The sequence below is a fragment of the Carboxylicivirga sp. genome, from assembly GCF_982718395.1.
The window spans coordinates 53,748-111,418 of record NZ_CEXQWX010000004.1 but is presented as its reverse complement, the minus strand read 5'-3'; the positions used below and the strand labels follow the sequence as shown (position 1 = coordinate 111,418).

At 38.1% G+C, this 57,671-nt stretch carries 47 protein-coding genes and 1 pseudogene (1 of these 48 only partly in view); 22 read left to right on the top strand and 26 right to left on the bottom strand.

The annotated features are described in order from the left end of the window. On the bottom strand, window positions 1-1,109 hold the 5' portion of the coding sequence (locus tag AC4MRQ_RS01945) for an AbgT family transporter (protein ID WP_491195949.1). It extends 430 nt beyond the left edge of the window; 1,109 of the gene's 1,539 nt are visible here — the first part of the coding sequence; its start codon is at window positions 1,107-1,109; its stop codon lies beyond the left edge, outside the window. Between the two features lie 947 nt (window positions 1,110-2,056). Between AC4MRQ_RS01945 and AC4MRQ_RS01940 the strand changes: the two genes are divergently transcribed. Both AC4MRQ_RS01940 and AC4MRQ_RS01935 read left to right on the top strand, forming a co-directional pair. Then, on the top strand, window positions 2,057-2,824 hold the full coding sequence (locus tag AC4MRQ_RS01940) for a carboxypeptidase-like regulatory domain-containing protein (RefSeq protein ID WP_491195948.1): 768 nt from the start codon (window positions 2,057-2,059) through the stop codon (window positions 2,822-2,824). 130 nt (window positions 2,825-2,954) lie between these two features. After that, complete coding sequence (locus AC4MRQ_RS01935; protein ID WP_491195947.1) at window positions 2,955-3,518, top strand: manganese efflux pump MntP; 564 nt, start codon at window positions 2,955-2,957, stop codon at window positions 3,516-3,518. 236 nt (window positions 3,519-3,754) lie between these two features. Here AC4MRQ_RS01935 and AC4MRQ_RS01930 read toward each other — a convergent pair whose 3' ends face one another. Then, window positions 3,755-4,744 carry an LPP20 family lipoprotein gene (locus tag AC4MRQ_RS01930; protein WP_491195946.1) on the bottom strand — a complete coding sequence of 330 codons (990 nt, stop codon included), beginning with the start codon at window positions 4,742-4,744 and terminating at the stop codon, window positions 3,755-3,757. A gap of 8 nt (window positions 4,745-4,752) precedes the next feature. Further along, window positions 4,753-6,138 carry a hypothetical protein gene (locus tag AC4MRQ_RS01925; RefSeq protein ID WP_491195945.1) on the bottom strand — a complete coding sequence of 462 codons (1,386 nt, stop codon included), beginning with the start codon at window positions 6,136-6,138 and terminating at the stop codon, window positions 4,753-4,755. Window positions 6,139-6,250: 112 nt separating this feature from the next. Between AC4MRQ_RS01925 and AC4MRQ_RS01920 the strand changes: the two genes are divergently transcribed. After that, window positions 6,251-6,922, top strand: a complete 672-nt coding sequence (locus AC4MRQ_RS01920; protein WP_491195944.1) for an ion channel — start codon at window positions 6,251-6,253, stop codon at window positions 6,920-6,922. On the opposite strand, the gene AC4MRQ_RS01915 is transcribed toward AC4MRQ_RS01920, so the two are convergent. From AC4MRQ_RS01915 to AC4MRQ_RS01875, 9 genes are all read right to left on the bottom strand, one after another. Then, a complete protein-coding gene (locus tag AC4MRQ_RS01915) occupies window positions 6,919-8,004 on the bottom strand; it encodes an alanine racemase (protein WP_491195943.1) in 1,086 nt (361 codons plus the stop codon). The genes AC4MRQ_RS01920 and AC4MRQ_RS01915 overlap by 4 nt on opposite strands. 157 nt (window positions 8,005-8,161) lie before the next feature. Then, on the bottom strand, window positions 8,162-9,427 hold the full coding sequence (locus AC4MRQ_RS01910; RefSeq protein ID WP_491195942.1) for an adenylosuccinate synthase: 1,266 nt from the start codon (window positions 9,425-9,427) through the stop codon (window positions 8,162-8,164). Window positions 9,428-9,603: 176 nt separating this feature from the next. Beyond that, the gene (locus AC4MRQ_RS01905) at window positions 9,604-10,062 is read right to left on the bottom strand and encodes a Fur family transcriptional regulator (protein ID WP_491195941.1); all 459 of its coding nucleotides are present in this window, start codon (window positions 10,060-10,062) and stop codon (window positions 9,604-9,606) included. A gap of 72 nt (window positions 10,063-10,134) precedes the next feature. Further along, on the bottom strand, window positions 10,135-12,363 hold the full coding sequence (locus AC4MRQ_RS01900; protein WP_491195940.1) for a RelA/SpoT family protein: 2,229 nt from the start codon (window positions 12,361-12,363) through the stop codon (window positions 10,135-10,137). A 142-nt stretch (window positions 12,364-12,505) separates the two neighbouring features. Next, window positions 12,506-13,783, bottom strand: coding sequence for a M16 family metallopeptidase (locus AC4MRQ_RS01895; protein WP_491195939.1), 1,278 nt, complete (start codon window positions 13,781-13,783; stop codon window positions 12,506-12,508). A gap of 3 nt (window positions 13,784-13,786) precedes the next feature. Continuing rightward, on the bottom strand, window positions 13,787-15,025 hold the full coding sequence (locus AC4MRQ_RS01890; RefSeq protein WP_491195938.1) for a M16 family metallopeptidase: 1,239 nt from the start codon (window positions 15,023-15,025) through the stop codon (window positions 13,787-13,789). After that, window positions 15,025-15,981: an NAD(P)H-dependent flavin oxidoreductase gene (locus AC4MRQ_RS01885; RefSeq protein ID WP_491195937.1), complete on the bottom strand. Its 957-nt coding sequence runs from the start codon at window positions 15,979-15,981 to the stop codon at window positions 15,025-15,027. Before AC4MRQ_RS01885 ends, AC4MRQ_RS01890 begins: the two co-directional genes overlap by 1 nt. A 38-nt stretch (window positions 15,982-16,019) precedes the next feature. Continuing rightward, entirely contained in the window at window positions 16,020-17,195 is a 1,176-nt protein-coding gene (locus AC4MRQ_RS01880) for a THUMP domain-containing class I SAM-dependent RNA methyltransferase (RefSeq protein ID WP_491195936.1), read from the bottom strand. A gap of 177 nt (window positions 17,196-17,372) precedes the next feature. Then, window positions 17,373-18,611 (bottom strand): threonine/serine exporter family protein, encoded by a 1,239-nt coding sequence (locus tag AC4MRQ_RS01875; RefSeq protein ID WP_491195935.1) that lies wholly within the window; start codon window positions 18,609-18,611, stop codon window positions 17,373-17,375. A gap of 155 nt (window positions 18,612-18,766) precedes the next feature. On the opposite strand from AC4MRQ_RS01875, the gene AC4MRQ_RS01870 reads away from it, so the two are divergent. The 7 genes from AC4MRQ_RS01870 to AC4MRQ_RS01840 all read left to right on the top strand — a co-directional run bounded on the left by AC4MRQ_RS01870 (window position 18,767) and on the right by AC4MRQ_RS01840 (window position 27,605). Further along, window positions 18,767-19,444: a Pycsar system effector family protein gene (locus tag AC4MRQ_RS01870; RefSeq protein WP_491195934.1), complete on the top strand. Its 678-nt coding sequence runs from the start codon at window positions 18,767-18,769 to the stop codon at window positions 19,442-19,444. A 184-nt stretch (window positions 19,445-19,628) separates the two neighbouring features. Continuing rightward, window positions 19,629-20,501, top strand: coding sequence for an SdiA-regulated domain-containing protein (locus tag AC4MRQ_RS01865; RefSeq protein WP_491195933.1), 873 nt, complete (start codon window positions 19,629-19,631; stop codon window positions 20,499-20,501). Next, window positions 20,501-24,202, top strand: coding sequence for a metallophosphoesterase (locus tag AC4MRQ_RS01860; RefSeq protein ID WP_491195932.1), 3,702 nt, complete (start codon window positions 20,501-20,503; stop codon window positions 24,200-24,202). Before AC4MRQ_RS01865 ends, AC4MRQ_RS01860 begins: the two co-directional genes overlap by 1 nt. Before the next feature lie 72 nt (window positions 24,203-24,274). Further along, the gene (locus AC4MRQ_RS01855) at window positions 24,275-24,913 is read left to right on the top strand and encodes a Crp/Fnr family transcriptional regulator (RefSeq protein WP_491195931.1); all 639 of its coding nucleotides are present in this window, start codon (window positions 24,275-24,277) and stop codon (window positions 24,911-24,913) included. A gap of 227 nt (window positions 24,914-25,140) precedes the next feature. Next, window positions 25,141-25,404: a rhodanese-like domain-containing protein gene (locus AC4MRQ_RS01850; protein ID WP_491195930.1), complete on the top strand. Its 264-nt coding sequence runs from the start codon at window positions 25,141-25,143 to the stop codon at window positions 25,402-25,404. 192 nt (window positions 25,405-25,596) lie between these two features. Further along, window positions 25,597-25,914: a rhodanese-like domain-containing protein gene (locus AC4MRQ_RS01845; RefSeq protein ID WP_491195929.1), complete on the top strand. Its 318-nt coding sequence runs from the start codon at window positions 25,597-25,599 to the stop codon at window positions 25,912-25,914. Between the two features lie 41 nt (window positions 25,915-25,955). Further along, window positions 25,956-27,605, top strand: coding sequence for an FAD-dependent oxidoreductase (locus AC4MRQ_RS01840; RefSeq protein WP_491195928.1), 1,650 nt, complete (start codon window positions 25,956-25,958; stop codon window positions 27,603-27,605). Between the two features lie 128 nt (window positions 27,606-27,733). Here the strand turns inward: AC4MRQ_RS01840 and AC4MRQ_RS01835 are convergent, their stop codons facing one another. Both AC4MRQ_RS01835 and AC4MRQ_RS01830 read right to left on the bottom strand, forming a co-directional pair. Continuing rightward, complete coding sequence (locus tag AC4MRQ_RS01835) at window positions 27,734-29,368, bottom strand: dipeptidyl-peptidase 3 family protein (protein ID WP_491195927.1); 1,635 nt, start codon at window positions 29,366-29,368, stop codon at window positions 27,734-27,736. Between the two features lie 218 nt (window positions 29,369-29,586). Then, window positions 29,587-29,955 (bottom strand): winged helix-turn-helix transcriptional regulator, encoded by a 369-nt coding sequence (locus AC4MRQ_RS01830; protein WP_491195926.1) that lies wholly within the window; start codon window positions 29,953-29,955, stop codon window positions 29,587-29,589. A 116-nt stretch (window positions 29,956-30,071) separates the two neighbouring features. Between AC4MRQ_RS01830 and AC4MRQ_RS01825 the strand changes: the two genes are divergently transcribed. The 3 genes from AC4MRQ_RS01825 to AC4MRQ_RS01815 all read left to right on the top strand — a co-directional run bounded on the left by AC4MRQ_RS01825 (window position 30,072) and on the right by AC4MRQ_RS01815 (window position 32,789). Then, entirely contained in the window at window positions 30,072-31,046 is a 975-nt protein-coding gene (locus tag AC4MRQ_RS01825; RefSeq protein WP_491195925.1) for a haloalkane dehalogenase, read from the top strand. Window positions 31,047-31,229: 183 nt separating this feature from the next. Next, window positions 31,230-31,847, top strand: a complete 618-nt coding sequence (locus AC4MRQ_RS01820) for a short chain dehydrogenase (protein ID WP_491195924.1) — start codon at window positions 31,230-31,232, stop codon at window positions 31,845-31,847. 51 nt (window positions 31,848-31,898) lie between these two features. Next, window positions 31,899-32,789 (top strand): haloalkane dehalogenase, encoded by an 891-nt coding sequence (locus tag AC4MRQ_RS01815; RefSeq protein ID WP_491195923.1) that lies wholly within the window; start codon window positions 31,899-31,901, stop codon window positions 32,787-32,789. Between the two features lie 33 nt (window positions 32,790-32,822). Here AC4MRQ_RS01815 and AC4MRQ_RS01810 read toward each other — a convergent pair whose 3' ends face one another. The 7 genes and pseudogenes from AC4MRQ_RS01810 to AC4MRQ_RS01780 all read right to left on the bottom strand — a co-directional run bounded on the left by AC4MRQ_RS01810 (window position 32,823) and on the right by AC4MRQ_RS01780 (window position 40,474). Next, entirely contained in the window at window positions 32,823-33,785 is a 963-nt protein-coding gene (locus AC4MRQ_RS01810; protein ID WP_491195922.1) for a DUF4340 domain-containing protein, read from the bottom strand. Then, a complete protein-coding gene (locus AC4MRQ_RS01805; protein ID WP_491195921.1) occupies window positions 33,778-35,277 on the bottom strand; it encodes a GldG family protein in 1,500 nt (499 codons plus the stop codon). Before AC4MRQ_RS01805 ends, AC4MRQ_RS01810 begins: the two co-directional genes overlap by 8 nt. An 11-nt stretch (window positions 35,278-35,288) precedes the next feature. Beyond that, on the bottom strand, window positions 35,289-36,014 hold the full coding sequence (locus AC4MRQ_RS01800) for an ABC transporter permease subunit (RefSeq protein ID WP_491195920.1): 726 nt from the start codon (window positions 36,012-36,014) through the stop codon (window positions 35,289-35,291). A gap of 64 nt (window positions 36,015-36,078) precedes the next feature. Continuing rightward, a complete protein-coding gene (locus AC4MRQ_RS01795) occupies window positions 36,079-37,011 on the bottom strand; it encodes an ATP-binding cassette domain-containing protein (protein ID WP_491195919.1) in 933 nt (310 codons plus the stop codon). 479 nt (window positions 37,012-37,490) lie between these two features. Further along, entirely contained in the window at window positions 37,491-38,174 is a 684-nt protein-coding gene (gene mnmC2, locus AC4MRQ_RS01790; RefSeq protein WP_491195918.1) for a tRNA (5-methylaminomethyl-2-thiouridine)(34)-methyltransferase MnmC2, read from the bottom strand. A 76-nt stretch (window positions 38,175-38,250) separates the two neighbouring features. Then, window positions 38,251-38,628 (bottom strand): annotated as a pseudogene (locus AC4MRQ_RS01785) (GxxExxY protein). A 418-nt stretch (window positions 38,629-39,046) separates the two neighbouring features. Beyond that, window positions 39,047-40,474 carry an MATE family efflux transporter gene (locus tag AC4MRQ_RS01780; RefSeq protein ID WP_491195917.1) on the bottom strand — a complete coding sequence of 476 codons (1,428 nt, stop codon included), beginning with the start codon at window positions 40,472-40,474 and terminating at the stop codon, window positions 39,047-39,049. 162 nt (window positions 40,475-40,636) lie between these two features. Here AC4MRQ_RS01780 and dinB point away from each other — a divergent pair, with 162 nt between their 5' ends. After that, window positions 40,637-41,704, top strand: a complete 1,068-nt coding sequence (gene dinB / locus AC4MRQ_RS01775; RefSeq protein WP_491195916.1) for a DNA polymerase IV — start codon at window positions 40,637-40,639, stop codon at window positions 41,702-41,704. Here dinB and AC4MRQ_RS01770 read toward each other — a convergent pair. The 3 genes from AC4MRQ_RS01770 to AC4MRQ_RS01760 all read right to left on the bottom strand — a co-directional run bounded on the left by AC4MRQ_RS01770 (window position 41,701) and on the right by AC4MRQ_RS01760 (window position 44,041). Further along, on the bottom strand, window positions 41,701-42,273 hold the full coding sequence (locus AC4MRQ_RS01770) for an FMN-binding protein (protein ID WP_491195915.1): 573 nt from the start codon (window positions 42,271-42,273) through the stop codon (window positions 41,701-41,703). The genes dinB and AC4MRQ_RS01770 overlap by 4 nt on opposite strands. 2 nt (window positions 42,274-42,275) lie before the next feature. Then, window positions 42,276-43,460, bottom strand: a complete 1,185-nt coding sequence (locus AC4MRQ_RS01765; RefSeq protein ID WP_491195914.1) for a hypothetical protein — start codon at window positions 43,458-43,460, stop codon at window positions 42,276-42,278. Window positions 43,461-43,762: 302 nt separating this feature from the next. Then, window positions 43,763-44,041: a hypothetical protein gene (locus AC4MRQ_RS01760; RefSeq protein ID WP_491195913.1), complete on the bottom strand. Its 279-nt coding sequence runs from the start codon at window positions 44,039-44,041 to the stop codon at window positions 43,763-43,765. A 219-nt stretch (window positions 44,042-44,260) separates the two neighbouring features. On the opposite strand from AC4MRQ_RS01760, the gene AC4MRQ_RS01755 reads away from it, so the two are divergent. The 3 genes from AC4MRQ_RS01755 to AC4MRQ_RS01745 all read left to right on the top strand — a co-directional run bounded on the left by AC4MRQ_RS01755 (window position 44,261) and on the right by AC4MRQ_RS01745 (window position 46,336). Then, window positions 44,261-45,229 (top strand): HAD family hydrolase, encoded by a 969-nt coding sequence (locus AC4MRQ_RS01755; protein WP_491195912.1) that lies wholly within the window; start codon window positions 44,261-44,263, stop codon window positions 45,227-45,229. A gap of 103 nt (window positions 45,230-45,332) precedes the next feature. Continuing rightward, the gene (locus tag AC4MRQ_RS01750; RefSeq protein WP_491195911.1) at window positions 45,333-45,779 is read left to right on the top strand and encodes a hypothetical protein; all 447 of its coding nucleotides are present in this window, start codon (window positions 45,333-45,335) and stop codon (window positions 45,777-45,779) included. 188 nt (window positions 45,780-45,967) lie between these two features. Continuing rightward, window positions 45,968-46,336, top strand: coding sequence for an arsenate reductase family protein (locus tag AC4MRQ_RS01745; protein ID WP_491195910.1), 369 nt, complete (start codon window positions 45,968-45,970; stop codon window positions 46,334-46,336). A 78-nt stretch (window positions 46,337-46,414) separates the two neighbouring features. On the opposite strand, the gene AC4MRQ_RS01740 is transcribed toward AC4MRQ_RS01745, so the two are convergent. Then, window positions 46,415-47,719, bottom strand: coding sequence for a S28 family serine protease (locus tag AC4MRQ_RS01740; RefSeq protein ID WP_491195909.1), 1,305 nt, complete (start codon window positions 47,717-47,719; stop codon window positions 46,415-46,417). Window positions 47,720-48,403: 684 nt separating this feature from the next. Here AC4MRQ_RS01740 and AC4MRQ_RS01735 point away from each other — a divergent pair. The 4 genes from AC4MRQ_RS01735 to AC4MRQ_RS01720 all read left to right on the top strand — a co-directional run bounded on the left by AC4MRQ_RS01735 (window position 48,404) and on the right by AC4MRQ_RS01720 (window position 55,929). Further along, complete coding sequence (locus AC4MRQ_RS01735; protein ID WP_491195908.1) at window positions 48,404-52,933, top strand: T9SS type B sorting domain-containing protein; 4,530 nt, start codon at window positions 48,404-48,406, stop codon at window positions 52,931-52,933. A 4-nt stretch (window positions 52,934-52,937) separates the two neighbouring features. Then, window positions 52,938-53,954, top strand: a complete 1,017-nt coding sequence (locus AC4MRQ_RS01730; RefSeq protein WP_491195907.1) for a PorP/SprF family type IX secretion system membrane protein — start codon at window positions 52,938-52,940, stop codon at window positions 53,952-53,954. 72 nt (window positions 53,955-54,026) lie between these two features. Then, the gene (locus tag AC4MRQ_RS01725; protein WP_491195906.1) at window positions 54,027-54,932 is read left to right on the top strand and encodes an Ig-like domain-containing protein; all 906 of its coding nucleotides are present in this window, start codon (window positions 54,027-54,029) and stop codon (window positions 54,930-54,932) included. After that, complete coding sequence (locus AC4MRQ_RS01720; RefSeq protein WP_491195905.1) at window positions 54,913-55,929, top strand: PorP/SprF family type IX secretion system membrane protein; 1,017 nt, start codon at window positions 54,913-54,915, stop codon at window positions 55,927-55,929. Before AC4MRQ_RS01725 ends, AC4MRQ_RS01720 begins: the two co-directional genes overlap by 20 nt. A gap of 62 nt (window positions 55,930-55,991) precedes the next feature. Here the strand turns inward: AC4MRQ_RS01720 and AC4MRQ_RS01715 are convergent, their stop codons facing one another. Beyond that, window positions 55,992-56,504, bottom strand: coding sequence for a hypothetical protein (locus AC4MRQ_RS01715; protein WP_491195904.1), 513 nt, complete (start codon window positions 56,502-56,504; stop codon window positions 55,992-55,994). Between the two features lie 360 nt (window positions 56,505-56,864). Between AC4MRQ_RS01715 and AC4MRQ_RS01710 the strand changes: the two genes are divergently transcribed. Next, a partial coding sequence (locus AC4MRQ_RS01710) for a hypothetical protein (protein WP_491195903.1) occupies window positions 56,865-57,671 on the top strand: 807 nt, incomplete at its 3' end.

Here is a 57,671-nt window from a genome sequence, read left to right as displayed (position 1 = left end):
AAACCCAGGTTACTCCAGTTAAAATAGGCTACAAATTGAGCCGCAAAAAATACCAGTACCAGGTATGGCCCAAGCGATTTAGCTGCTTCGCCCATGGCACCCATCACGTCTTTATCTGTTTTAAGGCTGCCGGTAATGCGTCCATATACAATACCACAGGTTCCGGCCCAAATAAACAATACGGCTACCACGCCTTTTAATAATGGAGATGTTAATAGCTGTCCGTCGGCACCTCGTAAAAAGCCTTCTGATGGAATCAATCCCCAGGCAATAATGGACAAAAATGCGAGAGAGGTGAAACCTACCCAGCGTAAACCTTTCCTTTCCTTAGCCGATAATTCATCCAAACGTGTTTCTTCTTCTGACACTTCGCCTTCGTATTCACCAAAACGTGGAGCAATAATTTTCTCAGTCACCCAGGTTCCGACCAGAGCCACCATAAAGGTTGATACTACCATAAAATACCAGTTGCTAACAGGGTTGACAGTGTAACTTGGATCGACAATGCGAGCCGCTTCTTCAGTTAATCCGGCTAACAACGGATCGATGGTACCAATAATAAGGTTGGCACTAAAACCACCCGAAACACCTGCGAAAGCAGCTGCCATTCCTACAATTGGATGACGCTTGGCTACCAGGAAAATAACACCACCAAGGGGCACCAGTAATACATAACCCACACTGGAAGCGATATTGGAGATTACACCGGCCAAAATAATCACGAAGGTGAGCAATCCTTTGGGAGCTGCCAGAACCAGTTTACGGATGAGGGCACCGATTAAATCCGATTTCTCGGCCAGGCCAATACCCAGCATAGCCACCACAACAATACCCATTGGAGCAAAGCCGGTAAAGTTCTTCACCATCTCGGTGAGTATACGTCTTAGTCCGTTAACCGAGATAAGATTAATAACCTCAATGGATTCACCTGTTGCTGGGTGTGCAGCATTGGCACCTAACCAGGCAAACAAGCCGGAAAAGAGTAAAACAATAACGGCGAATATCCCAAACAATAAAGCCGGGTGTGGCAGGATATTTCCAACTCGTTCAACCCCATTCAGAAATATGTCAATAAATGATTTCTTCTTCTTTTTAACGGCCGTGCCCATAACATAAATGTTTTAAGTGGGCGAAAATATAAAAAAAAGACTGCACACACTTTTGATCGAAAGTGCTATACAACATGCGTGGATGGCCTATAGATACTTTTATCTGGTCTACAATAACACTAGCCTAACACTTGGTGATTGTGACTTTAAAGTAGTGATGCGGTTTACCAATGCATTTGTACTATTGACTGGTCCACGGAAAGAGCAGCTAAATACAGTTTTAACAGCAGAGTAATCTGATCTCACAGAATTTTCCGTGGGGAGCCACAGGATTTTCCGTGTGAGGCTACAGATTTTTCTGTGTGAGGCCACAGATTTTTCTGCGTATACCTGCAGAATATTCTGCATTATGCTGCAGGTGTCTTCTGCATATGCCTGCGGACTTTTCTGCCTTAGGCTGCAGAAATTTCTACAAAGAACCAGCTAGTATTAGTTGTACAAGAAAGGCTAATTGAATGTACTTGTTATTAATTGTGAGATATAGGTTGCAAATGCGCGCTCGCTGCGTATGTTTCTATTCTAAAATTTTAGAGTTCGAATTCTGATTTTTTATAGTTACCACTCTAATCTTTCAGAATTACCACTCTGACTTTTTAGAATTAGTACTCTGATTTTTCAGAATGGGGCCTCTGAGTTTTCAGACAAAGTACCGGCTTCTTACTGTCTAATCTAGGGTAAGTGATCCGTTAAAAGTCAATTATCCCTTTATTTGTTTTCTTGATCAACAAATGCTATTTCTTGATCAAGAAGCGCAGATGTTTTCATTCGAAAAATATATTTTAGTATTTGTTAATCGGAAATATGCTGTTTTGCCTGTTGAAATGAGAATGAGGTAAAAGTAAAAAGGCACGGATTACAAATCCGCGCCAGCGGGGGGATAGACAAATTGGAAATCCTAGCCAGCGAATGGTTACCAAACATTTAGAGCGATTACAAAATAGAATAAAATGAGAAAACTATTATTACTGGGTACACTGATACTACTTCTGACATCTTGTGAGAAAGATGTTCATTACTCGGTTAGTGGAAAAGTAACAGATTTTAATGGGCAACCATTAGATAGTGTTACAATAAGATTAAGAAACAAGGCCTTTGAAAATATCTATGAAACCTTATCAGATAAGGATGGAAACTATTCTTTGAAAGTTAAAGAAGGAGATTATTATTGTTTATACGCAATTAAATTGCCTGAATATCGTGTAAATAGACTTGAGTATTGGACATGGAATGTTCCTGTTCATAAAGATATCACTATAAATCCTCAATATGACCGTATGGAAATATATGGGATTAATGTTTTTGAACCTCAAGTTACTCCACAAGAAACTTATATGGTTTATTTCAGACCAATGAGTTTATCAAAAACACTGCAATTTGCATCTGAACAAGAGGTAAATAAGAAAGAGTTTGAAACGGCAAACCAAACAGAGAGCTTATTAGACAGTTCAAAAAAATTGATTAACATTTCTCCTGAAAGTATTTCACCAGAAGAATTAGTGATTGAAGTAAATGGTGTGAAATCGGAGATTGTAGGAATAAACAAAATAACAGAATATGCACGGGGCTTTAATATGTACGGATACACTGTACAGATACTAAAACCTGAAAAATCAAAAAATACTGATTCAGAATATGATTTTATATCAGTCACTCTTAATTCAAAAGAGACAAATGAAACTGGAAAAGGTGAAGCTTTTGTAAGGAGAATAAAATAAAAAGGTTTGGTGAAAATGTAAGAAACGTAGCCCAGCGGTGCTAGGTTTTTAAGGGCAAAGAAAAAGAAGGAATTTCTTATGGAAGTCAGGAGAGTTTTATTGTTATTTGCGGCTGTTTTAATTCTTTAGTATGAATTTGCTTTCGCTTACATTAATTGGAGTTGGTTTATCAATCGACAGTCTGGCTGCAAGTATAACTACAGGTGCCTGTGCAAAAAACATCAGAATAAGGCATGTATTAAAAGTTGCTGCATTTATGGCACTCTTTCAAGGTACAATGCCCTTTATTGGTTGGCTTATTGGCAGTAGTTTCAAAAGTATAATTGAAAATTATGACCATTGGGTTGCATTTGTTTTATTGTTAGGTATTGGTGGAAAACTGGTTTACGATGGGATAAAAAATGATGGTGAAATAGAAACCAACTCTAATCCTACCAAAAACTTATTGTTAGTAGGAATGGCAATCGCAACAAGTATTGATGCACTGATACTTGGCATTGGGTTCGGATTAATTGAGATTAATATCTGGCTTGCCATGTTAATCATAGGTTCTACAACTTTTTTATTTTCAAGCATTGGGGTTTTTGTCGGAGAAAAACTGGGAAATAGAATTAATAAGGGAATTGAAATCTTCGGTGGCTTGGTATTAATAGGTATAGGTGTAAAAATATTAGTGGAACACATTCTTCTTTAAAGGCATAGATACATGTCCTTAAATTTATTGGACAAAATAGTTAGTTAGTCATCCTGCTTTCCTAGCAGTTATACAGGTATTACAATAAAGCAAAACCACGCGAAAAACCACATGGTTCTTTTATATTCATACATTACAAAAATTCGATAATTGTAGATGCAAATAAGTGCCCGTTTGGTTCGAACACACAGCACCGTGCAAACCAGTCTAATATCTTAAGTCTATTGTCTAATAATCTACTTAATTACCTCAATCATTAAACTAGCTGTTGCTGGTTTTTGTTTGCCAATGATCTGGCGAACAATCAGATTTTTGGTGAGGTTGCGGCTTAGCGTTTTCAGGTCGATGCTGGCTTTGAGCGTTTCCTGCTTATTGGTAATGTTAAGCTCCGGGCATTTCACTTGCCCTTTCAGATCGCTTTTAAATTTATCAGTGCTTAGGAAACCACCACTGTAATTAAAGCGCACAGGTATACCTTGCACGATCTCTGAACCACTCTTAACCAAAAGCATCGAGTGACCTTCGTTAAGCTTAGTATTGGCTTTGGCTTCAATCTTTTCAGGCTGAAAACTAAGTTTAAGCGATGCAATAATATCAGCAATAGCATCTTTACTTACTTCGTATAAATCAATGGATCCTTCAGGAGTATCTATGCTGGTTTGCTCGTTTAAGTAACCACTGATGGCATCGATGGCTGCAGCGTATTGTTCCAGTGCTAAAAGCAGGTCATTGAGTTGCTGTGCTTTTTGGGCTTGTTGGTATTTTGACAGGGACAATTTTAAGGCCTCTTCCTTACGTTGCGCTTTTATCGCGTAAAACTCACTTTTCGACAATCGGTAAAACGTATAATAATAATTCAGATCTTCCCAGTCGTCCACATACTCATAACCCTCTAAAAACTCATTGGACGTGGCCCTTAGTCGGCTTTGCATATATTCATACACACCACTGTTATCTTCCATTCGATAGAGGCTTTGCTCGCTTTTAATCTGGGTATTAATTTGTTTCGATAAATCAGCCAGTGCCTTTTCTTTTGACCTTTCTTTGTAATAAACTACACCACCTTGCTTGGGAGTAGTGCCGATACCATAGAAATAACTATTGGAAACAGGTCGGTTTTTAAGCCATTCCGGTTTGGTGAGTTCCAGCAATTCAGCTTCTTTCTTTTTAGAGTTGCAACTCACTAAAAATGAAATGCACAGGCATATTGTGATCAATTTATGCATGTCAGGTATTAATTTTCTGGTTGGTACTCGATAACATTATTCGATACATGCTGAGCACAGGCACTAAGCAATTCATTCTCTAATGAGGCTATCGATTGTAATTCTTTTTTATTGGCAAATAAAGCCTGCAAGCGTTTGTTCGATTCGTTTGAATCATAAATCTGATCTTCCGAAGATTCTTTATCGATGTATTTCCAGGTGCCTGCTACAAGGTGTTCGTAATCTCCTTCAAAACTGGCGTAATGAACTTTGTCCTTTTTCTCGCCATAATAAGTATCTGCAAAAGCCTTTTGGTCGATATCAACCCGATCGAGTCCGTAGCTCAACGAAATAACCACACTGTTCTCCTGGGTATACTCATAGTAGCGAACCTTCGTATATTTCGTTTTAATTTCTTTAAGCTTGGTTTCAGGATTTTCAACTTCAACCAATTGTTTCAGGTATCCGCGCTTTTCCTGCTTATTCAGGTGACCTTGTTTTTTCACATATTTATCAATCCTGGCCGAGAAAATACTTTTAGCTTCAAAATGTACACCTTGCTGCTTGGCAAATTTCAGCGCCAGGCTCTGATCTTTAGTACGCGACCAGTCAGGAACCGAAGTAATTGCTTCGTCACTGATCACCTGGTAAAATGGCGATTTAATTTGTGACAGTTCACCTATGATCTTTTCTTTCATCGATACAGTATAGCTTCGGGCACTGCGGTACTTATAATCGAATGGCAAGATGGCTATGGTTACCTGCGCATTATTTAAGCAAGTTGCCTGTAGATCAATGCTGTTTTTATAACCTTTAGTGGCTTTATTGATAGTACTGAAATCAGCATAGGCACTCCTGAACATCTGGGTTTCCATCAACTGATTACCATGACGATATACAGGTTCATATTTAGCAATAATCCATTGAGTTTGCGCATCTTTAAAATTCTTGTCTATTTTGATGATCTCGGCAAATTGCGTTTCTGCATTTTTAAACTCTTCCAGCGACAAAGCTTTGGTTGCTTGCTGATATAGAATATCGAGGTATTTATCCTTCACCTCCAGGTAGTATTCCTTTTGCTCTTCCGACATAATCAGCTTAACACCTAAAGCTGACAATTGCTTGAAATAACTCTCGGCTTCGAGGTATGAGTACACAGCATCTTTCGCTGTCCCATTATTATATAGGGCCTGAAATGCTTCAACTTTATCTTCCAAAACTAATTGACCGGTACGTTGCAAGCCAAGTTTTGCATCGATATTGTTTTTGTTGGCTTTCAGTGATTTAAAGTATAGAGCAGCGGCATCTGTATACAGTCCTGCCTCGTCAAATTTCTGAGCTTTATTATAATTGCGCTTACTGGCACAGGCAGACAATAAGAATAGGCCAATAAGAATTGGTAGTAGTTGTTTCATAGATGATCTGAGTTATTCAATTTTGAGCTATTGAACGTGAATAAACAAAAAGTGTTCCGATTTATTGCAGATTAATTTAGATTTGTAATAATGACCACCTTTAAACAAACCTATGGGACTAATAAAAAGCATTTTTAAACGACAGGATCTGAAACAATTAATGAGTAACTGGGGCCTGTTAATTTTATTGTCATTTACCATTTTTGGCTTACCCATTGTTACAACTTTCATTCGATTCAGGCTATTTGAGATATTTATAACGCTTATTGTTATTGTTTCGACCTATGCCACCAGTGAAGATAACAAGCCAAAAGTTTTGATCCAGGTGTTGATTGCCATCGTAGCTATCTGGATTACTGGTGTAGCCAATCTGGAAGGCATCCATTATCTGTCAACTTTATGGCTGGTAGTTTTCTTCTTAATGCGCGTTTTTAGGTTTGTCAGACAGTTATCCAGAAAAGAGGATGTTACAAGTATGGTGTTTATTGAGGCCATCAATGGTTACTTACTGATCGGTGTCGGTTTTGGTATTTTGGTGAATATGATGTCGTCAGAGTTTGCCGGTGCATTTAGTTTCTCAACCGATACATCCGTCAGTCATGTGTACGATTCGTTTTATTACACTTTTGTATCTATGACAACTTTGGGCTATGGTGATCTTTTGCCTGTTACGCCTACAGCAAAATCACTGGCGTTATTGATCACTTTATGCGGACAGTTCTACCTCGTGATTATTATGGCTCTATTGGTTGGGCGCTTACTAAGCGGTAACACTAGGCATTAGCGTAGCATTGTAATACTTTTCTCATCTGTGGTCAGATATTCTTTCATTAAGTTGGCCGTCAGGCACGAGTGAACAGGCAGGATAGCAACCATGTCACCAATATTTACCTGGTCAAAATTATGTTGAGACATGGTAATAATACCGTGCTCCTGCGATAACTTACTTATATAGCCCAGGTGTTTATTACTATCCCACTTATTTTCAGTAAGCGCAACAACTTTACCAAAATTGGTTTGACCATTAACAGTAAGCGAATCTTTTGAAAAATGAACACCACCGCCATGAATCACAACTTCCAGTCGATCCTTGTGCTTAGCCACCACCGGACAAGCCATAGCAACAGCAATATCATTTTCGGTACAGGAACCTAAATGTGCCTGGGTAGCATCATAGAAAACAAAATTTCCCGGTCTTATTTCATCGAATCCATCATAATTGCCAGAAATAGAGCAGGAGGGAGTGTCGCCATAAGATATTTGGATAAGCGGAAAATCACTGGACATAAATGTTTTGAGTGCTAAAAGTTGCTGACGTGAAGTTTCCATTATTTGCAATATCTCATCCTTAGACTTTGCGCTATAAGTATGGCCGGCATGACAAAGAAATCCGATAAAGATGAGGTTCTTGCAGTTCTTGAGCACTTTTAAAAGGGCTTGCAAACTTTCATAATCCTCAGCACTAACTCCAGTTCGCCCATAACCGGTATCGGTTTTGATATATGTACCAACCGGTGAGGTCAGGTGTTTTTCGAGATATGTGATTGTTTCGATCGATTCAACCACAATATTAAGATTGATTTTTTCAGCTAAAGTATTGATGGTTGACCATTCTAGAATATTTGCAGGAAACGCAATGGTGATGTCTTTCCAACCATTTTCGGCAAAATAAACAGCCATTTTAACCGAAGAAACTGTGATGCAATCCACTTCATATTCTTTGAACCAGTTTCCAACTTCCGCCGATTGGTGCGTTTTAAAATGTGGTCGGAAAATCACATTGGCACTTTTAGCTTTAGCAGCCATGCGTTCAATGTTGGCCATGCATTTAGCTTTGTCGAGTAATAAAGTAGGTTGTATAAGCATCTTTAAGTGTTTTGAACAAATATAGCTATTGAAACCTATGCTATGAAAACTTTCATGATATGGTATCAGCAGTTATAAAAATATGTAGGAAGGTATGATCCATAAAACAGAAAAACCGGCTCTATGAACCGGTTTTATAATATTCTTATGGATTGTATTACTTTCTGACAATTGTTTGTTCCCTGTCAGGACCAACCGAAACAATCTTAATTGGCACCTCTAATTGCTTCTCAAGGTAAGCAATGTAGTCTTTCAATTCTTGTGGAAATTGATCTTCTGATTTTAATCCTGTCAAATCATCTTTCCAACCTTTTAGCTCTTCATATATAGGTTCCACTTCGTCAGTTAATTCGAATGGGAACTCTTCAGTGATGCTTCCATCTGGTAATTTATAAGCAGTTGCCGCTTTAATGGTTTCAAAGTTGCTAAGTACATCACCCTTGGTCATTATTAATTGAGTAACACCGTTAATCATCACAGAGTATTTAAGAGCAACCAGGTCAATCCATCCACAACGACGAGGACGACCTGTTGTAGCGCCAAATTCGTGACCTGCTTTACGTAACTCTTCACCAGTTTCGTCGAACAGTTCAGTAGGGAACGGACCGCTGCCAACACGTGTACAGTAAGCTTTAAAAATTCCGTAAACCTCGCCTATTTTATTTGGAGCAACTCCCATACCAGTGCAAGCTCCGGCACAAATTGTGTTGGAAGATGTAACAAATGGATATGATCCAAAATCGATGTCAAGTAATGTTCCTTGTGCTCCTTCAGCTAAGATTGATTTACCATTTTTAAGGTATTTATTAATCTCATGCTCACTATCAATCAGGATGCAGTTTTTAATCGTTTCGATACCTTCTTTGAGTCCTTTTTCGAATTCTTCAATGTTGTATTCAAAATCATACATCTCAAGCATTTTAACATGCTTTTGTTTTAATGCTGCATATTTAGCATCAAAGTCATGAAGAATATCACCCACACGAAGACCGTTGCGACCGGTTTTATCCATGTAAGTCGGACCAATACCTTTAAGGGTTGAGCCAATTTTTGTTTTACCTTTCGATGCTTCTGAGGCAGCATCCAAAATACGGTGAGTAGGTAAAATTAAATGTGCTTTTTTGGAGATATAAAGGTTTTTGGTAATGTCGAATCCTTTTTCCTTTAAGGAGTCGATTTCATGTTTGAATGTGATTGGGTCGAGTACCACTCCGTTACCAACAATATTGGCTTTGTCATTATGGAATATCCCTGATGGAATATTGTGCAGCACATGTTTGAGATTATCAAATTCTAATGTGTGACCTGCATTGGGACCTCCCTGAAAACGGGTGATGACATCGTATTGAGGAGTAAGCACATCAACAACTTTTCCTTTGCCTTCGTCCCCCCATTGGAGTCCTAGTAAAACATCAACCTTCATTCTCTTTTGTTTTAATTTTATGCTTTTGTAAGCCGACTAATAAAATGTTAAGCACTATTTGTCAGTGTCTTAACATGAAAAATCGGACTTCCGATTGTCTCAGAATTCCGATTTGTAAAAGTACACATTATCCCTTTAAAAGCTATTGTAATAAGCTGTTTTTTTAAGGAATAATATTATTCGTTTTTGGTTGTCTCACAATCCTTACAAGTACCATATACATAAAGCGAGTGATGCGAAACTGAAAACTCATTAAAGTTGGCTGCGTTGTTTAAAACGGTTTGGATACCCGGATCGCAAAACTCAATAACTTTTCCGCAATTAGTACAAATCAGGTGATCGTGCTGTTTAGATTCAAATGCCTTTTCAAATTGAGCGATGTTTTTACCAAATTGATGCTTGATGACCAACTTACAATCTAGTAGTAAATCAATGGTATTGTACAAAGTAGCCCTGCTGACGCGGTAGTTTTTATTTTTCATGAAGATATAGAGCGACTCAATATCAAAATGGCCTTCACGACTATATATCTCGTCCAAAATCGCATAACGCTCTGGAGTTTTTCTGTGCCCGTTGCGCTGAAGGTATTCAGTGAATAACTGTTTTACCACATCTTTGGCTTCTACCTTATTCATATGTAGTCTCAATTAAAATAGAGCCTAAAAATAAATAAAATAGACAGATAAAAAAAACCTTGTTTAGAATTATTATAAATCAGCTTTAATGCGATCTTGTCGGGTTACATTGTGCACTCCCTTGATCTTCATGATGTTCAAAATGAGGTTGTTTAAATCCTCGGTGTTATGTATGTACAGGTAGATATTGCCTTCGAAAATACCATCGTGGCTTTCAATGTTGATGGAACGCATATTCACGTTCTGATCTTCAGATATAACCTTAGTGATTTTACTCACAATACCCATTTGGTCAATGCCCGATAAATTGATCAGCGCCAGGTAGGAAAGTATTTTATGGGATTCCCATTGTGCCGAAACAATTCGATTACCCTGGCTCGACATCAGTTTTAGAGCTATCGGACATTTTCTGCTGTGCAGGATTATTTGATCGTTTTCATCCATAAAGGCAAGGATGTCATCTCCCGGGATTGGGTTGCAACAATCGGAAATCGTAAACTGGTCTTGTTCTTCATTATCTGAAAGAACAACTTGTTTCTTCTTAGTAGGTTGTTCTGTTTTATCAGTTGTATTTTTACCGATTGATTTTCCAAAGTTCAGCTTCCAATAACGTATCCATTTATTGGTCGACTTAGTGCTTAATATTTTGTGAAGATTATTAAGTTCGATGGTGCCTTTACCAATCTTAAAATAAAGTTCGTCTCGTTTCGATATCTTATGAAAATCAAGTATTTTCTTCAGAATACGCGAATTAATAGTGAGTTTCTTTTTATGTAACTCAACCTCCAATATCTTCTCACCTTTGGCAATGATCGATTTTCGCTCTTCTTTAAAGGCGTATTTGATACGCGTTTTGGCTTTAGCAGTGGTAACGAAGTTTAGCCAGTCATATTTAGGCTGCTGCTTTTCCGAGGTGATGATTTCAACCTGGTCTCCACTCTTGAGTTGATGACTAAGTGGTACCAGCTTGAAATTTACTTTTGCCCCGATGCATTTATAACCAATGTCGGTATGAATTTCAAAAGCAAAATCAAGTGCTGTTGATCCTTTGGGTAATACGCGAACTTCACCTTTAGGGGTGAAAATCATGATTTCAGAAGCAAAAAGATTAAGTTTAAAATCATCAAGAAATTCCAAAGAATCAGCATCCGGATTATCGAGCAACTCCTTGATCATTTCAAGCCATTTATCCAATTCGGATTCTTTCTCCTTTTGCCCTTTATATTTCCAGTGAGCAGCAAAGCCCCGCTCAGCTATTTCATCCATCCGTTTAGTACGGATCTGTATTTCAACCCATTTACCATCCGGTCCCATTACTGTACTGTGCAAAGCTTCATATCCATTGGCTTTAGGTGTCGATACCCAATCTCGTAATCGATCCGGTTTCGGTTTGTAAATATCAGTAATCATGGAATAGATAGCCCAGCACTGAGTTTTTTCAGGCAAATGACTTTTAGGCGTAAACACCACTCTGATGGCCAGTACGTCATATATTTCTTCGAACGGTAGATCCTTTTTCTGCATCTTACTCCAGATGGAGTATACAGATTTATGTCGACCTACAACATCAAACTCATAACCTTCGGTTTGCAGACGATTCTCTATCGGAGCTTTAAAATCGTTAATGAACTCAACATGTTGTTCTTCACTAACTTTTACCTTTTGATTGATGTCCTTAAATACTTGCGGCAGTTCATATTTAAGACTTAAATCTTCCAGTTCAGTTTTAATGGCATAAAGTCCTAAACGATGTGCAAGTGGCGCATAGAAGTAGAGAGTTTCTCCTGCAATTTTCAGGCGTTTGTGCTCCGGCATCGATTTAAGCGTGCGCATATTATGCAGGCGGTCAGCCAGCTTAATCAGTATCACCCGCACATCTTCAACCATTGTAAGAAGCAACTTTCTAAAGTTTTCGGCCTGAATGGATGAAGATTGGTCAAATGCACCTTCCAGTTTGGTGAGACCGCCAACAATGGATGCTATCTTTTCACCAAAGATGTTTTGTAGATCTTCGACTGTATAGTCAGTGTCTTCAACCACATCGTGCAATATGGCTGCTACTACTCCTTTAGTTCCAAGTCCGATCTCTTCAGCTGCAATACGCGCTACCTCAATTGGGTGCAAAATATATGGCTCACCTGATTTACGACGCATGCCCAAATGAGCTTCATGCGCTAACTCAAAAGCTTTGGTCACCAGCTTTTTGTTTTCTGGTGTCTGACAGCGCGGACAAGCCTCGATGAGAGCATTAAATTGCTCACGAATCATTTTATCTTCTTCTTCCCAATCAGATTTAGTCATGCGTATTCGTTAAAGCGAACTAAAATACTTAATTCCTTTGATTGTAGCAAAGGGTTTAATGAGTTGCTTTTTGTTGAGTTATGTGTTTGGTCTTTAGTGTTTATGGGCAATTGGATGTTAAAGCAGTCAGATTCTGAAATGTTTATTTACCAGCAATAACCGTAATAATATCTTCTTCTTTCAGATACTTTTGAGCCAGTTTCTGGAGTTTCTCCGACGAAATGTTAACCAATTTGCTGAAGAACTGATTAAAGTAGTCGGGTGATAGATTCAAATCGATTAGTCCGCGATAATTATCTGATGTGGCAAATGGGCCATCAAAATTCCGAATCATATCGCCAATGAGAAAATTTCTGACTAGGTTTAATTCTTCATCGCTAATTGCTTCGTCCCTTAACTTTTTTATTTCATAAAAAATCTCTTTCACCGCCAAGTCTCTGTTTTCAGCTCTTACGTCAGAACTGATCACTAAAAAGCCACAGTGCTTATAAGTCATTATAAAGGATGAAATACCATAGGTCAACCCTTTCTCTTCGCGAATGTTGGTCATCAACCTGGAGCCAAAGTAGCCACCTAATACTGCATTAAGAATCTGCATTCCGTGGAAGTCAGGATGCTTCTTGTTAAAAAGTGGAATCCCTATCTTAATAGAAGACTGAAGAGCGTCATCTTTACATACAAATAATTCACTTTCAAACGGACCATCCAGTTTGGGTTTCATGTCTGGCATTGGCTCTTCCTTTGACCAGGTTTGTCCGAAGTACCGGTTCAATAGTGTTTTTAATTCACTGCCCGGCTGCCCCGATACAATAATATGTGTTCCTTTAGGAATATATGCCTGCTTATGAAACTGAATAACATCTTGCCGTGATATTTTCTCGAAATCACTCATTGATAAATAGTTTCCGTATGGATGCTCTTTACCATAGAGGTTTTGAGTAAAAGCCCTAGTGGCTAAAGTCTTTACCTTGTCACTTTCAATCAAATATTCTTGCTTGCGTTTATTGAGTAACGTATCAATCTCTTTTTGCTTAAAAGTGGGATTTTTGATAACATCTTCAAGAATTTCAAGTGTTTGTGGCAAAAAGTGCGAAAGTGTTACCAGAGTAACAATGGAATGATGAAATTGTGCCTGTTGCCCAATGAAGGCTCCATAAAAATCTATTTTTTCTGATATTTCAGCTCCGGTTAAATTGCTTGTTCCTTCAATAAGTGCTTTGTTAGTGATGGATGCCAGGAGTGGTTTATTGGCCTGAATTGAACCAGCCGGAAATAAAAAATCTAATTTGGTTACTTCTTGCGAGCCGGCCTGCATCAAATGCACTTGAATACCATTATCCAATTCAAATGTTTCAATGGGTAATAGATCAAAGGTATCGATGTTTTTATATTCGGGTGCTAATGTTCTGTTGATACTCATTGTTTATTTGCTGGAATGGTAGTACAAAGTGGAACAGTTATCTGGGCGGAAAGTCTCCCTGGCCGAATCAAGGATGTTGTGAGCAGATACAGCCTGATACTTATAAACTTCTTCGTTAATGTTTTCTGCTTTTCCAAGTAGTTCAAACGAAGCAAGGTTCATTGCCTTGTTCAGGAAGCTTATCTCAGAAAATACAAGTGAAGATTCTATCTTATTTTTAACCTTTTGAAGTTCATAATCACTAACCAAATCAGAACTGATCATATTCAACTGTTGATTTATTGCTGCCTCAGCTTGTTCCATAGAAGTTGTTGGAAGCAATCGACCGGTAATGGTAAATAATCCAGGATGATGATCTCCCGAAATATAGGCATTCACATCGCTGAATAACTGTTGTTCTTTAACCAGTGATTGAATTAATCGAGAGGACGGACCGTTTGATAAAACATCTGATAGTAGATCAACCGAATAAAAATCGTCATCTGTACGGCTGCCAATATGGAAAACTTTATGAATCATATCGGCAGGGACCTTACGTTCAACTTCCAGTTTTCGTTCTTCGGTTTGTTTTGGCTCAACAGGAATTTTGTCATTAGCTAATTGCCGATGTGGAATACCGCCAAACCACTTTTCAGCCAGTTTAAAAACCTGATCTGGATCAACATTCCCACTAACACAAAGAATCGCATTATTAGGAGCATAATGGCTATAGAAGAAATCTTTGAAATCTGCCAAGGTGGCATTTTCTATGTGTGAGATTTCTTTCCCAATAGTTGGCCATTGATAAGGATGCACTTTGTAGGCCAGTGGACCGATTAACAAGGGTAAGTCACCATAAGGCTGATTCAGGTAGCGTTGTTTAAATTCCTCAATAACTACCTTGCGTTGTACTTCCAGACTTTCTTCTGAGAAATCCAATTCCAGCATACGATCAGACTCAAGCCAGAATCCGGTTTCAATGTTAGCTGTCGGCAATGTCAGGTAATAGTTGGTAATATCGCAGCTTGTCCAGGCATTGTTATCACCACCTACAGTTTGCAAAGGGGCATCATATGAAGGAATATTTTTGCTGCCACCAAACATGAGGTGTTCAAAAAGGTGAGCAAATCCTGTTTTATCTGGCTGCTCGTTTTTTGAGCCAACATTGTATAATACATTCACAGCCGCTAATGGAGTACTTTTATCGACATGTACAACAACACGCAAACCATTGGACAGTGTTTGTTTTTGTATGTTAATCATTAAAATTCAAATCGTTGATTATTAGTAACATCTTCGCGGATCTGCCGGTATTCTTGTAGTAAGTCGGAGATAACTTTGCTAACTGGTTTGATATCAGTTATTAAAGAAGATACCTGACCGATTTCCAGTTCACCTTCAACCAGATCGCCTTCGAAAATGCCTTTTTTAGCCCGACCTTTACCTAATAATTTTTGTAAATCAAGTGTTGATGCCCCGGCTCTCTCAGCTTCATGCACTTGTTCGAAAAATGCATTTTTAATTAAACGAACAGGTGCCAATTTTTTCAAAGAGAGTAAAGTTCCTCCTTCGCCTGTTTCAACCACTAACTTTTTAAATGCATCATGCGCCGATGACTCTTCTGTGATGGCGAAACGTGAGCCTATCTGTACACCTTCTGCTCCAAGTGCCATTGCGGCAAACATTCCTTTACCGGTTCCTATTCCACCAGCGGAGATCAAAGGCAAATTAGTTTGTTGACGAATAGATGGGATCAGTGTCAGAGTAGTTGTTTCTTCACGCCCGTTATGACCACCTGCTTCAAACCCTTCAGCAACAATGGCATCTACACCTACTTCTTCGCATTTCTTTGCAAAGCGACCATTGGCAATAACATGAACAACAGTAATATCGTTCTCTTTCAGGAAGCCAGTCCACTTGGCAGGGTTACCGGCTGATGTGAAAACAATTTTCACCCCTTCTTCAACGATAATATCCATTAACTCTTTGATGTTAGGATAGAGCAATGGTACATTAACGCCCCATGGTTTATCAGTGGCTTTTTTCATTTTCTGAATGTGCTCGCGTAACACTTCCGGATACATGGAGCCGGAACCTAATAAACCAAGTCCACCATTATTGCTCACAGCTGACGCCAAACGCCAACCACTGCACCAAACCATTCCTCCCTGAATGATAGGGTATTGTATATTAAAAAGTTCTGTTATTCTGTTTTGCATGCTGTTTGTTTGAAATCAATAATATTTGACTTCCTATATCAACTATCAATTCGTCTTTTGGTTCGGTTGACTTTCTTCTTAAATTCTTTCATCTCACCTTCGAACATATCGTAAGCAACAAACTTACACTCAAGTGGACCGTTATATAATGTGTATTTTGAATCAGGTCGCAGTCCAACATGTTTCAATGCATCAAAATTGGAAGTAATTATCCATGCCTGCCAATCGGTGTAATTTCTCTTAAGATGTGAACCAATTTTTTTGTAGAATTCGTTGATGTTATCTTTTGTCAATCGCTCACCATATGGAGGGTTGGTAATCATCATTCCACGAGGTGCTGGCGGCATATGGTCTTCCATGTTCGAACGAACAATACGAATTTGTCGATTCAATCTGAAATCGAGTGAAGCTGTTTTGGCCATATCAATGGCTTGTGGATTATTATCACCACCAACAATATTGACTTTTGGATAACGGATTTTGTTTTCAGCCTCTGTATAGATCTTTTCCCAAAGTGCTTTGTCAAAATCAGCCCAAGACATAAAACCGAAGTGCTTACGTTTAAAAGCCGGAGGCATGTCACATGCTATCATAGCAGCTTCCATCAGAATAGTGCCAGTTCCGCACATCGGGTCAATTAAAGGAATGTCTTTGTGCCATTTAGCAATTTTCAACATACCTGCAGCCAATACTTCATTGAGTGGTGCTTTATGATGTGGATTGCGATACCCTCTGCGGTGAAGCGACTCAACTGAGCTGTCGAGTGAAACAGTGAATTGATCGTGCGATACATGCACATTTACCTGAAGGTCGGGCTTGTCAACATTAACGGAAGGACGCTGTCCATTCTTATCTCTGAACTGGTCCACAATCGCATCTTTTGTTTTCAAAGCCAGATATTTGGTGTGCTTGAAAAAATCTGAGAAAGCAACTGCATCAATGGCAAATGTATTTTCCTCAGTCATATAAGCAGACCAGTCAAACTTGTATATATTTTGGTAAAGTTCGTCTTCTGTTTTGGCTTTAAACTTTAAAACCGGAACAAGAACACGCAACGCTGTTCGCAGGTGCAGATTAGCCTTATACAATACTTCCTTATCGCCATTGCAACTTACTGCTCTTTTAATGGGTGTAACATCCTTGGCACCAATTTCTTTTAATTCCTCTGCCAATACTTCCTCTAAACCATGAAAGGTTTTTACTAATAATTTCATGCGAATGCGTTTTTCAATAAATCTTTAAAGTCTGTTATCCATTTAATAACAGTTTGTTATAATAGCTTCTGATCTTTTGTGAGAAAAGAGGCCGCAAAGGTACAAAACTTAATACTAACAAGCTATTTGATGCTTTTGAATACGGTGTTCTTTTACAATTCTTAACGTTCGGATATTTTATCGCTTAAATATTTGATCTGTTCTATTGGCATTGTTTACTAAACGTTTATCCATGAATGTGCCCGAAAAAATTAAGCCGCCAATAATACCCATAAAAATATAAAGGACTTGCTCACCCATATAACCGTTGCTTACCTGTGTTTCTAAAAACATTGTACTCAATCCAATAAAAGCCTTACTTCCGGGAACTAACATGATGATTCCGGGAATTAAATATACCAAACGAGGTACTTTGGTGATATGAGCAAATATTTTACTGGTAGTTACAGCGACAATCGTGCCCAAAAATATACTGACCAATATACCGGTAAAATCGAGCATCATTGTAGTGTAAAAACATATAAACCCTGTTAAAACACCCAATGGAATATCTTTAATTCTGACTTTAAAAACAGGCATCAGGCTTAATGACAAAAAAAGTATTGCAATAAAATCAACCCATGCCGGAATATTATCAACAACAGGATGTGGTTTTATTTCGATTACTAAAGGCAGAAGCGCGAGCCCAAGCACGACACCAAAAAACTGTTTGAATAAGGATACCAATGCATCAAATAGTTTGGCAGTTCCGGAAACAAGGCTTCTCGAAGTAATCTCCTCAAGTGCCGTTGTCAACGATAATCCGGGTATAAAAATGATAATAGATGCCAATATGGTCATCGAGATATTTAGGTCGGGTAATATTTGTGAAAGCATGCCTGTGATGATGGTGGCCATAAAAGCAACCATCGACTCTAAGGTACTTCGCAAATAGCTGGAGTATTTAGCCAATAATGTAACTCCATAAACAAGTGCTCCAATTAATGTGGCAACAATTACTGAAAGCCAATTGGTATTTAGAATAATACAAAAAGCACCGGCCGAAATCATAAATGATAAGAGCTCAATTATTTTACTATATGGTGATTTTGCATTGTACAATGCTTGTATTTTACCTTTTGCACCTTCAAACGAAATATCATTGTTTATTACATTGTTGGTTATTTCTACTACCGAAGACAGGGCACCCAGGTTAAGTTCACCAGGTGGCACACATTCAACATGATTGTAGGTATGTTCGTCTTCTTCATAAAATACATAGTTGATCCACGTTGGAGTATCCATAAAACTGCCTTTGATGCCTTTTTTATTGGCAATTTCAGTCAGGTATTGTTGAGATTTATAAGATGGTACACCAAAAGTGTGGAGCGCTTTGCCAAGTTGTACAATGAATTTATACTGTTGAGGAATTTGCATCTAGTAAATGTGTTAAGCATGCCATGTCAATTGCGCAAAGTTAGCTAAGATTTAATGAAGAATAGTCTGGGCTTAAACTGATATTTGTCTGGTATATCTATAATTTTATATCTTTGCATCTATATATGTAGATGTGTAAAATTAACCTGGCGGACATGACTTCAAATCTTACAAGTGAATCAATTGTATTAGAAACTTTCGATGTAGTTCTGGAAGATGATGTATTGGTTGAGGAAGAGAGTAAAGGTGAAATACCTCCCAAAAAGAAAAAGAAGAAAAAGCTATATGATACGAAGCAAGAGCCCCGAAAGGCCTTAAGCACCTTTTTCAGAAATCATTTTAAGGTTTTAATAAATAAAATGATCATGGCAGACAGAAAGGCCATGATAATGGTGCGAATTAATACCACTATCATTTCCTTATTAATTGTTTTTAATCAAAAGGTTGATGTGTATGTCGAAAATGGAAATATCATTAGTCTTGTTTTATTAGTCGGAAGTGGTATTTCACTCGTACTTTCCCTGTTAACTGCAAGTCCGATTGGAGCTTATGTTCATCGCTTATTTAAATACCACAGGGAAATGAAGGAGAAGTATTCGGATTTTAAATACAATAGCTTTATGATGATCAAACGGGTTGGATTAGAAGAATATGAAAAATCAATGGACGCTGTTGTCCGAAATCAAGACTTGCAGGTGGGGAATCAAGTACGAGCCAGTTTTATGCTGAGTCATTATACGTTATGTAAATATCAACTGCTTCAGTTGTCTTATAACATTTTCCTAATCTCTTTTTTCATCAGTATAGGTATATTTCTATATAGTTTCTTTTAATAATAGTTCATTAGGATTCTATAATGCTGGATGTTAGAAGTAAATAGTTTAAATGCTTATTCCCGTAATATTTTATTAAGCAACATTGTCGCTTGATTCTTGATTCTTATCAATTGGTGAACATTGATGTGTTTCTAAATGATTTCTTATCTTTCTTTGATAAAATTTTTGAAATAGTACACAGATGTTAAACTTTTTGAGAGTTCTGCCTTTCCTTATGCTTATTTGCTCCTGCAATAATTTGGGAAGTCAGGTGTGGGAAATACAAGCGGACATTTCGTCCGGCTATCAGTTTGAGAAACCTTCTCAGCAATGGGAGTTACATTATGATCTTCAGGAAATATCAGGGTTGGATTTTGACCAGACAAAGAATACATTGTTAGCCATCAATGACGAAAAAGGTAAAATTTACCAGATTGCCCCCGAGTCAGGAACAAGTGAAGTTTTATATGATTTTCATAAAAACGGAGATTATGAAGGTATAGCAATTGCGGGCAAGCATATTTATGTGCTAAAAAGCAATGGTAAATTGTATCGTTATAATGTAGAAAAAGACAAAACCAAAGTAATAGAAACGGGGTTATCAGCAAAAAATGATACTGAGGGACTTTGTTATGATAGGGATTCACACAGTTTATTGATAGCTTGTAAAGGGCAGACTAAGGATAATAAAAAGGGAGTTAAGGCGGTATATAAATATGATTTAGAAACCAAGGAGCTGGCTTCGAAGAAAGCAATTAAGATTAAGGTCGATAAATTGGTTGAGCAGGCAAAAGAACATGATCTGGATGCTAATCAAATCTGGCGTCTTAAACGCTTTTCACCTTCTGGAATAGCCATACATCCTCAAACTCAACAACGTTTTATTTTATCTGCCCGAGGAAGCACTTTATTGGTATACGATGATCAACAAATTGCTGAATACCTTGTTTTTCTGGATATAAACAAATTACCTCAGCCTGAGAGTATATGTTTTGATTCTGAAGGCAATTTGTTTATTGCATCTGAGGGCAAAGGAGGAAGAGGTAAGTTGCTAAAATTTAAAGTTCAGAATTAATGAAGTGGACGATATTATTTTTCTCATTGTTGGCGTTAGGATGTTCAACAGTGAAGGCTCCATATTATAGTACAGAGGAAGCTAATTGGCAACAGGAATCCAAAGGGCCGTCTGAATCCCCTCAACGAACATTATTCCTGGTTGGGGATGCCGGACAGTTGGATGATGAATTAAATGGACAGAACTTTGTGCTATCAACTGTAGAAAGGCATTTGAGGAGAACACAAGCTCCAACAGACTTGGTGTTTCTTGGTGATAATATCTATCCATTAGGGTTGCCATCTAAAAAAAATGAAGAACGACAACTGAGTGAGTCAATCCTGGAATCACAACTTAAGTTGGCACAATCGGTCAATGGCAATACCTACTTTATAGCAGGTAATCACGATTGGAAAAAGGGAAAAAAAGGTGGACTGAAAAGAATTAAGCGGCAGGAGAAGTATGTCGAATCATTCTATGATGATGATTTCGATAAGAAGGTCAAGTTCTACCCAAGTGATGGGTGTGGAGACCCAAAGGTGGTTAAAGTAAGCAAAGACCTGGTATATGTTTTTATTGATTCCCAATGGTGGTTGCATGACTGGGATAGTGAGAAAAAAATGAACAAGGGCTGTGATATCAAGACCAGGGGGGATTTATTGGTGCGCATGGAAGAAATTTTCATGAACTATAAGAATGACGAACTGGTTGTTTTTATGCATCATCCAATGAAAAGTAATGGTACACATGGAGGATATTTTTCATTTAATCACCACCTTTTTCCACTTCGTGAAGTAAATGGCAACTTGTGGATACCATTGCCGGTTATTGGATCAGCCTACCCTGTGTTCAGACAAACAACAGGATCAGTCCAGGATATCAGTCATCATCTATATCAGGAATTTATCAGTGGATTAACGGATGCCGCTGAGAAATGGGACGTGAATGTCACTTTTGCATCTGGACATGAGCATAACCTTCAATATTTCGACGATGAAGAAATAAAGCATGTTATCAGTGGTTCAGGCAGTAAAGTGACCTATGCAGCAGCAGGTGGCGAAACTGAATATTCGAGTGAGGCGAGGGGATATGTAAAAATTGATTTTTATAGCAATGCTGAGGTGTGGATCGAATATTATACAGTAGCTGAATTTGGAGCAGAGCCTGTTTTGGAATTCCGAAAGCAGATGAGAAAACCGAAAGCAGGCGCAATTAAAACTGAGATAAGTTATCTGCCTGTTTCAAGTAAAGATACTGTCATTGCTGCTAACAAGATGTTTGAAGGAAGTAATTTTATGAAGTTCTGGTTGGGCAGTCAGTACAGAACGATATGGGCTACCGATGTACAAGTTCCGACCATTGATCTTGAATCCAAACATGGCGGACTAACACCTATTAAAAAAGGTGGAGGTATGTCATCCAATTCGCTTCGCGTGGAAAAAGAAAACGGACAGCAATATATTTTAAGATCAATCAATAAAGATTATACCAAACTGGTTGATGCTAAGTTTGCTAATATGAAGGCACTTAATATCATGAAAGACCAAAATTCGGCTAGCCATCCATATGGAGCTTTGATGATTCCTTCTTTGTCTAAAGCAGCGGGCATCTATTCAACACAACCCGAATTGGTATATCTGAAACATCAGCAAGGGTTGGGGAACTACAATGCGTTTTTCCCTGAAGAACTGTATTTATTAGAACAACGACCATCCGGCGATTGGCGTGATGCAGATTATTTTGGAAACTCCAAAGATATCATCGGATACACTGATTTGCTGGAAATCCTCAGGGAGAAGAAAAATCACTTTGTTGATCAGGAATGGGTGCTTAAATCACGTTTGTTCGACCTGTTTATCCATGATTGGGACAGGCACGATGACCAATGGCGCTGGGCTTCTTTTGAGCAAGATGATCAAACTATTTACAGACCTATCCCCCGCGATCGCGACCAGGTTTTTTACAAGTTCGAAGGTGTGATACCTGTTTATGTATCTACCTTCCTGATGAAAAAGTTTAAAACTATGAAAGGCAATGTACGAGATGTTAAAAACCTGTCGTTTAATGCTCGCTATTTCGACCGCTATTTTTTGAATGACCTTGAATGGGATGAGTGGGAGAAAATTACAAAAGAGCTACAGGCCAGTATGACAGATGACGTCATTGATTCATCATTATTGGCATTGCCACCTGAAGTGAGAGAGCAGAATAAAGAGGTCATTGATCTATTGAAGGAGCGTCGGGAAAACATGTTAGAGATTTCACGTAAGCTATACGATTTTATCAGCTCCGAAGTGGAAGTTTCTGCGACAGATAATGATGATCTGTTTGAGTTACAACATTTCGAGGATGGTCGATTAGAGGTAAAGTATTCTGTAAAACGTAAATCAAAAGGTAATTTACTGAAATATCAGCGTACATTTCATCCTGATGAAACAAAGGAAGTTAGATTGTATGGATTAAGAGGTAAAGATGAGTTTATTATTTCAGGGGCCGACAATCAGTCAATCAAAGTAAGAATCATTGGGGGAGAAGATAAGGATAAACTCATCAACAATACCAAAGGAAGAAAGCTTTATGCTTATGATACCATAGAAGGTATAGAGATGGTGGGTGAGGGAATTAAAGACAATACCTCCGATGAGGTAGATGTTAATGAATATGATCGTTATGGATTCAGATACAACACAAATCTGCCGTTATTAAGAGGTGGTTATACATACGATGATGGTGTTTGGTTAGGGGTAACACATACCTGGACAAATCATGCCTGGCGAAAAGAACCTTATCAATCAAAACAGTTAATTGCCGCTCTGGTGGCACCTGGTAGTCAGGATGCCTTTATGTTTATGTATGAAGGGCATTTCCCTGAGTTAATGAAGAACGTTGACTTTTACCCTTCCATTCATATTGATTATCCGACCATTGAAAACTTCTTTGGGTATGGCAATGAATCAATCAATCACGATTTAGAGAAGCAATACAACTGGGTTCGAAAGCGGGCCATCAAAGTGGAACCATTAATCAGTTTCAAAAGCCAGAACTCCTTTATCAACTTAAAATTTGGACCAACTTTCGAATCGGTTCGTCTGGAGGATACAGATGGACGTGTCAGTCAGGACCCTGAGATTGGTTTCAGTGAAGAGGAGTTTGAAAGACATAGTTTCGTTGGTGGAAAACTGATGTATCATATCAACTATGTAGACAGAGAAACGAAGCCCACGAATGGACTGCGATTTAATGCATCTTTAGCCTATACCAATGATGTAACCAATACTAATGAATTATGGAGTTTTGGAACCAGTGTTCAGGCCTACCTTGCAATACTTAGCCATCCGCAATTGGTATTGGCTAATAATGTAGGATATCAATCTATCAATGGCGAGGCTCAATTCTATCAGTATCCCAGCTTAGGTAACAGAACATACCTGCGTGGATTCAGAAACAACCGATTCCGGGGAGAGAAAGCTTTTTATGAAAATCTGGATTTAAGATTGCAATTGTTTGATTTGGATAATCGCTATTTGCCAATGGATATAGGTGTTTTAGGAGGTTTTGATGTGGGACGCGTTTGGTTAGATGGCGAAGAGTCTGATACCTGGCATCACAGTCAAACACTTGGTATGTGGATGGATGTATTGGAAATGGTTGTTTTGCAACCCTATTACTCGTATACAAAAGAAGGTCACTATTTTAGCTTCAGAATGTCTTATAATTTCTAATCTGAATTCTTTATGGTGTAATTGGTGTCGCAATAAACATTCTTTAATTTCGCAGCAACTAAAACCCTGACAATGGATATAAAAGAATTAATAAAACGTAAGTTTCCCATATTAATCGAGCCTACTTTATTGGCTGAAATGGAGCGTTATTGTACAAGCAAGACATTAGATGCTGGGAATAACTTTATTGAGATTGGTGATGATGTGGTAGCTATGCCTTTACTAACCGAAGGTGTGATCAAAGTAGTTCGGGAAGATAATGATGGTAATGAATTGTTACTTTACTATTTAAATGGTGGTGATACATGTGCTTCTACTTTATCATGTTGTATGGAAAGGGCAAAGAGTGAAGTCCGGGCAACAGTTATCGAGACCGTTACTGCCATTATGGTGCCTATTCAATGTATGGAGGATTGGATGAAAAAATATGCCGGATGGCGTAGCTTTATTATGCAGTCGTACCGCCTGCGTTTCGAGGAACTATTACATACCATCGATAGTATTGCTTTTAAAAAGATGGATGAACGATTGGTTGATTACCTTATGCAATTATCAGAAGAGCGTAATACTAAAATTCTGTTAGGTACCCATCAGGAAATAGCTGATGATTTACACACCTCACGTGAGGTTGTTTCCAGATTACTTAAACAATTGGAGAAATTGGGTAAGATCAGATTGTCTCGGAATAAAGTGGAAATAGTGAACCTTTAACATGTTTCAGGTTTACAGTTTCGAGTTAACGTGCACTTCCTAAGCATCTTTGAGATGCTAAGGAGGTAAGTTTATTCGAGGCGCGACTATGCATGCCGTGTAATAGTCTCACCTCGAATCTGTCAAACCCCAAAACTCCCTTATGTGACCAAAAGCACAAAACAGAATTTTTCATGGTATTAGTTTTGCCACCGCAAAAACAGAAATAAACAAAAAAATAATATATCATGGATTTAAAAAATGCTGTTGTAATCGATGTGAGAACAGTTGAGGAATTTCAGATGGGAAATGTGCCGGGATCAATCAATATACCTCTGGATTCTATCCCGGATCGTTTAGCAGAGATTAAAGAACTAAACGGGCCATTAATTTTATGTTGTGCTTCAGGTGCACGAAGCAATGCGGCATGTGGTTACCTTCACAAAAATGGAATAACCGATATATACGATGGCGGGCCGTGGACTGTCGTTAATGCGCATATGAACAACTAGTTGCTATAAGAAAACTCCAATAGCTGCGTTACACTCATTTTGAAAACGGTCATTTACGAAAGTAAACTCCCTGTTTTAAAACTTCGCAAGCCTTGCTCTTGAAGTTTTCTTAAGAGCCATTCCTAAAAATGATTGTTTTTATAGAGATACTAATTAACATCATACGTCAAATATCATCAATTATACATCATTATGGGATTATTCGATTTACTATTTGGAAAAAGGAAGCAGGAAGTACTGGAAGCTATTGAAAGAGGCGCTAAAATCGTCGATGTACGCTCCCCTCAGGAATTTAAATATGGCAATGTGGATGGTTCACTCAATATTCCACTTGATCGGTTAAACGATTCAGCCATTAAAAAACTTAAGAAATTAAATGCACCGCTTGTGGTTTGTTGCGCATCAGGTATGCGAAGCGCTTCAGCAAAAGGTATGTTACTTGAAAATGGAATTACTGAAGTTCATAATGCCGGAGGCTGGCACAAACTCAACCGTTGGATGAACAGCTAATAAACTACTTTCTTCTGCCTACTTACTTAAAAACTTATAGAATGAAACGAATTATTATAATCGGTGGATTATCTGCCGGACCGTCGGCTGCTGCTAAAGCACGTCGTGAAAATGAGGATGCTGAAATCCTGTTATTCGAAAAATCGAGCAATATCAGCTATGCAACTTGTGGTATTCCTTATGCCCTATCGGGAGTTATCAACAGCCGTAAAAAACTGATTGTGGTTGAGGCTGAATTGCTAAAGAATCGCTTTAATGTAGATATGCATCTTGAAGAAGAAGTGATGGAAATTCTGCCGGAAGAGCATAAGATTGTTACTTCAAAAGGTGAGTATGAGTATGATAAACTGGTTTATGCAGCCGGTGCACATACATTTATTCCGCCAGTTAAAAATATTGAGATTGCCACCAATTGGTCTCCATGTCGCAGCCTTGAAGATTACGATAAGGTGATGAAAGAAGCAATTCCTGAATCAGCCAAGCACATCACCGTAATGGGGGCAGGATTGATTGGTGTTGAGGTGGTTGAAAACCTGCGTGAGCTTGGTAAAGAAGTTACTTTAATAGAAGGCAGTTCACAGGTATTACCAATGTGGGAGCCTAAGTTTAGTCATTTTGCACGCCAGACTATGCAGCAACATGGAGTGGAGGTGATTACTGATACCTTTGTCAAAGAGTTTAAAGTAGAAGGAGGTAACATCACAGAAGTGAAAATATCAGATACAAAATCGGTTAAAACAGATTATGTATTAATGAGTGTTGGCATTCGCCCCAATACTGAAATGTTAACATCCAAAGGAGCAGATTGCATTGTTAACGGAGCATTAAAGGTGAACGAGCGCATGGAAACTTCGTTGCCTGATATCTATGCAGCCGGAGACTGTGCCAGTATCAAAAATCTGCAGACAGGTGAATATGACTATCTGCCTTTGGGAACACACTCTAATAAAGGAGGTCGCACTGCCGGGCAAAATGCGGCTGGTGGTTCCGATACCTTTGAAGGTGGTTATAAGACAGCTATCATTAAGGTATTTGAAAAAACACTGGCACGTACTGGTATGAACCCTTCGTTTATGAATAAAAAGGGTATTGCTTTTAAAACTAATTTGATTCTGGCTGGAGCAACACCGGGCTATTATCCCGATCAGAAAGAGATGATTATTGAAACCTATTATAAGCCGGAGGATGGAACGATTTTAGGTTGTGAGATATTTGGTGAACATGGCGTTGATAAGCGTGTTGATGTGATGAGCACAGCCATCTACGCTAAATTGAAGATTTCTGATTTGCCAAAGCTTGATCTCGCTTACGCACCACCTTTCTCACCAGCTAAAGATCCGGTTGTAGTATCAGGTTATGTGTCGTCAAATGCGTTAAACGCCAACTATAGTGAGGTAAGTGTTGAGGAGTTGAAAAATATTATCGCTAATGAAGATAAAATAACATACCAAATACTGGATGTAAGAACGCAAGGAGAGATTACTAAGTTAGGTAAGATAGAAGGTGCTCTTGAAATTCCTGTTGACGAGTTAAGAAATAACCTTGATAAGCTTGATAAGACAAAAACAATTTATGTGTATTGCGCCAAAGGATTGCGAGGTTATTTGTCTTTCTTAATCCTACAGCAAAATGGATTTGAAAAGCTACATAATTTATCTGGTGGCTACACCATTTGGAATTATTTGAATTAACGAATAACTCGTTGTCCGACTAACTAGACATTAATCAATTTAGTCGGGTGACGAGTTGTATTGGGATAATTAAAAAGGCGATTGCTGTGTGCAATCGCCTTTTGTATGTTAATGAATTCTTTAACTAATTAATTTAAACCAATAGCTTCCATACCTTGTACAAAAACAATATCACGAGGAATACCAGCTTCTGCAATTCGGTCAAGGTCAGCTTGTAAAGCAGGACGAATTGTACCCATTTCAGCAAGCATCTGCTTAGCTTTCTCGTAATTACCATCACCTTGCATTACTAGAATCTCAGCAGAAAGGTTATTCATAGCTTCTGTCATCTTATCAAAATCAACCGTGTAGTAACCTGTTTCTTTATCGTAACTAAAGGCTCCTGTTTCCTGGAAATAATTGAAGCGCATCATATTTGCCTTACCATGCGCGCTGGCAGCGCCAAAACGAACAGAACGGAAGATACCCGCCATAAAGGTCACGTAATTATCCATCAAGTCTTTGTTTGGCAATTCTCCCATCTCAGCCAGCTTAGTTACCATGTAAAGTCCGAGGATATCCGCTTTAGCTTCTTCAATGGACGAGGCGGTTTCTTTCATGGCTTCGCGCACGCTTTGATTACCATCTAAAGTCATTTTGATACCCAAGCCATGAGCTACTTCATGGAACATTGTGTTTTCAAAGAAAGCATCGAATTTAACATGCTTCTGTTGCTCAGGAGTAATCAATACTTTGCTGATTGGGATCAAGATATTATCAAACTTAGCCTGCATTGAGTTTTTCAACTGTAACTTGCGGCTACCCTTTTCAATATGTACCTGAGGGTCGTTTGGTAAGTTGATAGCAATGGTCTTGCTTCCGGCATTACAATCGCCTGCATAGTATAAAGCATCATAAGCGCCCAGATCACTATCGGTTCCCGGAACTTCTTTTTTGTATTCTGCTTCAACAGGCAATGATTCCTGTAGTTGAGGTAGTAACGAAGCAAAACGAGTCAGTTTGTCCGACCACTCTTTGTCCTTAATCAGGATATAAGATTCAAAAGCTGCTTTGCTGCCATACAATGCATCTTCATAAGTTTCAATCGGACCAACCACAAAATCAATGGTGTTGGTTTTCATATCCATCCAAGCCATGTCACTTGCCAGATAATCATTGCTAAGCAATGCCTCAGCTCGTAATGATAAATAGTTTTTCAAACCTTCATCCTCGGCTAACTCGGCTGCTTGCTTAAGTAGAGAACTCACTTTTGTTAATTCAGCTTTGTAGGCCTCACTGTAAGGAACTACTTCAAGTGATTTGTCAGTTTTACGCTTAACAATGGTATATAAATCCGATTTTTTAGGATGATCAAAAGCCTCAAACTCTTCTTTGGTCATATCAGCCGGATAGAATTGAGCACCTTTCGGTTTTGCACCAATACCTTCAACAAAGGATTGGTTGGCATTCAGGCGTTCCCACGGTCCGTAGTTGATCATCATGAAACGCTTCAGGCTTTCATCAGGCGTGTTGGCTAATAATTCCTGCTTGTCGCCCCATGCCTGTTTCCAGAAAAGACCATCCATTATCTGTGCCGCTTCAAACAATAACGGAAGCATTTGCTTTTCTTTCTCAGTTAATACAGATAAGTCTGTTGTCAGCTTAAAGGGAATAAATTCGTCAGCTTTCTCTTTGATATTAGTTTCAGAAGTTGTGTAGGTAACCTTTGGCTGGCAGGCAGCCAAAAATAAAATAGCCATTAATGGCATCAGTAATTTAGTCATAGATGTTTGTTTTGAGTTGATAGAATAGCTTTTGGATGTTAAAATACAAATATTGATATAGGCAGACAAGGATAAGTGTCATACTGACTAGGAGAAGGGTTTCAAAATCCTGGTAGAAAACCATAAGTAGATTTTCAACCATGCAAATAGTCTTGATACTTTGTACTCTGTACCTGAGACTTTTTTAAAGGTCTATAATCTAACAAACCATTAATCTTTTACATATCCTCTTTAATCTTTTGGCGGTGTCGTTCTCCCCATTCATACAGTTCGTAGATAACCGATTGACAGGTTTTCCCATACTCAGTAATGCTGTAGGTAACTGTAACAGGCCTAGTATCCAATACTGTTCGTTTTACCAGAAGGTTCATTTCCAACTCTTTTAATTCTTTGGAAAGCATTTTGGGGGTTATGTCTCCAATCATTCGTTGCAAGTCTTTGAAACCAGATTCTTCCAAATAGATCAATGCACCAATAATTGGAATTTTCCATTTACCACTGAATATTTCCAAAGCATCTCTAACTGCAAGAATTTTTGAACTGCAGTCTTTCATTGTTTTTTGCTTCTTCTCCTTTATTTCTTCCATCTCTTAATTTTATTGGTGGTATCCTTGAGGATACTGGTATATTTTGTATATCTGCTAGCAAATATACATCTACTAAAATATATTTGCAAAGAAAACTAACGCAAAGATCATTAGATATGAAGACAATAGAAAAAGTAAGAACACCAGAATCTGCATTTAATAACTTACAGGATTATCCTTTTGAGCCGAATTTTATGGAATTAGACGGAGGACTTCGTTTACATTATCTGGATGAAGGGAAGAATAATAGAAAAACGATTTTCCTTTTTCATGGTCAACCTTCCTGGAGTTATTTATACCGTCATATGATACCCCAGTTTGTTAAGGCTGGTTTTAGAGTAATCGCACCCGATTTAATTGGTTTTGGTAAGTCAGATAAACCGGTTCATTCAAGCGATATCAGTTATCAGAATCATGTGCACTGGATCTCGCAATTTGTAAAGCAGTTGGGTATAACGCGAGCAGCCGCTTTTATGCAGGATTGGGGAGGTATGATAGGATTAAGAGTATTAGCTAATAATCCTGAATGGCTTAATCGGCTTGTAGTGGCTAATACAGCTTTAGCAGAGTATAAGGGACTAACCAAGTGGTTGGTACCAAAGATAATTAACAGAACTATTGCTAAAAGCGGAAATCCTACACTTGACGATTTGGAAAAAGAAACAAACTATAAAAATTGGGTAGGATACTTTAAGCGATCAGGACGACTTGAAATCGGGGACGTAATGCAATTGCTAACAACTAATGAACTTAGTCAGGCAGAAAAGGATGCTTATGATGCACCATTCCCAGGTGAGGACTATTACAGAGCACCACGAAAAATGCCTGAAATTGTGGCAACAGACCTAAGTGAAGTAAATAAAGATTGGGTAAAACTTAAGCAATGGCATCATCCTGTATTGACCTTATTTAGTGATAAAGATCCGTTTCTGGCTGATCAGGGTTACGACAAAAAATTCCAGACCAATTTTAAAGGAGCTAAAGGTCAACCACATATCACTGTTAGTAATGCATCACATTTTCTGCAGGAAGATCAGACAGATATGCTGGTAAATCGCATCCTGGATTGGTTAAAACAAACAAGATTTTAAGTATAATACCTAAGATTCGCAAGTTTTTCTGTTTCCCGCTGATTGCGCAGATTATCGCAGATTTTTATTTATCCAAATAGGCGAATACACTTTTCAGCGAAAATCCGCGATATCTGCGGGCTATGAAATTCCACTTGCGGAATTAAGGTATAGCACAATTATAAACTCAAAAAAATTAAACACATGAAAATTTTAGTAGTAGGCGGAACAGGAATCATCGGTAAAGCAATTGTCGAATTATTAAAAGGTGAGCATGAAGTGATTGCCGTGGGCAAAAACAGCGGCGACTACCAGATAGATATTGAAGATAAAGCATCAATTACAAAGATGTTTGAAGATTTTAAGGACATAGATGGAGTCATATCAACCACAGGAATGGCCATGTTGGCGCCACTTGATCAAATTAGTGACGCCGATATTGATCTGGCTTTGAATAGTAAACTAAAAGGACAGGTTAATGTACTTCTTGAAGGTTTAAAGCATGTTAAAGATGGTGGTTTTATCACCTTAACAACAGGTACCGCCAGCCATACACCTTTCCCGGGAGCATCTGCCATAACAATGGCATGTGCGGGCTTAGAAGGTTTTGTTATGGCGGCAGAGGCTGAAAAAACAAAAGATATCCGCATTAATGTGGTGCGTCCGGCTTTGGTGACTGAATCAATGAAACTGTTTAACCTGGATGCTCCTTTTTCTGTGTCGGCTGATGATACAGCAAGAGTGTATAAAGCTGTGGCAGAACGAAACGAATCGGGGCAAATGTATAATGTAGACGAATGCCTTGTTGAATTGGATAAGTAAGAATGAATCTCCCATACGGTGTGCTTGTATGGGAGATAAATATTTAAAAGTATGAACAGCAGTATATCTGAAAAATTTCCGTACCATTCAAAATTTATAGATATAAAAGGAAGCCGGATTCATTATGTGGATGAGGGCGAGGGTGATCCTATTTTATTTATTCATGGCAATCCGACCTCTTCCTATATTTGGCGGAATATAATGCCACATGTGCAAGATGTTGGTCGGGTGATAGCACTGGACCTAATAGGATTTGGCAAGTCTGATAAACCAGATATTGATTATGGATTTGCCGATAGTTATGCTTACCTCGAGGCGTTTATTAAGAAGCTGAAACTTAAAAATATCACTCTTGTTGTGCAGGATTGGGGATCGGGACTTGGATTTCATTATGCCAATTTGCATCGTGATAACATTAAGGGGATCGCCTTTATGGAGGCCATGTATGAACAGAAAGACTGGAACAAGCTTTCTTTCAGTCTTAAAATGGCCATGAAGTTGATGCGTTCCCGCTTCACCAGCTGGTTGATGTTGGGTGTTGGAAATATGTTTGTTAAAAACATGTTGCCGGACTGGGTTGAAAGAAGGCTCACAGAAGAAGAAATGGCGAATTACCTGCATCCATTTAAGACATTAAAAAGCAGGAAACCTGTATATGTATTTCCAAGAGATGTTCCTTTAAAGGGAAGCCCCAAGCACACTGCCGATGCGGTTGATGCGTATAATCAATGGTTACAGCAGTCGGATATCCCAAAATTGTTTTTCTATGCTGATCCGGGGATGCTTATTCCCATAGAAGAGGTGGATTGGATTAAAGAGAACTTTCCAAATACAACTGCTGTTTCACTTGGGAAAGGTACCCATTTTGTGCAGGAAGATCATCCACACACCATTGGTGCTGAGCTAAAGAAATGGTATCAGAAATCTTTTAATCTTAATTAAGAAAGGGAGCATCAAAGCTCCCTTCCTGAACAATTATTTTTGTAAATTCTGTTTTGAAGTAAACAACTTTTCGAATACAAGATTTTTCCTTTCTTTAAAGGTACTTCCCTGATTCTGGGTTGATGTCATAATAGCTTCATTACCTTCCAGTTTCGCATGTGCCTCAATAGTTTTAGCCGAGTTTGTTTGGATTTTAACCCGATGAGTAGGTTGCTGTAAAACCTCATTGGTAAATGATGCAGCATTTAATGTGCTGATGCCGGATAAATAATTAGCTACCGAGGCCGAATCTAAAGCGATACCATCACTCATCCATACATTCTCGTTTTTAACCATGGTAAACGAACTATCGGCCGGATACTCAAACGTCAGTTTGTTAATCTCATCCTTGTTGACTTTTACCACTTGCTTGTTACGGAAGGCATCCGCATTACGATTGACGGAACTACCTAAGAAACCTTCTACAGCAAATACTTCCTCATCCTCACCACTTCGTACGTAAGTGGTCATGGTGCCTTGCTGACGCATATACGGATTTTGATTCGGCATTTGTTGTTTAGGCATTTGATAAGAGAACTTACCAATGTATAATTGAGCCAATTCGCCATTACTTCCCATCAGTTTCACCACTGAAGCCAATGAATCAGTCAACTCAAACTTCTCCCAGCGACTCTTATCTCGAGCCGCCAAACGGATGGGTTTAAGACCATTAATCTGGCTGATAAGATTAATGATCGTGGCGGCATCCCCGTTATAGTTATGTCCTTCGGACAATACACGCCATTGTTTTCCCTCTTTCTTCAATTCAATGTTTTGCCCCTTAAGTACCCGGGGTTGTATAATAAGGGATGTGACTTGCTCTGCATCTATATCAAATAGAACTGGTTTAAGAGTGTTGATACCCGTTGAATTATCCATCAATCGTACACCTACAGTTGTTATGAGTAAAGCACCAAATATGATACTTAAAGTTTTAAGTTTTACTTTTCTAAACATAGTTCTCCCCCTTTCTTTTTAGTCTGGTTAATTTTCTTCTTTGGTAGCGGTAAATACCTATAAAGAAGATGATAAGCAATGGAAGTGTGAAGTTGAGAATCTTTAAAAAGCTCTTATCGGCTTCTTCCAACTGATCAAGCGGGCGCATCTTCATTTGCTTGCTGCGTAATTGGATCAAGCCGGTATCATCACTCATATAGTCAATGGCGTTAACTACAAAGTTGGCATTATCGGGTTGTACCTGATGCATTTCCTGGCCGGTTCCATTCACAGCCAAATCACCATCGGTAATAACAACGATTTGATGCCCACCATCTTCTAATAAACCAGCTATAGCAATTCGCGGTGAATTAAAGTCGTTTTCGGTCCATTGACGTTCAATATTGAAATAAACAGGAGCTGCCTGCGTACCCGATTTATCAGATGTAAACACAAGTGGTGTGAATGTTTTGGTACTGTCTCCATTAAAATTGAGGGAGGAACCAAACTGCATCACCATTGTGCCCAGTCCTTCGGTAATGGGATGTTCGGCAAAATTGGATAAGATGGGTAAGTAAGGGAAGTTTATAGGACGATTAACTGTAAACATACCCTGACGTTGTTGTACATTGACCGTACCACAATTGGCATCCAATACAAAATCCTCTGCAACCGTTAATCCTTTTTTAGCCAACCAGTCTCCCATGCCGGTATATTTGGCGAAACCCATTCCTTGTTGTAGTTGGGCATCTACCTTATTGAACGACACCAGCAAGTTACCTCCCTGACTCAGGAATTCATCCACATACCGAAAGTGCTCAGCAGGAATAGAATCTTGCGGGTTGATCCATGCGAGTGTTTTGTACTTACTCAGGTTCACACTATCTGACAAGGTTACATCTTCTGGAACGTATAACACATCCAGTCCTTGCACAACCTGGGCCATTGCTGCTAATCCGGGCTCGCCATGTCCGGTAATAAAACCGATGGCATCCTTCTCAGGTACAGTCATCTTTTTTATGGCTGTGCTTAAAGCATACTCCATCTGTGCACCGGGCTGAATAAATGGAATGGTCTCGGTGTCTTCACCAATTTGAATAACTGCCCCCATAAAAGCCTTCTTAGTAGTTGTCTGGTCTTTTTCACGGGCATTGATCATCACGGTTTGAATACCTGCCTGAACAGCCTTTTGCTCCTGAATAGGATCTTCATTCGGGTTAATAAACTCGTATACGACCTGCTGACCTGATCGCGTAGCGTATTCGGCCAATAAATCTTTAAAGTCCTGACGAAGCTGATCAAACTGCGGTTGCAAGCCCTCAGAGAAGTAAGCCGTAACAGTTACCGGCTCTGTAATGCTTTCCAGTATATCTTTGGTTGTTTCGCTTAATGTATAACGTTGATCCTCGGTAAAGTCGATGCGGAAAAAGAAGCGGTTAGCTAGCATATTGACCAGTACCAAAATCCCGATTATTAAGACGATGTACGTATTAAATCGACGTTTGTTTAACATGATTTTGCTGTTTAGTTGATGTTACGTTTAACAAGTGAAAGTTCAGAGGCCATCAGACCCAGCATAATGATTGAGGCGAAATAAATGATATTCTTACTATCGATTACTCCGCGAATAATACTTTGGTAGTGATACTGCATGTCCAGGTAGCCCAATACATCACCAGTGGTGCCAGAAAAGGCCGATGCGCTGATACCAAAAAGAATTTGGAAAAAGATGCCGATAATCAGAGCCAGCAAAAAGGCAACAATTTGATTGGAAGTAACACTGCTGGCAAATATTCCCAGACTAATATAAGCTGCACTCATAAGTAATAGTCCCAGATAGCCGGTAAGTACCGAACCATGGTCGATGGGTCCAATGGAAGCGATTGAAATATAGTAAGGAATGGTTAAAGCAAGCGATATCACAATGAGTGAAAATGTGGCCAGAAACTTACCCGTTACTACCTGCCAGTCAGATACCGGTTTGGTTAGCAGTAGTTCTATGGTTCCGGTTTTATATTCTTCGGCAATCTGTTTCATGGTGAGTGCCGGAATGAAGATAAAGAGGGTCCAGTAGGCAATGCCAAAAAAGGGTTGCATTGTGGCCCTGTTAATAAAAAATACATCATTGTTGCCATATAGCCAGGTGAAGAATCCACTTAAACCCAGAAATACAACGATTAATATATAAGCCATCAGGGAATCGAAATACCCTTTCAGCTCTCTTTTTGTAATGATCCAAATTTGTTTCATTGTTCTAATTTTTAAATCCTGCAACCAAGTCCTTATTATAGGCATCGCAGGTCAAACTGAAAGATTAATTCTCTTTCGTTAATTCACGGAATACATCTTCGAGGTTCTTTTCTACAGGTGTGAGCTGTGTCAGATACCAACCTTTTGCAGAGCAGAGCTTAAAGATAGCTTCACACGATGATTGTCCGCCCTGGCTCTCTACTTCAAGCAACTGGTTGTTATCTTCGGCAAAGGATACCACATCGATCTCTGATAAACCGTTCAATGCGTTGTAAACCTCATTTTTTTCTCCACCGCTAATGCCTACCTTCAATATTTCTTTGCCCTGAGCCTGATTTCTTAATTCGTCGGGCGTACCATTGGCAACAATTTTCCCTTTGTTGATGATTAACACACGGTCACAGGTAGCTTCAACTTCTGCCAGGATGTGCGAACTCAGGATAACCGTTTTTTCCTTCCCAATTTCTTTAATCAACTCGCGGATTTCTATAATTTGGTTAGGGTCCAGACCGGTTGTTGGCTCATCCAGTATCAGTACTTCCGGATCGTGAATTAATGCCTGTGCCAGGCCCACACGCTGACGATACCCTTTCGACAGTTCACCAATCTTTTTGTGTTTCTCAGCGTTAAGTCCGCATATTCTCACCATTTTTTGTAGCTGAGTTTCCAGCACGGCTTTGTCAACGCCTTGTAATTCGCCGATAAATGCTAAATAATCCATCACTGGCATGTCCAGATACAATGGATTGTTCTCTGGCAGATAGCCAATGTTTTGTTTGACATCATCGGGTGATTGCATCACTGATTTACCGCCCACCAGGATATCGCCTTCATTGGGTGTAATGTAGCATGTAATGGCCTTCATGGTAGTTGTTTTACCAGCACCATTAGGGCCAAGAAAACCCAATATCTCTCCTGTTTTTACTTCAAACGAGAGTTCGTCTAAAGCTTTTTGGGCACCATACGTTTTAGTAATGTTTTGTACGCAAATGTCCATTTCGATATATGTTTTATGAAATTGTCATGTAAGAGTCCCAAAAATAAAAGCGGGTAAAAAAACATCAAAAAAACGATGCCGACTTTAACTTTCTTTTAACCTGAAATATGTTAAATTGGCGTGTGCTAAATGCAATAGTGACAATAAAATCATGACGATACCAAAAAATATTATATATGCTTTCGGTGAATCAATTGATCGAAGGAAAACGTTTATTTCTCAGTGCCTTATTGAATGTTCCCCAGTACCAGGAAGGAGCTTTCCCAGTGCGTTAATGGTCGAAACATACTATCTTTAGTATCTTTTTACCTAGGTAAAAATTACACTATTACTTAGGTGAAAGTATATTATTACCTAGGTAAAACTTACTGAAAGCTACTTTGATAATTCACAAGTAAACGTTTGAAGAGTCATATATGCACTGAAGAACCGGCAACAACATTAAGGGTTTCTGTACATGTGCAAGCTTGTTGTTTTGATCAGATGCCTGGTTTGGTGGCTCTCAGCATTTCGCGCTTTCCCTTAGGGCCGGGCAAGCGTTCAACAGTAAAGCCAACTGCCTGCATCGTGCGGCGAACCACTCCTTTGGCACAATAAGTAGTTAGAATACCTCCAGGGTTCATGGCATTATATAGCTTTTTGAAAATTGCTTCATCCCACATTTCAGGTTGAACTTCAGGTGCAAATGCATCGAAATACACAAGGTCATATGATTTGTTGAAGGCGGTTGAGGTAAGATCGGTCTCATCCTTTAGTAAGGTGAAGTTATTTTGCAGTTCAGCTTCTTCGTTCCATGTTAGGTTGTGTAGCGTATAGAGAAGTTCATTTTCTGCATCGTTTTTACCAAAGTTAAGCTGTGTAGCTGATTCAGCTGTTAAGGGGTATTTTTCTAATGCATGATAAAATATAGACTTATCACCTTTGTTTAGAGCGGTTAAAAAGGCATTGAGGCCAGTTCCTAATCCAATCTCCAGAATGTTTATGCTTGTTTTAGTGCAATGATTTAAAGCCGGTTCAATAAATACGTGCATCGATTCATTGTATGCACCATTCACCGAGTGGTAATGTTCATCCAACTCAGGTACAAACAAAGTGTGCGAGCCATCAGCTGATACCTTTAACTCAACTTTTCGTGATTTATCTTTTAACCAGTTATTGCTCATACTATAGTGTTTTTGCTAATTGAACCACAAATCTCGCAAATTACACGAATTTGATACAATTTATGGATTCATTTAATTAGCAAATTACACGTTTGAATTCGAGAGATTCTGCTCCAAAATTAACTAACAGACCAACTTTGTGATTTGATATTTTAAGATAGTTAATGATTTGAGCATAATGGATATCATCTAATTCTTACACCGCTTTAATTTCTATAATTATTGAATCAAAACAGATAAGATCTGCTTTGTATTTCTTTTTCAAGACAGTTCCCTTATAATCAATTTGTAAATCAACTTCGTTTTGGAACGGAATATTTTTTGAATTTAATTCAATGGTCAATGCTTCGTGATATACGGCTTCTAAGAATCCTGATCCAAGTGTTTTATGAACTTCCATGCAGCAACCAATAATATCGTAACATTCTTGTTTGAGGATAAAGTTTTCTTTCATAGTAGAGTGAATGGCTATAGTACAAATTTAAAAATTACAACCACAAATTTCTCAAATTACACAAATGGGATAATAAGCGATGTGTTGGTGCAATTGACTAAGTTGATTCTATTTATTCATTTGTAGTTTGTGAGTGCTTTGCTCTAATGACGCAAATTAAAATCCACTGGTGGATTTTAATTTGCGTCATTTGTGGTTTGAAATTTAATTATTGAGTAAATGTGGTTATTTAAGAATTATAACCACAAATTTCTCAAATTACACGAATAAGATAAGATGCGATGTATTGGTTAAGAGGTTGATTAAGTTATTACTATTTATTCGTTTGTAGATTGTGGTGCTTTACTTTAATTACACAAAAGCTATATCCACTGCTGGATTTAAATTTGTGTCATTCTTGCAATATGTGGTTTGAAGATTAATTCACATCCTCAATTTTAATTTGCTGACGCTGACGAGTGGGTAATAAGGATAATCTAAAACGCTTCTTATTTGTTTTGTCGTTACCGTTTCCATGTAATACAGTCATGTACCAGCCCATAAGTCCGACTCCTTTTACCACACTTGACAAGCTAATAGCCCACCAAATACCCAACATGCCCAGGTATTTTTCTAGTGAAAGTACCATAGCCGCAGGTACACGCGCTCCTGTAAAAACAATACCTATAATAGATGGTGGAACGGTTCGTCCTATACCATTAAAAGCACCCCGGGTAATGATTTCAACGATCATAAATATTTGTGAGACGGCCAATATCTTCAGGTAAACAATTCCCATTTGAAGTGGCTCAGGTTCGCGCAGGAACAGAGAAAAGATTTCCCTGCCAAAAACAATAAAAGAAATCGTTACGATGGTACCTAGAAAAATACCAATGCCTAATGTTGTGTAATATCCTTTCTTGATACGGCCCCAGTTATTTGCTCCAAAGTTCTGACCGGTAAAGGTTCCCAAGGCAGTTGCAAATCCTGATGAGGTCATCCAGGAGATTGCTTCTATCTGCGCACCAACACTTTGTACAGCAATGGGAATATCACCCCACTTGGTAATCATGCGTGCCAGAATTAGTGCAAAGCAAGCAAATAAAGAGCTTTCTGCCGCCACCGGTGTTCCGAGTTTAAATATCTTTAGCGAGATTTCTTTGCTTAATCTGAATCGTTTGAAATCCGGATTAATGATTTCTTTTTTCCATATAAACCGGACGCAAAATATGCTGAATACTACCACTTGTGCTATCACAGTGGCCCAGGCCGCACCTTGAACGCCCAAAGCAGGGAAAAAAGCAAAACCGAATATCATCAGTGGATCGAGGAGCATGTTGAGCCCGAGTCCTACAAGCAAATAGTAGAATGGCAGACGGCTGTTGCCTACACCATTATAAATACCCTGAAAAGTAGGATTGATGAAGGTAAAGACAAAACCCAACGAAACTAAGCGAAGGTAGCTGATAGCACCATCTTCAACGATACCCTTAGACAGGCGAAATATTCCGATTAGCTGAGGTGCAAATATCAGTGATATACCAGCAATAAGTATTGAAAGTAATAAAGCCCAAAACAAGGAGTGGCGTGCAAAACGAGCTGCTGTTTCCGGCTCTTTACGCCCCAGAGCTTGCGAAACACCCACTTCTGCTCCAATTCTGGTGACCAATAAAATGGACATACCCAACCAGATGTAGAATCCGGCACTTCCTACAGAAGCAACAGCATTACTGCCCAACTGTCCTAACCAGATCATATCCGTAAGGTTATAGGCCATCTGCATCAACGATGTGCCGATAATGGGTAATGCCAGTTTAACCAATTGTTTAAATATTGGTCCTTGCGTTAGGTCAACAGATTTATTCATACCAGCTGCGAAGATAGTCTATATTTGATGGATGAGATATGATTATTGAGGTTATTATCTTATACTCTGCTCTCACCTCTGGCCTCTCATTTCTTACCTCTTTTCCTCCGTCTTCTGTCACCCGTCCATTATTTTATAACTTGCGGTTCAAAACAGGAACTTTTGTCTCGTAAAATTATCCATATCGATATGGATGCTTTCTTTGCATCGGTTGAGCAACGTGATTTTCCGGAATTACGTGGTAAACCTGTTGTGGTTGGTGGTAATAGTGACCGTGGTGTGATTGCCGCTGCCAGTTATGAGGCAAGGAAATATGGTGTACGATCAGCCATGTCGTCCAAAGTGGCTTTACGTCGTTGTCCACACTTAATATTTCAAAAGCACCGTTTTGATGTGTATAAAGAAGTATCGCGTCAGATTCGGGAAATCTTTTATGAATATACTGATCTGGTTGAGCCATTATCTTTGGATGAAGCTTTTTTAGACGTGACGGATAACAAAAAAAGTATCGAATCAGCTACTCAGGTTGCTCGTGAGATTAAACAGAAAATCTTTGAGACGACTGGATTGACTGCTTCGGCCGGGGTAAGCGTTAATAAGTTTCTGGCTAAAGTCGCCAGTGATCAGCGTAAACCCAATGGGATGTTTATCATTAAACCCAGTGGAGTTCAGGCTTTTGTGGAGCAATTACCCATTGAAAAGTTTTTCGGAGTTGGTAAGAAAACAGCTGAGAAGATGCATCAGCTTGATATTCATAAAGGAAAGGATTTATTGCGCTTCGACCTGCCACGAATGCTTCATCACTTTGGCAAAGCAGGACATTACTTCTTTAATATCGCCCGGGGAATCGATGAGCGACCAGTTCATCCACATCGTGAGCGTAAATCGGTTGGGATTGAAAATACTTTTGGTAAAGACTTGCGTGACAAACAGCAGATTGAACATGAAATTAATCGGCTTAAGGAAGGTTTGTTGAAGCGCTTATCAAAGAGTGGAAAATCTGGTAAAACATTAACTCTCAAAGTGAAGTTTGATAATTTTGAGCAAATAACACGCTCAAAAACCCTGAATGAACGGATAAGCGAAAACTTACTTAATGAGCTATCGGATGAGTTGGTAAATGAGGCGCCTTTAAACAGGCCAATTCGTCTTTTGGGATTAACCGTTTCTAATTTTAAAGAGGAGTCAGAAACGGAGGCTCTTCAGCTGAAAATTAATTTCAGGGATTAAGATTGTGATAAATACTCATTAATAATGCGCGTTTTATCACTGATATCCTGGGTTATACCATTGACAGAAATGGTTGCTCCTGAAATAGAATCAATATTTTTTCCAACCTCCAGGTCTTTCTCGCTGGTGTCATAACCAACAAATTGTTTCAGCCATCCTTTAGCTGTTACTTCGTGTCCATGAGTGGCTTGGTAGTTAAAAACTTTTACTAATACCACTTCATTTTGAGCATTAAACAATACCAGGTAGTCGAAATATTCAGAGTCGCTACCTTGTGATAATGTATTTGGCATGGAACAGCCACCTGCACGGCAGCTGTTCACACGTCCAATATACATATGCTTTATATCCGAATCAGCATTATCGCTTTTAACACTAAAGAATTTACCTTGTAAGTCGCTTGTTATCTCCTGAGGTAGTGTTATTTCACTTACCTGCGGGTTAATTAACTTGCAACTTTTAACAAGAGTTTTCTGAATTGCTTTATGTTGGTAATTGATATCACCACGTCCAAAAGCACTACAGCAAAGTGTAACTAAAAGAATGGTTAATACTGATTGTTTCATCATTATTAGAACATTATACCAAATCCGGCATTAAACGTTTTTGAATATTCATCATCCGCAGCTGATTTTACAAACTGCATGTCTGCTTTTAATACTGCGTTTTGAGTTAGCTTTAGTGTTAAACCAGTTGTGATGGCTTTCACATCGTACGCATCATTCTGAGCAATGTTACCCTCTACTTCTTTGTGAGTGTTGTAAGCCTCATAACGAACAAAAGGAATCAGGTCAGTTTTTACATCATCCAGATGTTTGAAAACGTTGTAGCCAGCCTCTACATAATAACCAAACATAGAGCTACCAACATCGTTACCAGTAAATTCGTTATACTGCTTTGTGTTTGATAAAGATGTATGGTAATATTGACCACGTAATTGTAAACCACCGTAAGTATAGCGAGCATCCAAACCAATCATTGCCATACCAATAACTGATGAGTCGGCTGCAGCAACGGCTTCTTTATCACTTTTGTTCAAACCATCGTACATTGTACTTTGTGAATCGCCAAAATACCCTGATAATCCAACATTTAATCCTCTGATTCCGAAATACTCAACTTTACCAGTGAAGTTCGCTGAGCTTACATAAGCCTCAGCACCCTTCTGACGGCCTTTGCGTAATCCGTTTTTGCCGCTGAACTTACCAGAACCATCATATCCATTAAATCCGCCAACAACGTAAGCCTGGTAACGAATAGAAGCAGGTAAAACATTACCAGTAAAACCAGCACCAATCTCACGCCAAGTTGTTGGAGCAATGTACTTGTCGATTAATGGACGTTCCACGCCATTGAAAGTGTTTGGTTCGTGATATTCGTTGACAATACCCATCGGTATCAACATTAAACCACCACGAAACTGTACAGCATTGCTTAGTTTATGCTGAATGAAAGCTTGTTCAACGTACACTTCTTTAACGTGCTCAAACTCAAGCTCTGTTACAAATTGGGTTTTATCATTAAAGTTGTATCCGAATAACATAACTACGCGGTGAACATCAAGTTTACCGTTGTTATAAGTGTCCGAATTAAGTTTTTGATTGAAATGTGCCTCTCCATATCCCCCAATGGTTAAGCCTTGGTTTGAATTTAATAAGCGCTGAGCAGAGTTCAACTGTTGCTCGTCAGCATTATTTTGTGCAAATAGATTAGATACAGCTGCAATGATTGCAGCAAAAAGTACAATTTTTTTCATTTTAATTTGTGTTTCCCTTTAATATGTATCACATCCTATAGATTGTGATGATTGCGTTAATTATTTTGTGACAAAATTATAGGATTAGCCCTTGGTAAAGAATCCCTAATAATGGGGAATTATTAGAAACTCATAACAAGTTGTGATATTAGAAGAGGTGGTGTAAGTTGCATTGTAATAGGGCAGTATATGTGTTTGTTCAAACCTTCTTTATATCGCTACTACAACATACTACCAACATTTGGGGATAAAAAAACTTCCACCTTTTAAAGATGGAAGTTTATTTTGTACGTGATGCGTGATTATAGTTCGTTTGTTTCTTTCGAGATAGACAGGAATCGATCCATCATATCCTTTCTCAGATTTTGATAAAACGCTTTCACCATTTTAGGGTTGTCTTTGCCATCTGGATGATTGGCCTTGGCTACTAAATCATTTCTGAATTCGATAGCCTTCACCATTACTTCAGCAATCTTATCATTGTCTACATCATCTTTTACCAGTTGCTTTACATACGCCTCAGTAACCAACTCAGAAGCAAGAAAGTTGATGTCTTTTTTTAATTCTCTAACACTAGCCATATTGTTATGTTTTAATGTAATAAATACGGTACAAATGTAACCATTAATTTAATATTTATAAGGCGGTTTTTTTGATTTGCTTATAAGTGGTGTTTTAAGGGGAAGAGGGTTTAGGGACAGAATGAGAATTAAGCAATCGATTGATAATGTATGATTTTTCTGTGTTGAAATTCAATTAATTACTCAATATATTGAAGATTCATTTAAAAGTTGAATGTTATGAAAGTTATCCAAACCTCCTTTTTATTAGCAATAATTCTTGTAGTCTGTAGTTCACCTGGAAATCAAAACTTGCCTGTACTACCTTCCTGGAATGAAGGGAATGCTAAGCAGCAGATTATTGATTTTGTTGAACGAACAACAGTGACATCAAACGCAGATTTCATTGAAGTAAAAGATCGGATTGCTGTTTTTGACATGGATGGTACCATCCTGCTTGAAAAGCCCGATTATGTTCTTTTTGATTTTACGGTTAGAGAAATGCACAAGCGTATGCAAGAAAAACCCGAATTAAAAGAAAAGCAACCGTTTAAAGCTATTGCAGAAGATGACTGGGATTACTTTAAAACAGTAGGATACTTAGACGATAAAGGTCTATTTAGTGTGTTGTTATTTGCGACAGATGGTTTTACAAATCAACAATATCAGGATGCTGTTGATAACTATTTCAAGGAGGTTGTTGATGAGCGCTTTGGAATTTCCTATAATTATTTGGTTTATAAACCAATGGTTGAGTTGGTTGGCTATTTACAAGAACACGATTATCAAGTTTATATCGTTTCCGGCTCTGATCCGCAATTTACAAGAACTTTTTGCGAAGAATCCATTGGTATACCCAAAACAAATATCATTGGGACAACTGTTTTAACAAAATTTGAAGAAGAAGTGGGGCAATCCCGTTTGGTGCGGCAACATGAGTTTGTTAAGCCCATTAACGATCTGGCCGGTAAGCCTGTTAATATTTTGAATAAAATTGGCAAGGTACCTGTAATAGCTATTGGTAACTCAAAGGGAGATTACCATATGCTGCAATACTCGAAAAATGCACCCCTTAGTTTACAGATGCTTGTTAATCATGATGATTCGGTGCGGGAATATGAGTACAATCATATCGAATTAAAGGAGTTATGCAAGGAGAAAGATTGGGTTGAAATTAGTATGCAAAAAGATTTCAAAGTCATCTTTTAATTATTGACTACATTTGAACAACAGTCATATTTGTTCGTTAAAAATATTGATTTTTCGGACTTTTCACGAGCTATGTGATAATGAATAACTTAAAAACTAAATTATGAAAAAGTTGATTTTTGTATTGCTGCTGGGGATCGGAGTTTTTAGTACACAAGCGCAAGAAGTAGGGTTAAGGTTTGGTGGTTCAAACGGATTAGGTGGTGTTGCGGTAGATGGTATTTTCTCTATGGGACAATTTAGTCGTGTCCATGCAGATGTCGCAATTTGGGATGGTTATTTAGGCGTTGATGCTCTTTGGGATTTTATTTATCGTCCGCTTGGAGAAGAAGCCTTTAACTGGTATGTAGGTTTTGGACCTTCAACATTAATTGGTGATGAGTTTTGGTTAGGAGCTTCAGGAGAGATAGGGTTGGAGTACCGTTTTCAGGAAGTACCAATTGCTTTAGGATTAGATTGGCGTCCTACATTATGGATCATTGATAATACAACCTTTGGTGTTGATTCATTCGGATTAAATATCCGTTGGGTTTTTGGTGGATCCAAATAATTTATACTCATAAGTTAAAGCCTGCTACTTCTTTTTAGCAAGCTTTTTAGTAATGTAATCACTAAAAAACGACCATTCATCTACAAAAAACTATCGTTTACCAAATACTGTTTTTTTATCAAGATAATTGAAGTGATGTTGTGTAAGCCTTTGTTATCTTTGGAATTGCTAAACCAAAACCCTGGAAAGTGTTGAGAGGAAAAGTGTATTTGTTGAAAACTTGTAGTACTTGCAAGAGGATATTAAAGCAAGTTAGAGATTTCGGAGATTTTGATGTTAGAGATGTTAAGACTAATCCATTGGATATTGACGAAATTGATAGTTTGGCAAAACGGGCTGGAGGTTACGAATTAATTTTTAATAAGCAATCTCAAAAATATCGACAACAAGGCTTAAAGAATAAAGATTTATCTGAGGATGATTATCGACAACTTTTAAGCGAAGAATACACATTTTTAAAAAGACCCGTTTTCTTGATTGATGATAAAATATTTGTTGGAAACAGTAATACAACGGTTGATTTATTGACAAAATATCTGGCAACAACAAATAAATAAGATATCCGTTACTACCTAACCCAAATTTTAGAACACGTAGTAATAAAAAGGCTTCCCCACGGGAAGCCTTTTTTTGTGTTATTCCAGAAGTAATTTATTGAGTTTATTAATTACTTTTTCCTTCGTATCATCCGGCAAAGTATTTATTCGTGTTAAATGTGATCCGCCTGGCGCAACAGCGCGAGAGGTATTGCTCAATTTAGAATTATCTATAGAAGTGGCTCCCCAAGGATCATTTTGACCAATTATGGCAATCATTGAAGGGTTTGTTGCTTCCAAATCTCGCATAACTTTATTCATCGTTGGTAAGAATCGAAGTGTATCTCCACCCGGAGCAAACATGCAGCTGCTAATTGTATCTGTTCTATATCCTTTTAAATGTGGTGCGAGGTCACCTGGTACGTATGCATAATATCCCAATTCTTTATAAGCCTGATAAAAGAATGGTTTAATGTCTTCCCAGCTTTGATCCGATACATAGCTTATATCGCTTCCGGTCCGTAGGTGCTTAAATATTTCATTCATAGATGCATCAGAAGAAGGAATTGTTTGAGGTTTACTACCCCATTGCCAAAACGAGAATGGATATTCTAATACTACCAGATCAAATGCTTTGTCATATCCCATTCTGAACGTGTATCCTTTTTCTTGAGCGTATTCTTTAAATAAAGGCATTAATTTATCCCGGTTCTTAAGGACAGTTAATTGAAAGTTACGAATCTGTTCTCTTTCTGTTTCTGTACCAACTGATTCAAAGAAGTCAAATAAACGAGTGTCTTCTCTCGCCAGGTTAATTGGCGCTACATAAGGTACTGTAACATCAACGTCATTGGGGAAGAATGCCCGATGGAAAATGGCAGTTTGACCTCCTTTGCTTATACCGGTTGTGGCCCATTTTTTTGTATAGAGCTTTTTAAAGAACTGAATGATGCGATGGTGATCATTGGCAGCTTGTTCAACAGTGAGGTATTGCCAGTCAATACTATCAGGTTGAGATTTCGCAAAAAATCGGTGCTCTACAATGATCTGGTTGGCATTGGTTAATTTGGCTAACTCGGATGTATAATTACGTTTGGCTGAGTACCCTTCTGTAACCATCACAACAGGTGCCTCATTGTTTTTGTGAGATAACCATATGCGTTGTTTAAAACTTCCTTTTTCCGGATGTCGATGATCTAAGGGCTGGTTAAACCAGATAAGCCACGATTGCTCAAATAAGCTAGAATCGGTTTTTATTTTTTCAGCAGAAATAATATCAGATAATGCAAATAACTCTCCTGGCTCATGAAATGTAGTTTGGCAACAACTTAAAATAGAAATGAGCCCAATAGTAGCGAATAAGTTTCTGAACGTTACAGATTTGATGTTATAAATAGATTTCATTGTCTTGGGATTAAAATATTATGGATTGTCATCCATTGATTCAGTATTTTGTTATGACATACAGCTTGCTTGGCACTGAATAGTTATGTTTTAACTATTAATTTTTAAGGACTTGTTTTTAGATGAAAGACTTTCATATCTTATCACTCTTTGGCAAGACAATTAGGCAAGTTTTGTTGTATGGTGGTTTTTAATATTCCTTATTGGAAAGGAATATCCAGGGAAGAAGAAACTTCAATTTATCCAGCATTCATATAGCCCTTTGCCAGACTTATTGATTGGATTATAGTGCTTTGAAGTTAAATGCATTTTATGTAATTGAGGGAACTAATTTATGGAATAATAAATAGTTATAAAAATGTTGGGACTTATTTAAAATTAATCAATGCATGCAGTCGAATACTATTACCGACTTCATACTTATAAAGATACAGTGATGGACGTAAAATAATTTCGTTAAATAATTCGACTATTTTGCAACCTTATTCCAATTAAAACAGTAATAAAGTATAGCTTAAAGTAAAGGGTTGGACGGTAAAAAATCTTTTAGCTCATTTTTGGGGCTATTTATTACGAATAAGCGATGTTGATATGTGGGTTGGATAAAGTATGTAATTACTTTATGAATATGTGTACACTCGTGTGAGTGTTTACTTAACTGTGTATGACCTAATAATTGATACTATGCGGAATTGCTTGTTTGTATTCTGTTTTTGTTTGTTGCTGATATCTTTTGATTCACCTGCACAGGTTGGCAGAGAGTTTTGGTTTGTGGCACCTGATATCACGGTAGGACATGGAGATCAGCCTATTGTGTTTAGAATAACTACTATTGAAACTGCAGCAAATGTAACAGTCAGTATGCCTGCTGATGGTGGGCGTGTGATCAGTAATCTGACAATTAATGCACAAACACAGGAGCGTGTTGATTTAGACAAAGATATTGTTGAAAATCATCCTTCCGACAAGGTCAATGATAAAGGAATATTAATTACTTCTGATGCTGATATTACCGTTTATTATGAAGTAGCTAATGGTGTTAATCCTGATAAATTTACTTTAAAGGGGCCAAATGGAATTGGAACGGAGTTTTTTGTTCCATCTCAAAATACTTTTAGAAATAAACCACGCTCACCTTTGGCGACTGAGAAAATTGATATTGTTGCTACTCAGGATGAGACAACCATTACAATTATTCCAACCGAAGATGTTGTAGGACATGCAAGCGGCGTTGAATATACTGTAACGCTTAACAGAGGGCAGACCTATTGTATAGAAAACCGGGATGATGTTACACCTGGCTCATCATTGGCTGGTACCTATATTTCTTCAGATAAAGATATTGCAGTAACCATTAGTGATGACAGTATCTGGCAAGGAAGTGGCTTTGGTCCGTATGATTTAATTGGAGATCAATTGATCCCAACTTCAATGATTGGTACTGAGTACATCGCTGTCAATCCAAACCCTGATACACGAACCATAAATAAAGTTTATGTTTTAGCTACACAGGATGATACTTACATATCAGTTGTATACGACTCTCGAACTATGACTAAACGGTTAGATAAAGGCGAGCAACTTGAATTGGATATTGAAGGAAATGCATTGTATATAGATGCTGATAAACCCATTTATGCCTACCAACTGGCTAGTCTTTGGAATAGATCAGGAAACGAAATGGGAAGTGCTATACTACCAAGCACAAGTTGTACTGGTTCCAAAACGGTGAGTTTTGTTCGAACGTTTAATTTAGAGTTTTGGGTGCAGTTACTCACACAGCAGAAGAATATCAATTCCTTTGTTTTTAAAGATCAGAATGGAAATATAAGAAACGATCTGGGAGCTATAACCTGGAAGGAAGTAGAGGGTACAGATAACGGAACGGCAGATGAGATATGGTATTCAGGTATTATACAGTTGGATATTACAACCGGAGCACCTCATACGATTGAGAATACAAGTGGTTTATTCCATATTAGTATCCTGGATGAAAATCAAGGTAGTACGAGCTACGGTTACTTTTCTTCATATGGTCAACTACAATTGGAAGGGCCTACACAAGAATGTCAGGGGAATGAGATTGTTCTTCGTACAGCCGAACCAATGAAAACTTATAACTGGTTTTCAGAGCACACAGGTAATACAGTTCTTTCAACAGATCCTACCTTATCAGTAACGCAATCCGGAACATATTGGGTAACCGCGGAGGTTAATTTTGGAGGATGTGAGCTGACCGATAGTCTTTATGTAGAGTTTCTGTTGCCGGAATTTGAATTGGGTAATCATACAGTTGTTTGTCCCGGAGAAACAGTTGATTTTCAGGCGCCGGATGGATTAGGTGATTATGAATGGTTTGATGGATCAACAGGTAACACTACATCATTGGTTGTAGGTGCAGGAGATGTGCAGGATGTTTGGTTGACAGTTACAGATGATTTGAACTGTTCAAATACAGATCGAAAGCAGGTTTCAACACATGCGCTTCCTGTTATTAATCTCAATACAACTGAGCTTTGTGCCGGAGAAAGAGTAATTGCTGATAAAACAAATATTGACCGTTTTGAATGGACTTTTAATGGAACTGTGTTAAATACCGATCCAACCCAAAACTTTATTGATCCTCAGGTATCGGGCACATATACACTTTCCGTATGGGGTACAGAAGGATGTCCTGTTTCACAGAATTTTGATATTACGGTTCATGATTTACCTGATTTCACTGTTATAGATCAATTAGGGTGTGTGGCTGCAACAACAACCATTAACGCACCTCTTGTTGGAGCCGGATATACTTATTTATGGTCGGACAATTCAACAGCTTCGAGTTTTGATGTGAATTTAGCAGGTGATTATTGGTTAGAAATAACCGATGCTTATGGATGTAGCACCCGAGATGAATTTAATTTTGATTTCTTGCCTCCTGAAGAAATTGATTTGGGACCAGATAGAATTGAGTGTGCCGGAGTTACTTTAGAGATTGATCAGGGGGCAGACTATTCAAATTTCACATGGGAATTTAAAAAGGAAGGAACAGTTTCCTATCAATTGTTAACTACTCCAACACCTGAATATAAATATACAATAGTTGATTCTAAGGCTGAAAATAGTGGTGATTATCGAGTATCAGCCATTAATAAATATGGATGTGCAGTCACTGATCATGTTAATGTAAAATTTCAAACAACCAGTCCGCCTAAATTAACAGTGGACAGGAAGTTGTGTCTAGGAGAGGACATTACCATTGAAGCTTCATCGATATATACTGATTATGATTGGTTTCATAATGGTAATCCATTACCAGCCTTTACAGGTCAGAACAAAATTGTAGTTAATTCACCAGGTATTTATACTGTTAGCGCAACATATGAAGCATGTATTAAAGAAACTGATATTGATGTTAAGGAATACGCCATTCCATCTGTTAGTTTAAATGCTCCATCCAATATTTGTACAGATTCTACAGGGGTTATTGATGTAGCAATGTTTACAGAAGGTGATACAACTTTTCATTACCTGACTTTTGATGATGGTATAAAGCAATATCCAGATTGGACAACAGCCCGGAATCATGTCAATTCGGCAGGAACCTATAAAGTAATTGCTTTTGATAATGCAGGTTGTTCAGCTACCGATGAAGTTGTAGTTGCTGAGTTTCCGGTGACAAACCTTGGACTAATTGATCCACCATCTACATGTGAAAATATAGATATCATATTGAACAATCCAATTGGGAACGCTCTTTCGTATGACTGGTACAAAATTGAGGCTGATGCAGACAATCATTTGGTAAGTAATGCTTCCTGGGCAACCAATGTAGCGGGATCATACAGGTTATTTGTTGAAGATATAAATGGTTGTGGAAGCACAGATACGGCTGTTGTTTTGACTCTACCTGTCCCAACTGTTGATTTAGGAGATGATCGCGAAATGTGCGAAGATGATCAGATTGTAATCGATGCTGGTTCAACATATGCTTCATACCGATGGAATGGAGATGATAATTTAACTGAATCGTCCCTGGTAGTTACAACTTCAGGTAATTATAGCGTTGAAGTTGGAAATGTTCACGGTTGTACAGCATCAGATAATGTACAAATAGATGTTAATCCAATACCTCATTTTGTCGTTGATGATGTCTCTGTTTGTTCAGGACAATTAGGAATGCTAACAGCCCCTGCCGGATTAACCAATTATCAATGGTCTAATGGCGAAACAAGTCCAACAATTAATGTTACTAAGGGAACATATGTGCTTTCTGCAGAAACAGACAAAGGTTGTGTTGGGAGTGATGAAGCCAAAGTAATTTGGTATCCGATACCAGAAGTGAACATCGGAGCTGATACAGCCATCTGCCCGGTTGATATTCTGCAGCTTGAGGCAACAAATGGTTTTGATTATTATAAGTGGCACAATGGAGATATCGGAAGGTTCACCTATGCCGATTACTCCGATACTGTTAATGTTGTAACAGTTAGGGATGCCAACAATTGTTGGGGATTTGATACTCGAATGGTACATGCATTACCTGCACCAGATTACGAACTTTGTCCCGATACTGCTGTATGCACTAGCGATACAATAATGCTTGATGCAGGTGTTGATTATCTCGAATATAGGTGGAATGATGGAAGTCGCTTCCCGCTTTATGAGGTGACTCAAGCAGGTAAATATTGGGTAAATGTGCTGGATGGTTGTTTCTGGCTAAGCGATACTACAACCGTTGTTTATAACGAAACTCCAGTAATTACAAGGTTAGATACAATGATATATGGACAGATTGGTGTATTGGCAGAAGGAGGTACCGAGCCTTACCGATATGCCATCAATGATGAAGAGTGGCAGGAGGAGAATGTGTTTAAACAACTGGAAAACGGAAGGTATATAGTTCAGGTGCAGGATATTAATTTGTGTATGACAATAGATACGGTTGAAATTAATTCGCTTGTTGATATTGAAGTACCAAATTTTGTAACACCAAATAATGATGGAGTTAATGACCGATGGGAAATAAAAGGAATGGAGAAGTTCCCTGACTCGATCATTAAGATCTACGATCGTTTTGGTAAGCTGTTAATTGAATACAAGGCATCAGAACCTGGCTGGAATGGAGAATACCTTGGCAAACCTGTTCCGTCAGATGCTTATTGGTATGTTATTGAAGTTCTGCCACTAATGAAAATGTTAAAAGGGCATATTACGCTTAAGAGGTAGGTTGATGATGAGAAAGGTTTTGCTCTTAATGTGCTTTGTTACGATGGTGACCGTAACAAAAGCTCAGAAGTACTACATTACAAATCAATATTTATATGATTTGTATTTGATGAATCCGGCCGGTGCCGGATTCTATAAGGGGTGCTATGAGTTTAGTGGTTACTACCAAAAGCAATGGTTTGGGATGGATCAGGCTCCTACAACACAAATATTGAGCTACCAGGGGCCATTAACCGAAAGTTTAGGCTTGGGTACCTATTTCTATAATGACCGCAACGGATTTTATACCGAAATGGGTCTACAAACTTCATTATCCTACGAGGTGATGTTCACCAGAAAAAGGAAACGTACTGCTTCAATGACCTTTGGTATATCTATCAATGCCGAGCAAAGTGCGGTTGATCAGACACAACTAACTGATGGAGCGGTTTTAGATCCCGCTTTAACCGGGGCAAATGAAAGTGGATGGGGATTTAATGCGAATGCGGGTTTGTTATTTAAATATAATGATTACCATGCCGGATTTTCGGTAACTAATATCCTCCCACAAAACAACCCAATGTACCTTAGCACTAACGAACCGGAATTGACAAGTGATATTCATATTCATGCTGGAACTACTTATAAAGTGGCTGATCGTGATATTTATCTGGAACCATTGATCATGTATCGACGCAATATGCTGGTTGATAGCAAGCTTGATTTAAGTGTGAAAGGCTTTTTCCCAACACCCGATCCGAACTTTTCATTATGGGGTTTGGTATCATATCGTCGAGTTATGGATCATCAATTTGGTAAAAGTCTGGGGCTTGGCACAACTGCTGGCGTTCAGATTAACAATTTTTTAGTCGGTCTTGAATATCAATTGGGTCTAACCTCAGCCCAGACTGATTATGGAAGCGCCTATCAGTTAATCTGTAAGTACCGCATATGCAAGGATAAGTCAAAGCGATCCATTCCGTGCTCGGAACGTAACCGTAATAAAAGAAACAAAGCAATAAAAAGACTCAGGATAATGTAGTTGTTTGATGCATTGTTTAAAGGGTATTAATGTTATTTTTGAAAACCAGCAAAACGTAATTTCAACCCTGGCATGCATATATATTTATCAATACTCGTTTTTTATATCTCCTGTTTTGGTTTATTGAGGGGACAGGAATCGGTATATGCTAATGATGACCTTATTAAAGGCTTGGAAAACAATGAAGTTAATATTTCGGTATTGAATAATGATTTCGGATTGAGCGAGGGTGTTAGCAGTTTAAAGATTACCGTTGAAGCAAGTCATGGACAAGCTATTGTAAATGAAGATAACAGCATTACGTTTATTCCTGACAGATCTTTTGTTGGAAAGGATGAGTTTGTTTACGAAGTATGTAATACTGATGGAAATTGTGATGAAGCCAAAGTATTTGTTGAAATTGAGGATGTTGACTTTATGCCTGTGGCTGTTAATGATACAATCAGCTATTTGCATGGTTCATCCATTGAAGTTAATTTTCTCGACAACGATACAATCGAAGGCGATGAGCCAATTACCGTTTCAATTATTGGAGAATTAAAGCAAGGTTCGCATTATTTAAATAGTGATAACTTGTTGGAAATAGAATTTGAGCGTCGATTCATTGGATTGGATTCTCTGGACTATATTATCTGCGATGCCGATGATGATTGTATTCAGGCCAGGATAATATTTGATGTTCGTCATGGTGGTGATATAGAATTCTTTATTCCTCAAGGTTTTTCTCCCAATGGCGATGGAATTAACGATACCTTTTATGTACCCGACTTCTCCACTTATCAGGGTATAAGTGCAACAATTGTGGATTCATGGGGAAGTATTGTTTATCAGCAAAGTGATTACCAAAATGATTGGAATGGAATAGCAAATAAAGGAAATAACAAAGGGAAGCTGGTGCAGGCAGGCACCTACTATTATATCTTTAAAATTGAAGGGGTCTCAAAACAAATAACCGGGTATGTTTATGTTGCGAAATAGAAAAAAGGTGCGGTTGTTTTGTTTTTATGCCATTTCATTAATGCTACTCCCTTTAATGAATAGCTTAAATGTAAAGGCACAAAGTGATTTATTGTCGTCGCAATATATGAATAGTCAATTGTTGATAAACCCTGCATATGCTGGTGTGCGAAATTCCTTTAGTGTAAACCTTCTCTCCAGACAACAGTGGATGGGAATTAATGATGCCCCAACGACCTATGCAATTAGTCTTCATTCGCCTTTAAATAAAAGGATGGCATCTCTTGGAACAAGTTTGCTCCATTATCAAAGCGGTCCGGTGCAACACAGCGAATTAACAGCAGTTTATAGTTACTTAATTCGCCTGAGCCATAATATGTTCTTGTCGATGGGCCTTAGTGCTCAGGTAAATCATTATAATATTGGACTGAATGCTTTGGATGTGATTGAAGACAATGATCCAAGTTTTGCAGCTAATTTTGACAACGGGATAAAGCCAAACTTTGGAGTTGGAACATTTCTATATACACCTAAATTCTTTTTGGGCATATCTGTGCCAAAAGTGTTGTCATCACAATTGAAAGGTGAGGAAGGTAATATTATGGCGATTGAAGAATCCCAAAGTGCTTATATAACTACTGGTTATGCTATTGATGTGAATAAATCGCTGGTTGTTAAACCATCTTTCTTAGGTCGATTGCGATTAGAAGAAAGTCACCTGTTTGATATAAACCTTCAGCTGATGTATAAGAAGGTGTTTTGGGTAGGTGGCTCATACAGAACAAACAATACAATGGCAGCCTTGCTAAATATCCAGGCCACTAAAACATTAGGGGTTTGTTATTCATATGACTTTTCAATTGGCAATTCATATAATTTTGGGGTGGGGAGTCATGAGATTTCGTTAATAATTGATAGTCATCGATTAATAAAACGGAATCGTGACCGACGCTTTAACCGTAAAAAAGTATCAAGCGAGGATGAAGATAAAGGTGTAGAATCGATAAGGTATTTTTAAGCACAAAAAAATGCCGGTTTAAAACCGGCATGCAAGTATTGTGTTGTCATGAGATTGAATACTTAATCTCTAAGTGCCATTAGAACCGGAATATTTGTGTCCAATTCAATTTCTTTAATTCCTTCGATTTCAAATGCTGAAGTTTTCTGGAAAGCATTGTAATCAGTCATCCAGTTTTCAACAAATAATGGCTGCTCATCCACTTCAGCTAATAAATAGCTATCAATATTATAATAGTTTTCTAATGAGGTCATCCACGACTCAACTTCAAGTGAAGTCTCCTCATCTACATTAAATGAAGAAATATCTGTCATCCATGCTTCCACATGAATTAATTCTAAATCTTCATTTGAGAAGCTTTCAAGATCAGTCATCCAATCTTCGATTTCAAGTATTGATTCATCTGTATTAAATGATTCTGTATTGGTCATCCATTCTTCTACTACTAATTCAGGTTCATCCATTGGTAGTTGGTCATGAATTGGTTGAGCATTTAAGTTTAAGCTCATAAAAAGAGATACAAGAAGTAAACTTGAAAGTAATTTTACTGTTGGTTGGTTATTGATAGTTCTCATGACAAATAATTTTAAAGTTGATAACGCATATGATTTATCAATGCATGTGCCAAAAAATGTAATATACAGATATATAGATGTTAATAATAAATAAAGGATAATTAAATCTTTAATTATCGACCGAATATGTAACAATGATGTGTTCGAAAATGGACAGGATATTTTTATAAGTCATGTCTAAATTGCTTTGATACAACTACCTCAAGCAGGATTGTATTCAACTATTTTGCTTTTATTACTATGGAGTAAAAAGCTTCTATAAAAATCGAGATGAATTCAATAAAAATTATTATTATTGTGCAATAATAATAATATAAGCAAATTTCTTATCTCATTTCTGTTAATTTTTAAAAATTTATTATGAAGAATTTATTAATGCTTGCCATGCAAGTATTCATTTGTGTCAATTTTTATGCACAACAACATGCGCGTCATTATAACGTTATTTCTGGTGATTTTGAAAGAACGGGTATAAAAAAAAATTTCGCATTAGTATATGGGAATCAATTTCGATCGGGTTATCAATACAAAGACATTAGTCAAACAAATAGTCATACTGATTTTCATGTTTACGAGCACAATAGCGATTTAAATTGTTATACTGTAGATCAAAATAATCCTTGGTGGCAAGCTGCATATACAAGCTATGATGCAGAAAAAATTCATCGTCGTGTTGTAGTAGGTGATTTTGATAGAGATGGTTATAAGGATGATGTTGCTGCTTTATTTAATTATTCAGGTGCTAGGACTAGAATACATGTGTGGAAGTCATCAGGTGGAACCTTTTCCTATCAAGGAAATTCTGGATGGTGGGATAGTGGATCGGGTAATTACGAAGCAACAGCTGTTACAGGAAGGGTAATTGTAGGTGATTTCGATAGAGATGGCTTCGATGATGATATAGCTGCATTCTATATGTATCCTAATTCACGAACACGAATACATGTATGGAAGTCAACAGGAAATGGTTTTGCCTACCAAGGAAATTCTGGATGGTGGGACAGTGGCTCTGGTCAGTACAATGCAGAAAATATTGAAGGAAGAATAGTTGTAGGTGATTTCGATAGAGATGGTTACAATGATGATATCGCAGCTTTCTACGGATATTCTGGTTCACGAACACGAATACATGTATGGAAGTCAACAGGAAATGGTTTTGCCTACCAA

Coding starts and splice junctions, on each gene's coding strand:
- AC4MRQ_RS01940 (WP_491195948.1), top strand. CDS start 2,057: ATGAGAAAACTATTATTACTGGGTACACTGATACTACTTCTGACATCT.
- AC4MRQ_RS01935 (WP_491195947.1), top strand. CDS start 2,955: ATGAATTTGCTTTCGCTTACATTAATTGGAGTTGGTTTATCAATCGAC.
- AC4MRQ_RS01930 (WP_491195946.1), bottom strand. CDS start 4,744: ATGCATAAATTGATCACAATATGCCTGTGCATTTCATTTTTAGTGAGT.
- AC4MRQ_RS01925 (WP_491195945.1), bottom strand. CDS start 6,138: ATGAAACAACTACTACCAATTCTTATTGGCCTATTCTTATTGTCTGCC.
- AC4MRQ_RS01920 (WP_491195944.1), top strand. CDS start 6,251: ATGGGACTAATAAAAAGCATTTTTAAACGACAGGATCTGAAACAATTA.
- AC4MRQ_RS01915 (WP_491195943.1), bottom strand. CDS start 8,004: ATGCTTATACAACCTACTTTATTACTCGACAAAGCTAAATGCATGGCC.
- AC4MRQ_RS01910 (WP_491195942.1), bottom strand. CDS start 9,427: ATGAAGGTTGATGTTTTACTAGGACTCCAATGGGGGGACGAAGGCAAA.
- AC4MRQ_RS01905 (WP_491195941.1), bottom strand. CDS start 10,062: ATGAATAAGGTAGAAGCCAAAGATGTGGTAAAACAGTTATTCACTGAA.
- AC4MRQ_RS01900 (WP_491195940.1), bottom strand. CDS start 12,363: ATGACTAAATCTGATTGGGAAGAAGAAGATAAAATGATTCGTGAGCAA.
- AC4MRQ_RS01895 (WP_491195939.1), bottom strand. CDS start 13,783: ATGAGTATCAACAGAACATTAGCACCCGAATATAAAAACATCGATACC.
- AC4MRQ_RS01890 (WP_491195938.1), bottom strand. CDS start 15,025: ATGATTAACATACAAAAACAAACACTGTCCAATGGTTTGCGTGTTGTT.
- AC4MRQ_RS01885 (WP_491195937.1), bottom strand. CDS start 15,981: ATGCAAAACAGAATAACAGAACTTTTTAATATACAATACCCTATCATT.
- AC4MRQ_RS01880 (WP_491195936.1), bottom strand. CDS start 17,195: ATGAAATTATTAGTAAAAACCTTTCATGGTTTAGAGGAAGTATTGGCA.
- AC4MRQ_RS01875 (WP_491195935.1), bottom strand. CDS start 18,611: ATGCAAATTCCTCAACAGTATAAATTCATTGTACAACTTGGCAAAGCG.
- AC4MRQ_RS01870 (WP_491195934.1), top strand. CDS start 18,767: ATGACTTCAAATCTTACAAGTGAATCAATTGTATTAGAAACTTTCGAT.
- AC4MRQ_RS01865 (WP_491195933.1), top strand. CDS start 19,629: ATGTTAAACTTTTTGAGAGTTCTGCCTTTCCTTATGCTTATTTGCTCC.
- AC4MRQ_RS01860 (WP_491195932.1), top strand. CDS start 20,501: ATGAAGTGGACGATATTATTTTTCTCATTGTTGGCGTTAGGATGTTCA.
- AC4MRQ_RS01855 (WP_491195931.1), top strand. CDS start 24,275: ATGGATATAAAAGAATTAATAAAACGTAAGTTTCCCATATTAATCGAG.
- AC4MRQ_RS01850 (WP_491195930.1), top strand. CDS start 25,141: ATGGATTTAAAAAATGCTGTTGTAATCGATGTGAGAACAGTTGAGGAA.
- AC4MRQ_RS01845 (WP_491195929.1), top strand. CDS start 25,597: ATGGGATTATTCGATTTACTATTTGGAAAAAGGAAGCAGGAAGTACTG.
- AC4MRQ_RS01840 (WP_491195928.1), top strand. CDS start 25,956: ATGAAACGAATTATTATAATCGGTGGATTATCTGCCGGACCGTCGGCT.
- AC4MRQ_RS01835 (WP_491195927.1), bottom strand. CDS start 29,368: ATGACTAAATTACTGATGCCATTAATGGCTATTTTATTTTTGGCTGCC.
- AC4MRQ_RS01830 (WP_491195926.1), bottom strand. CDS start 29,955: ATGGAAGAAATAAAGGAGAAGAAGCAAAAAACAATGAAAGACTGCAGT.
- AC4MRQ_RS01825 (WP_491195925.1), top strand. CDS start 30,072: ATGAAGACAATAGAAAAAGTAAGAACACCAGAATCTGCATTTAATAAC.
- AC4MRQ_RS01820 (WP_491195924.1), top strand. CDS start 31,230: ATGAAAATTTTAGTAGTAGGCGGAACAGGAATCATCGGTAAAGCAATT.
- AC4MRQ_RS01815 (WP_491195923.1), top strand. CDS start 31,899: ATGAACAGCAGTATATCTGAAAAATTTCCGTACCATTCAAAATTTATA.
- AC4MRQ_RS01810 (WP_491195922.1), bottom strand. CDS start 33,785: ATGTTTAGAAAAGTAAAACTTAAAACTTTAAGTATCATATTTGGTGCT.
- AC4MRQ_RS01805 (WP_491195921.1), bottom strand. CDS start 35,277: ATGTTAAACAAACGTCGATTTAATACGTACATCGTCTTAATAATCGGG.
- AC4MRQ_RS01800 (WP_491195920.1), bottom strand. CDS start 36,014: ATGAAACAAATTTGGATCATTACAAAAAGAGAGCTGAAAGGGTATTTC.
- AC4MRQ_RS01795 (WP_491195919.1), bottom strand. CDS start 37,011: ATGGACATTTGCGTACAAAACATTACTAAAACGTATGGTGCCCAAAAA.
- mnmC2 (WP_491195918.1), bottom strand. CDS start 38,174: ATGAGCAATAACTGGTTAAAAGATAAATCACGAAAAGTTGAGTTAAAG.
- AC4MRQ_RS01780 (WP_491195917.1), bottom strand. CDS start 40,474: ATGAATAAATCTGTTGACCTAACGCAAGGACCAATATTTAAACAATTG.
- AC4MRQ_RS01770 (WP_491195915.1), bottom strand. CDS start 42,273: ATGATGAAACAATCAGTATTAACCATTCTTTTAGTTACACTTTGCTGT.
- AC4MRQ_RS01765 (WP_491195914.1), bottom strand. CDS start 43,460: ATGAAAAAAATTGTACTTTTTGCTGCAATCATTGCAGCTGTATCTAAT.
- AC4MRQ_RS01760 (WP_491195913.1), bottom strand. CDS start 44,041: ATGGCTAGTGTTAGAGAATTAAAAAAAGACATCAACTTTCTTGCTTCT.
- AC4MRQ_RS01755 (WP_491195912.1), top strand. CDS start 44,261: ATGAAAGTTATCCAAACCTCCTTTTTATTAGCAATAATTCTTGTAGTC.
- AC4MRQ_RS01750 (WP_491195911.1), top strand. CDS start 45,333: ATGAAAAAGTTGATTTTTGTATTGCTGCTGGGGATCGGAGTTTTTAGT.
- AC4MRQ_RS01740 (WP_491195909.1), bottom strand. CDS start 47,719: ATGAAATCTATTTATAACATCAAATCTGTAACGTTCAGAAACTTATTC.
- AC4MRQ_RS01735 (WP_491195908.1), top strand. CDS start 48,404: ATGCGGAATTGCTTGTTTGTATTCTGTTTTTGTTTGTTGCTGATATCT.
- AC4MRQ_RS01730 (WP_491195907.1), top strand. CDS start 52,938: ATGATGAGAAAGGTTTTGCTCTTAATGTGCTTTGTTACGATGGTGACC.
- AC4MRQ_RS01725 (WP_491195906.1), top strand. CDS start 54,027: ATGCATATATATTTATCAATACTCGTTTTTTATATCTCCTGTTTTGGT.
- AC4MRQ_RS01720 (WP_491195905.1), top strand. CDS start 54,913: ATGTTTATGTTGCGAAATAGAAAAAAGGTGCGGTTGTTTTGTTTTTAT.
- AC4MRQ_RS01715 (WP_491195904.1), bottom strand. CDS start 56,504: ATGAGAACTATCAATAACCAACCAACAGTAAAATTACTTTCAAGTTTA.